Origin of the sequence: Winogradskyella haliclonae, assembly GCF_014635865.1 — a bacterium.
In the GTDB taxonomy this organism is placed as follows: Bacteria; Bacteroidota; Bacteroidia; order Flavobacteriales; family Flavobacteriaceae; genus Winogradskyella; species Winogradskyella haliclonae.
Genome location: NZ_BMDQ01000001.1, coordinates 1,095,028 through 1,152,698, shown reverse-complemented (window position 1 = coordinate 1,152,698; position 57,671 = coordinate 1,095,028). Strand labels below are relative to the sequence as shown.

Below are 57,671 nucleotides of genomic sequence, written 5' to 3'. Positions count from 1 at the left end.
ACTATATGTGTTTATTGTCTTATCTTTTATTGCTTTTTTATAAAAAGCTTTAAAATTATTTATCTTCTTTTGAAGCTTGTTTAAGCTTCCAATCTTTATGCTAAAATCGTATTTACGTAACCTTAGACTTATATTTTGACTTGCATCTTGATGAATTTCGATAACATGCTGTTTCAAAAATTCGTCTTCATCTACAACTCTAGCGATTTTGTAAATTTTATCTAGCTTGGTTTTATAAACCGTACCTGTTACAAGAGGTACTCTCGCTGAGTAATTTTCCGACAAAGGCATATAAGACCCTTCATCGTCTACATAATATGAAGCGTTTGTATGCACTCTTGCTATAGGCCTTTTTTGTTCGATTTCTGCCGAAAGCTCACCATTTACGGACATAAAGACCTCAGCATTTTTAACCATTGGATTAGAATTTAGGGCAGATTCTAATACATTCAAATCTATAATATCTTTTTTGTCGTTATTAAGACCACTAGGATTTTGTATTAACAATTTACTAACATTGTCTTGGGTTAAAAATAGATTGTCAGAACCTACAAATTCTACTTTAGGCTTAGCAATAACTCTAGACTTATTTCTGGCATTTGTAAACGCATACAGAAACCCTACTATTACTAGTAAAACCAACACTTTTATGTAGCCATAATTAACTCGCAATACTCAATGCTTTTTTAATTGTTTTCACTTCTTCTCCAATATCTCCAGCTCCTATAGTTAAAATAACTTTAGCAGAACTCGCTTTTATAGTTTTTATTAATTCTGTTTTGCCAGATAATACTTTATTAGGATTTGAAATTTTCTCCATTAACCATGAAGAATTTACTCCTTCAATTGGTAATTCTCTTGCAGGATAAATGTCCAATAATACGATTTCATCAAATTGAGATAAGGCCTCAGCAAACTCATCAGCAAAATCTTTAGTTCTTGAAAATAGATGTGGTTGAAATACAGCCAAAATCTTTTCGTCTGGGTACATTTCTCTTACAGCTTGATGCACTGCATTAATTTCTTCTGGATGATGTGCATAATCATCAATAAATACTAAATCATCAGTCTTAATCTGATAGGTAAATCTACGCTTAACACCTTTATAAGATGCTAAAGCTTTGGCGAGCTGTGGCCGAGGGAGGCCATATTCTACAGACATCGCCAATGCTACTAATGCATTAGACAAATTGTGTCTACCAGGTAGGTTAAATCTGAAATCTTCTAAAATAGCTTCTGGTGTTTTTACATCAAAAATGTATGTCCCGTTTTCTATTCTTATATTTTTCGCAGTATAGTCTGAATCATCTTCAATACCATATGTTATTCCTTTAATTGGCAAACCATTTTTAATAAATAATTTCCCATTTGGCTTCATTTTTTTTGTAAAATCCTCAAAAGACTTTGTCAATTCTGATGCATCTCCATATATATCTAAATGATCGGCATCCATTGATGTAATACAGGCGTAGTCAGGAGAAAGCGTTAAAAACGAACGGTCAAACTCATCAGCTTCGACTGCAGTAACTTCAGTCCCGTTTATAATTAGGTTAGAATTATAATTTTCGCTAATCCCTCCTAAAAAAGCGGTCATATCTACGCGACATTCATTGAGTAAATGACCTAGAATACTTGTAGTTGTCGTTTTTCCATGAGTACCTGCAACAGCAAAACAAAATGTATTTTCTGTGATATCTCCAAGAACTTCTGAACGCTTCTTGACTTCAAAGTTATTCTCTAAAAAGTAATTGTATTCAGAATGTGATTTTGGAATTGCTGGCGTATAAATCACAAGAGTTGAAGATGGGTTTTTGAATACTGTTGGAATGGCATTTACATCATCTTTGAAGTGAATTGCTATACCCAAATCTTCTAAAGCTTTTGTAATATCCGTTGGTGTTTTATCATAACCAGCAACCTTATTTCCATTAGCCACAAAATAGCGCGCCAAAGCGCTCATGCCTATACCGCCAATTCCTATGAAATAAATATTTTCTTTACTGTTCATTTACCTTTAAAAGCTTTTCTACTTCGTCTACTATATCTTTTGTTGCATTAACCAATGCCATTTTTTTAATATTTGTCTCTAGGGATTTTCTAGTGTCTTCTGATTTTAGAAGCTGCTCAAAAACCTTATTAAAGTCAGAATCGAGTTGCGATTCTTTTACCAAAATTGCCGCAGCTTTATCCACAATGGCTTGCGCATTTTTTGTTTGGTGGTCTTCAGCAACATTTGGTGATGGAATAAAAATTACTGGCTTGCCAACCACGCAAAGTTCAGACACTGAACTTGCACCAGCTCTTGATATAATGATATCTGCTGCTGCATAAGCCAAATCCATAGTATTCAAAAACGCATGCACTTGCACATTATCGTTAGCATTATATGTACTATATTGTTCTTGATATAATTTCCCACATTGCCAAATAAGTTGGATTTCATGATTTTTGAAAAAATCAAGTTTGCTTTCAATAAGTTGATTCACACGCCTTGCACCTAAACTTCCTCCTAAAACCAGAAGTGTTAGTTTGTTTTCTTCCAAACCAAATTCAATTAAAGCTTCAGCCTTTTTGCTTTTAATTTCTATTAAATCTTTTCGGATTGGGTTCCCTGTTAAAACAATTTTTTCTTTAGGGAAAAAGCGCTCCAAACCTTCATACGCCACACAAATACGATTTGCCTTTTTACTTAACAATTTATTGGTGATTCCTGGATATGAATTCTGCTCTTGAATCAATGTTGGGATGCCTTTTGAATTTGCAACTTGCAACAAAGGTCCGCTTGCAAATCCTCCAGTTCCTATGGCTACATCAGGTTTGAACTTACTAATAATTCGTCTTGATTTAAATAAACTAGACATTAGTTTAAAAGGAAACATTAGATTTTTTAACGTCAGTTTACGCTGAATACCAGAAATCCAAAGCCCCTCAATGTTATAACCTGCTTGTGGTACTTTCTCCATTTCCATCCGGTCTTTTGCACCTACAAAAAGGAACTCGGAGCCATTATAACGCGACTTTAATTCATTTGCAATGGCTATTGCAGGATAAATGTGCCCACCTGTTCCGCCACCTGATAAAATGAATTTATATGTCTGTTTACTCTTGTTCAATTTTTTAAATTGTTTCTGATAAAATATCTAATGGATTGTCTTCTATTTCTTGACCTTCTTGCGCTTTTATTTCTTCACGTTTTGCACTAACACTTAATATGATTCCTATTGCCATGCATGTCATCCAGATGGATGTCCCGCCACTACTTATCAACGGTAGGGTTTGTCCAGTCACAGGGAATAATTCTACTGCAACTGCCATATTTATTAACGCTTGAAACACAATTGGTAAACCTACGCCAAGCACCAAAAGTTTGCCGAAAATTGTATCTGATTTTTGAGATACAATTACAATTCTGAATAGTAACCAGGAATACATTACCAAGAGAAATAAGCCACCGAACAATCCGTATTCTTCAATAATGATTGCAAAAATGAAATCTGAAGATGATTGCGGCAATACATTTTTTTGAATACTCTTTCCTGGTCCTAAAGGTTTAATACCAACTGCAATAGCAATTTTTGCATTTTCAATCTGATAATCTTCAACAGTATCTTCTCCGTTAGCAAAATTCTCTATTCTGCTCATCCAAGTATCTACACGATTAGGCATTATATCTGGAAAAGATTTTGCTACCAAAACAAAAAATACCAGTGCCATTATCCCAGACCCTATTATTAGTATTAAATAACGAATAGGATAACCACCAATAAAGGTTAACAAGACAACCATTAAAAATATAATTGCTGTGGTTGAAAAATTAGCTGGTAATATTAAAGCTAAAACTATAAAAACAGGTATCCACAATGGCAAGATAGTTTCTTTAAAAGACACCTTCTTATCCTTAATTTTTGATAAGTAACGTGCTACATACACCATTAAAACTACCGAAGCTAGTGTTGATGTCTGAAAGGACATATTTACAATCGGAATCTTAATCCATCGACTTGCATTAGCGCCATCAATTGTCGTGCCTTGTAATACAGTAACCGCAAGTAGCACTATAACTACAGGTATCATTACCATTGATAAACCTCTAAAATATCTGTATGGTATTTTATGTACGCCATACATTATTGCAAATCCTAAAAACAAATGCATAAAGTGCTTCAACAAATAAGCAAAAGTGTTACCCGAGCCACCAGTATATGCCAAATTACTAGCCGCTGAATACACAGGCAAAAATGAGAAAATAGCCAACAAAGTTGCTATTGCCCAAATGAGCCTATCACCTTTTATATTTTGAAACAATGCATGCATCTATCAATTATAACTTACGAACTGAATCTTTAAACTGACGTCCTCTATCTTCATAATTCTCGAACAAATCGAAACTTGCACAAGCTGGAGATAACAACACATTATCGCCAGCACTTGCAATCTTGTATGCAATTTTTACGGCTTCGCTCATAAACTGAGTTTCGATAATTACATCCACCATACTCCCAAAAGTTTCCATCAATTTTGCATTATCAACTCCAAGACAGATAATGGCTTTTACTTTTTCGTTTACAAATGGAAAAAGTTCTCTGTAATCGTTACCTTTATCTTCGCCTCCAACAATCCAAACCGTAGGTGCCTGCATACTTTCTAAAGCAAAATAAGTGGCATTTACATTGGTAGCTTTGGAGTCATTGATGTACTGTACTTTGTTAATTCTGAGTACATTTTCTAGGCGGTGTTCAACACCTTGAAAGTTTTCTAAACTTTCCCTAATGGTCTGCTTTCTAATTTTAAGCAGGTGTGCGGCTGTTGATGCAGCCATTGCATTTTTAACGTTATGTTTTCCGTCTAATGCTAGTTTTTTTATTGGCATAATTATTTGATTGTTATCAATTGTTATTATTATTTCTTCGTCTTTTATGTATGCACCATTTTCAATTATTTTTGTTAATGAAAATGGTAGTTTTTGAGATTTTATGGTATTTGCTTTCATCCTGTTTTCTATAACTGGGTCATCAGCATCGTAAATAAAAAAATCATCTTCTGTCTGATTTTCTACTATTCTAAATTTTGAAGCGATGTAGTTTTCAAACTTATAATCGTAGCGGTCCAAATGGTCTGGTGTAATATTGGTTAGTATTGCAATTTTTGGCCTAAAATCTTTAATATCATCTAACTGAAAACTGCTAATTTCTAACACATAGTTTTTGTAATCTTCTTCCAGAATTTGTTTTGCAAAACTATCTCCAATATTACCTGCTAAACCAATATCTAAATCTTGCTTTAATAAGTGATATGCGAGACTTGCAGTAGTTGTTTTACCATTACTTCCTGTAATTGCTACCAAAGTTGCATCTGTGTATTTTGAAGCAAATTCAATTTCAGAAACAATTGGTATCCCAGCTTTGCGAATTTGTTTTACTAAAGGCACTTTATCTGGAATTCCTGGGCTTTTCATTACGATATCTGCATTCAGAATTTTTGATGCAGTATGCTGTTTATCTTCCCATGTAATCTCATTATGTCTAAGAACGTCCTTATATTCTTTTTTTATTTCGCCTTTATCCGAAACAAAAACATCGTATCCTTTTGCTTTTCCTAACAGTGCTGTCCCTACACCACTTTCACCTCCACCAAGAATCGCAAGCCTTTTCATCTATCTAATTTTCAATGTCACGATAGTTAAAATGGCTAATAGAATTCCAATAATCCAAAATCTTGTAACTATTTTACTTTCGTGATATCCTGATTTTTGATAATGATGGTGTAGAGGTGACATCTTAAAAATGCGTCGACCTTCACCAAATTTCTTTCTTGTGTATTTGAAATAACTTACCTGCATGATTACCGATAAATTTTCTGCTAAGAATATGCCACACAGTATTGGAATTAGCCATTCTTTACGAGTCGCAATAGCGATTACCGCAATAATTCCACCAATAGTCAAGCTCCCTGTATCACCCATAAACACTTGAGCTGGATAAGTATTGTACCATAAGAAACCTATTAAAGCACCAACAAATGCTGCGATATAAATTGTAATCTCAGAAACTCTTGGGATGTACATAATGTTGAGATATTCTGAGAAAATGATGTTACCTGAAACCCAAGCAAAAATTCCTAAAGTGAGAACTATTATTGCTGAAGTCCCTGCTGCGAGACCATCAATACCATCGGTAAGGTTTGCGCCATTTGAAACAGCAGTTATAATAATAATTGCTGCCAAGATAAAAATAAGCCAGGCATATTTTCCTAAACTTGGACTAATCCAAGTAATTAAATCTGCATAATCGAACTCGTTATTTTTTACAAATGGAATTGTTGTTTTTGTAGACTTTTCTTCAGCTGCAAATAATTTTGAAGCTTCTATATCTGGGTTTTCGGCAAGTAAAACTTTCTGCTGCTCAATAGGCAGTTTCTCTTTCATTGTGACATCCTGATGAAAATATAGTGTGGCACCTACGATAATACCTAAGCCTACTTGACCTAGCACTTTAAACCTACCTTTTAATCCTTCTTTATTGTTTTTGAATTTTTTGATGTAGTCATCTAGGAATCCTATTGCACCCATCCAAAGTGTAGTTACAATCAGAAGAATAATGTAGACGTTTGCAATTTTAGCCAACAATAATACTGGAATTAACGTTGCCAAGATGATGATTAAACCTCCCATCGTTGGCGTACCTGCTTTTTCAGCCTGACCTTCTAAACCTAAATCCCTAATCGTCTCACCAACTTGCTTTTTTTGTAAAAATCTAATAATTCGCTTTCCATATACAATTGAGATAAGTAAAGACAAAATCATAGCAATTGCTGCCCTAAATGTTAAATACCCAAAGAGTGTTGCTCCAGGAAACTGAAACTGCTTTTCTAAATAATCGAATAGATAGTATAACATAGTTTTACTTTTGCAATTGGTTTAATAGTTCTCCCACTATTTTATAATCATCAAAATCGGTGCGCTCACCATTTACTTCTTGATAGGTTTCGTGCCCTTTACCTGCGATAAGAATAATATCGTTAGGTTGTGCCATTTGACAAGCCGTCTTTATCGCTTGTTTCCTATCTAAAATTGAAATCACTTTTTTGAAATTTTGAGCTTCGACACCAGCTTCGATATCATCAATTATCGATTGTGGATTTTCCGTTCTTGGATTATCACTTGTAAAAATGACTTTTGTACTTAAGGCCGATGCTATATGTCCCATTTTTGGTCTCTTTGCCGCATCTCTATCACCTCCACAACCAACAACTGTAATTAATTCTTCATTTTTTGTACGTATAGTATTTATAGTCTCTAATACATTTTTTAATGCATCGGGGGTATGCGCATAATCAACAATAGCTGTTATTTTTTCTTCTGAAACAAAATATTCGAAACGGCCACTCACGCTTTCAAGCTCACTTATGTATCTTAAACTCTCTTCTTTGTCTAGGCCTAATAGTTCTGAAGTAGCATAAATGGCTAATAAATTATAAGCATTGAAGTTGCCAATAAGCTTTGTCCAAACTTCATTTTCATTTAACTTTAAAAGCAATCCTCCAAACTGATTCTCTAAAATTTGTGCTTTGTAATCTGCGTAGGTTTTTAATGCATAAGTGTATTTCTTAGCATTCGTATTTTGCATCATTATTACACCATTTTTATCATCAGTATTTACGAGGCAAAATGCTGTTTTTGGCAAGTCATCGAAAAACGCTTTTTTGACATCTCTATATTCTGCAAATGAATTATGATAATCTAAATGATCATGAGATAGATTCGTAAAAATCCCTCCAGTAAAAAACAAACCTTCTGTTCTGCTTTGATGTATCCCATGCGAGCTTACTTCCATAAAACAAAACTCAACACCTTCATTATTCATCAATTGCAAATATTTATTTATAGTTAATGAATCTGGCGTTGTATGAGTTGCCTTATACTCGGTATCATTTACCATAACTTTTACAGTTGATAGTAAGCCTACTTTGTAGCCTGCTTTTTTAAACAACTGGTACAATAAGGAACTAACCGTGGTTTTTCCGTTAGTTCCTGTAGTACCGACTAACTTTAAATTTTCTGAAGGATTCTCATAGTAATTAGCAGCCATAAAGGCTAATGCTTGACTAGAATTTTCTACTTCTATGTATGTAATATTATCAACTAAATCGTCTGGTAATTTTTGACAAACAATAGCACGAGCGCCATTACTAACGGCTTTGGATATATAATCATGACCGTTAGCTACTGCGCCAACAATAGCTACAAAAACGTCATTGGTTTTCACATTTCGAGAATCGAATTCAATGTTATTCACCTCAACACTTGTGCTTCCAACGACTGCATTAATAGTAACCTTATACAATATGTCTTTTAAAACTTTCAAGATGCTTCTAGGACAATGGTTTGATTAGACTTAAGTTTTATGTTTTTAGCAATAGATTGTGATTTAATAATTCCGCTTCCATTTAATTTTACGTTTACATCTACCTCCATATTCTCAAGAAAAGCAATGGCATCCATAGCTGGCATACCTATTAAGTCTGGCATAATTGTTTTATAGGTATTGGAAACTGAATTGAATTTTTCAAAATCCTGAACAACTTCAGGGTTTTTATAGTCTACAGATTGCATCTCATCTATTAAAGGCGTATCTGTATATATCTTTTGTGCAATACGTTTAAAAACAGGTCCTGAAACATCTGCCCCATAATAACCAACCTTTGTACTTGGTTTATGAATTACAACAATGCAAGAATATTTTGGGTTTTCTGCAGGAAAATACCCAGCAAATGATGACACATACTTTCGGTCTTTACGCCATTCTTCGTAGTTGGCATAATCCGTACGTGCGGTACCGGTTTTACCAGCCATAGAGAAGGTCTCAGAATACAATCGTTCTCCAGTTCCTCTGATAACTATATTCTTTAAAATGTCCTTGATTTTTGCAAGTGTATTATCCGAACAAATTTTATTAACGAGTACTTCCTTATCAAAAACCTCTTCTTCCCTATCGAACTCTTTTACTGCTCTTAAAAATCTTGGCTTTATTAACTGCCCATCATTAGCAATTGCATTGTAAAAAGCCAGTGTCTGAAGCGGTGTTAATTGCATATTGTACCCATAAGCCATCGATGGCAAAGCATTACGACTCCATATTTTATCTCCAGGTTTTGGAATCACTGGTTTACCTTCACCAATGATGGAAACACCTAAGGTTTTATCTAACCGCCAAGCGCGAAGTCTTTTTAAGAACTTCTCAGGATTATTTTTATAGTTATCATCAATAATGGTGGCTAAACCAATGTTAGAAGAAACTTCTAAAGCTTTAGCCGCAGAGATTTTTCCATGACCAGCTCCAGAATCATTTATTGGTCTACCGTAAAACATTTTACGTCCATTCTTTGTATCTACAACCGTTGATGTGTCAATAACCTTATCTTCTAAAGCAGCCATCATCGCCATAACCTTAAATGTAGAACCTGGCTCGTGACTTTCGCCTACTGCATAATTAAGGCGCTCGTAATATGTTCCGCTTTTATTTCTTCCTAGGTTTGAAATGGCTTTAATCTCTCCTGTCTTTACATCCATAACAACAACACAACCATGCTCTGCCTCATACTTTTCAAGCTGTCCCAATAATGAATGGTGAGCGATATCTTGAATGTTTACATCAATTGTTGTATAAATATCCAAACCGTTTTTAGGTTCAATTTCATTAGCATCTCTTATAGGTTTCCATTCGCCTTTACCTATACGTTGTTTTAAACGCCTCCCATTTTCGCCTCTCAAGTAATCTTTACCAAATGCCCCATCAATACCAACACGAGTTGCATAACCATTTTCATCTATACGCTCATAGCCTATTGAACGCTCGGCAATACCGCCCATTGGATGTTCACGTTTTGTGATTTGATCATATACAAAACCACCACGAATAGAACCTAACTCGAAAAGTGGAAAATTTCGAACACGAATAAATTCTGAGTAGGATAAATTTTTGAGCAGCAATAGATATTGATCTTTTGTATTTCTTGCTTTCTTAATTTTCTGCTCAATACTTCCCGAAGACTTACCAGTAAAAACTGCTAACGAATCACATAAAGGCTTAATATATTTTTTGAAGTTTTTATCCGAAGATGTTACTGCATCAATAGCAATATTATACTTAGGGATGGATGTCGCTAAAAGACTTCCATCAGCCGAATACACATTACCACGATTAGCTGGAATATCGAATGGCTTTATAGATCGCTTTTGTGCCATAGCACGATACTTATCACCATCAATAAACTGAATAGTACAGAGCTTAAAAACTACGGCAAGTGCAAAGACAAACATACAGCCTGCGACGAAGTACAATCTATTTAATATGTTGGTTTCTGTTGTTGCCAAAGCTTACTCTTGTGCTTTAATTTTTATTTTTCTTGGCGGAGTTGTTGAAATCTCCAATCCTTTTTCCTTTACTTTTTTTACAATGGTTGATTCCATTTTTAATCTCATGAGTTTTGAACGACCATCTACAAATGCTGAACGCAATTCCTTCACCTCATTACTCATTCTTGATATTTCATAAACCTTTTTATCTGCACTATGCGCACTTGCAATCATGATTATGGCTAGCCCCGAAATAAAAAGAATGACCCGCCAATTTTTGAACGAATCATCACTGATTAGAAATGTACCTCTTAATAAGCTGTAGATACTTTTTTTCACAATTTCTCTGCTATTCTGAGTTTAGCACTTCGTGCTCTGTTATTTATTTTAATTTCTTCTTTGCTTGGCACTATCAGTCCACCAACTTTCTTGAGTGGCACTTCAAAATTTCCAAACATATCCCGCTCTGGCTCACCTTCAAACATTCCGTTTCTTATATAGCGTTTTACCAATCTATCTTCTAAAGAATGATAGGAGATAAAACTTAAGCGACCACCAACTTTTAAAACTTGTGGTGTTTGCTGCAACAATTCTTTTAACACTTCAATCTCTTGATTAACCTCTATTCTTATCGCTTGATAAATCTGAGCTAACACTTTATTTTCTTTTCTGTGATTTAAAAATCGTTTTAAGACTGTCTTTAATTGTTGACTTGTTTTTATCTCTGTATTTTCTCTTTCTTCAACAATCACTCTTGCCATTGCTGGCGCTTGTCTCAATTCCCCATATTGTAAAAACACTTGCTTTAACTCTTCTTCATCATAAGTATTGACAACCTCAAAAGCAGACAGCTCACTATCCTGATTCATCCTCATATCTAAGTCCGCTTCAAACCTTGTTGAAAAACCACGTTCTGCAACATCAAATTGATGTGACGATACGCCAAAATCAGCAAGAATACCATCTACTTCCTTTACACCGTAAAATTTCAAAAACCGCTTGATGTATCTAAAGTTTTCATTTATAAGCGTAAACCTATCGTCATCAATAGCATTATTTAAAGCATCAGTATCTTGATCAAATGCATATAGTTTCCCTTCTGGACCAAGCCGCTTAAGTATTTCTTGACTATGACCTCCACCTCCAAAAGTGACATCCACGTATACACCATCTGGCTTTATATCTAAACCATCAACTGTTTCTTTTAATAAAACTGCATTATGATATTCCATCTACCGCATCATCTTGTCCCATAACCTCTTCAGCTAAATCTGCAAAGTCTAATGCTGCATCATCGATAGCTTTCTCATACTTATCCTTATCCCATATCTCAACAATATTTACAGCCGATGCTAGTACAGTTTGCTTGACAATTCCAGAAAACGACAATAAATCTTTTGGGATAAGCAAACGACCAGTTGCATCTACCTCTACTACTTTTACTCCTGCAGTAAAACGACGAATAAAAGCATCATTTTTTTTATTGAAACGGTTTAGCTTATTTACTTTCTGCATTAATTTTTCCCATTCTGGCATTGGATATAGCTCTAGACAAGGCTGAAAAACTGCACGCTTAATCACAAAACCAGATTGCATTACAGGAGCCAACTGTTTTTTTAAAACAGCTGGCAACATAAGCCTTCCTTTGGCATCTGCTTTTACTTCGTATGTTCCTATTAATGCGTTCAATCTATTGGGTCAAAAAAGGTTGCAAAACAATTTTAAAATCAAATATATTGAAAAATTACCCACATTTTACCACTTTTTACCACTTTTGTTAATAAGTTTTCTATTTATCGACTAAAATCAGTGTTTATCAGGACGATTGAAACATTAAAAATTTGATGAAAATGCTACATGATATTAAAGTTAAAATCCCAAGTATTTAACTATATTTGTTTTTAACTATACTAACTAATGCATGGCACACCTTTTAAAGGAAGAAAAGGATTTTAGATACATTGAAGTTGGTGAAGGCAACCCTATTATTGTGCTTCACGGACTTATGGGTGGACTTAGTAATTTTGATGGTGTAACTGACTTTTTTAGCAATAAGGGTTATAAAGTTCTTATTCCAGAATTGCCTATTTATACCATGTCTCTACTTAAGACTAATGTGAAAAGTTTTGCCAATTACCTTAAAAATTTTATAGAATTTAAAGGTTTTGATGAGGTTATTTTATTAGGAAATTCTCTAGGTGGACATATTGGTTTATACCACACAAAACTTTATCCTGAAAAAGTAAAAGGTCTTGTCATAACTGGGAGCTCAGGCCTTTACGAAAGTGCTATGGGCAGTGGGTATACAAAGCGTAGTGATTATGAGGTTATTAAGAAAAAAGCTCAAGATGTTTTTTATGACCCAGAAGTAGCTACAAAAGAAATTGTTGATGAGGTATATGAAACTGTTAATGATAGAAATAAACTTATTAAAACATTAGCAATTGCAAAAAGTGCGATTAGGCATAACATGGCAAAAGACTTACCAAAAATGCATACGCCTACTTGTATTATTTGGGGTAAAAATGACAATGTAACACCTCCAGAAGTTGCTGATGAATTCCATGAATTACTTCCAGATTCAGACTTGTTTTGGATAGATAAATGTGGTCATGCAGCTATGATGGAACACCCAAATGAATTTAATAAGATTTTAAATGGCTGGTTAGAATCCAGAGGATTTTAAACCAAAGAGTATTTAAATTTCTCATCGCACGGGACTAAAAAGATGAAAATAAAATCCGCTGAATTTATAATAAGCAACTCCGATGTCGGCAAATGTCCTACACAGTCTTTGCCTGAATATGCTTTTATTGGTCGTAGCAATGTTGGAAAGTCTTCTTTGATCAACATGTTAACGAGCCGTAAAAGCTTAGCAAAAACATCTGGAAGACCTGGAAAGACACAACTGATAAATCATTTTTTAATAAATAAAAATTGGTTTTTAGTAGACTTACCTGGCTATGGTTATGCTCGCGTGTCTAAATCTTCAAAGAAAAAGTTTCAGAAGTTTATCACCAATTATTTTGAACAACGCAAACAACTTGTTTCTGCATTTGTTCTCATTGACATACGTCACAAACCTCAACCTGTAGATTTAGAGTTTATGCAATATCTGGGTGAGAAAGAAATACCGTTTTCTATCATTTTTACAAAAGCTGACAAGTTAAAACCAAAAGCCATAGAAAAACATGTTGAAGATTATTGCAACAATTTATTGCAATATTGGGAAGAATTACCACTTCATTTTATTACATCATCTAGTAAAACTATTGGTAAAGATGAGGTTTTAGAATTTATTAGCGACACAAACGATGAGATAGAAAAATTACGTACTTAGGTTTAATTTTTTACATCCAAAGCATCACGTAAGGCATTACCAATTAACATAAATGCCATAACCAAAATCATGATGCATAAACCCGGAATTAAAGCAAGATAAGGCTTACCAAGTATGATATAATTATAATGGTCTTTAATCATTGCACCCCAACTCGCCATTGGCGGTTGTGCACCTATACCTAAAAAGCTCAAACCACTTTCTATTAAAATGGCTGCCGCAAAATTAGCCGCCGAAATTACTATAAGTGGCGCCATAATATTTGGCAGAATGTGTTTAGTCACTATCCTAAAATCTCTAAAACCCAAAGCTCTTGCTGCAGTAACATATTGCAACTCCTTTGCGCCTATTATTTGTCCTCTAACAACTCTTGCTACCTCGACCCACATCGTTAAACCAACAGCAATAAATACTTGCCAAAATCCTTTACCTAAGGCTAGAGTTATTGCAATCACTAAAAGTAAAGTAGGTATAGACCAGGTAATGTTAATTATCCACATGATAAAAGCATCTATTTTCCCACCATAATAACCCGCCAAACTTCCCATAAAGAGTCCAACAATTAAAGAAATAAAAACAGCCACAAAGCCTATAAAAAAAGAAATACGAGCACCTATTAGAATTCTACTCAAATAATCTCTTCCATATTTATCTGTGCCAAAAATGAAGTGTCTTTCTTTGATAAAATCTTCATATTCATTATTAGGAAAACTATTAATGTCAATTGATTTTTCTTGACCAATCAATCCATCTGAAGCATACTCTGTATAAGTTAGAGTTTCGTCTTTAACTATAAAATCTGAAATCGGGATTTCAGTGGTTGTATTATTTTGACCAAAAAAGAGTTTAGATATAAAAGAATCTCCTTCTTTAATTTCATTAGGGATCTCTATAATTTTTACCTTGAATCCTGGTGATTTGGAGTGAATAGACAAATGCATCTGGTTAGCATTCTTAGAGTTATCAGGAACCAAGACATATGCAAAAATTGAAACCAAACCAATAACTACTACTACCCAGAAACTGAAAACGCCCCAAAAATTCTTTTTGAATTTTTGGAGCGCTAACTGTGATAATGAATTATTGTTTTTTGACATGTATTGTCAAGTTTTAATTTTTCATCTTAGCTACATTATTTTTAATTGCATAAGACAGCTTTAGATCGTTTAACACATTAAGAGCTTCTTCTACATATACATCCTTACTTAAACTCACATGCCAGCGTTTTCTCTTTTCTTTGAGAATAGAATCTTTTTCCATTAAGCTTACTTCATATGGTAATGAATTAAACGTTAAGTTAGTCGTGTAATCTGATATTTTCTCGAAACGTTTTGCCTCTTCTTCGTTAAGCTCTAGACGCTTTTTGTAACTATTATAATTAAGCGAGTACGTTTCATTATCTCTAATTTCGTTTATCCACTTTGCATTTTCATCAATTAATCTTAATTGTTCGTTGTTAGCAATTCGTTCCTTACTTTTTGCTATAGCTGCATCATAATCATAATAGTTTTCCCAAACATTATAATCTGCCGCACCAATTTCGTCCCAAGCTAATGGATTATCTTGTGTACGCTCACCAATACCAATATACTTATAACGGTCTGGCACAACAATATCACTCTTAACACCTTCTAGTTGTGTAGAACCTCCATTAATTCTGTAATACTTATCAGTTGTAAATTTAATTGCACCTAAATCTCCATTAGTATTATTACGTACAACTCTATTTAAATCCACAACATTTTGCACTGTCCCTTTACCAAAAGTCTGCTCACTACCTATTATAACTGCTCTTTTATAGTCTTGCATGGCTGCAGCTAAAATTTCTGATGCAGAAGCCGACAATTCATTAACCATAATAACTAATGGGCCATCCCAAACAATAGACTTATCCTTATCTCTATATATACGTTTTGGCTCAGTAGTACTCTGAACTTGAACAATTGGACCTTCTTCGATAAATAAACCAGCCATATCTACAACAGCGCCTAAAGAGCCACCACGGTTATCTCTCAAATCCATAATAATACCTTCGATACCTTCTTTCTTTAAGCGCTCTATTTCACGCTTAACATCGATAGAACAGCTAACTCTATCATCACGATCAAAATTATCATAAAAACTAGGAAGGTTTATAACACCATACTTTTTACCATCTTTAATGACTGTAGACGACTTGGCATAAGTCTCTTCTAATACTACTTCATCACGGACAATAGAAATATCTTCTAGAGCACCATCTACTTTTTTGACAGTAAGCGTAACTGTGGTTCCTTTTGGTCCTTTGATAAATTTAACAGCATCTTCTAAACGCATACCAACAATATTTACACCCTCTTCTTCATCTTCTTGCGTGACTTTTAATATTTGGTCACCCGTTTCTAGCTTGTTTTGTCTCCAAGCGGGTCCACCACTAATCAGTTCACTAATAGAAATTACATCTAAACTACGTTGTAAACGCGCACCAATACCATGGTATTTTCCAGACATTTCCACATCAAAACGGTCTTTATCTTCTGGTTCAAAATAAAATGTATGAGGATCAAACTCTCTAACAATTGCATTTATATACACACCAAACCAATCTTTTCGTTGACGCTCATCCATATAAGTATACAACTCTGTTAAAGAATTTAAAGTTGTTTCACGAGCTTCTATTTCTAATTCTTTTTTAGATTTTTTTTCTATTGACTCATCTTCTTGAGACATTAAAAGGTTATTCTCAATGGCTTCGTCATAATTAGCAATAGTAGAAAACTTTAATTGCTTTCTCCAGCGCTCTTTCATTTCGCGCTTGTTCTTTACATAATCTAAAGATTCATAATTAGAATTAAAGCTTTCCTCCTTGTCATAATCAAAAGGTTTATCCAAAATTTTTGCATAAACGTCTTTAGACTCAGCAATTCGTTGTAGTAAACGCTTGTGAGTTAAATCGAAAAACGCCAAATCGTAAGCTTTTAATTGGTCATCTAACTGATTTTTGTAAGATTCAAACTCTTTGATGTCAGACTTGTAAAAATACCTTTTAAAAGGGTCTAATTGTCTAATATAATCATCATAAACTCTTCCTGAAAAGTCATCATTAATATCTTGAGGTGCATAATGCCCTTGATCTAACAAATATGTAATTATTCGAACAAGTAACTTGTCTTTATCCGAACCTTCTCCGTCGACTTTACTTGTAAAACTGCATGAAGCAAACGCTATAAGTAATGCTAGTAATAAGAATTTGTATTTCCCTTTCATATGTTTTTAAATTTTTGAAAACGCTTTTTCATCAATAATTGTCTAAAATAGACGAAAAAACCATGCCAAAAAACCAAAGCGCTACTAATTTTTTGTTAAACCACCATATAGTAGCTTTTACTAGCTATTTTAGTATTTTAGCACTACAAAATTTAAACACCTAAAATGTCTAAAAGACCGCTGATTTTAGTTACAAATGATGATGGCATCACTGCTCCAGGAATAAGAACACTTATTTCAGTAATGAAAGAGATTGGAGACGTTGTAGTCGTAGCTCCTGACAGTCCACAAAGTGCTATGGGACATGCTATAACTATCAATTCTACATTACATGTTGAAAAAGTGGTTATTGACAATGGTTCTCAAATAGAATACAGTTGCTCTGGCACACCAGCTGATTGTGTAAAACTGGCGGTTAGAGAGGTTTTAGATAGAAAACCTGACCTCTGTGTATCAGGCATAAACCACGGATCAAACTCTTCAATTAATGTTATATATTCCGGAACCATGAGTGCAGCTCTTGAAGCTGGCATAGAAAGTATTCCCGCTATAGGTTTTTCTTTATTAGACTATAATTGGGGTGCTAATTTTGAGCATTGCAAATCATTTGTAAAAACAATAACCTCAAATGTTTTAGAGCATGGCTTGCCTGATGGTGTCGTACTAAATGTCAACCTCCCTAATGTTGAAAAAAAAGATATCAAAGGCATTAAAGTTTGTAGGCAAGCACGTGCAAATTGGGAAGAAGAATTTGATAAGCGCACCAATCCAATGGGACGTGAGTATTATTGGTTAACAGGAAAGTTTGTAAACATGGATAATGGAGAAGACACTGACGAGTGGGCTCTTGAGCACAATTATGTTTCTATTGTTCCTGTTCAGTTTGATTTGACTGCTCATCATGCTATACAACAATTAAACTCTTGGGATTTTGGCGCATAAAAAAGATATCATTATTGGTTTTTTTGTTGGCATTATTGCAGTATTAATTGGTATTTTCTTTTTTGATATTTGTATTGGCATTTACAAAGGCAGCTCTTTTAATCGCATTATTAATCGTTCTTTTAGCACCACGCTTCTCGACAAACGTGCCAGCATAGGTGTGTTAATAAACTTACCCATATTCTATTTATTTTTAAATAAGAAGAAAGAGGATATTGCAAAAGGCGTTTTACTAGCTACAATTTTAGTTGGTATTTTATTTTTAATCAATAAATTATAACCATGAAGTACTACATCATTGCTGGAGAAGCTTCTGGAGACTTACATGGCTCTAATTTAATGAAAGCGCTTTTTGAAGAGGACAAAAAAGCTGACATTCGCTTTTGGGGCGGTGACCTTATGCAAGGTGTTGGAGGTACTTTAGTTACACATTACAAAGAACGTTCTTTTATGGGCTTTGCAGAAGTGATACTAAACCTTAAAACCATACTAGGGTTTATTAAATTCTGTAAGAAAGATATTGAAGCTTTTAATCCCGACGTTATTGTATTTATAGACAACTCAGGCTTTAACTTACGTATTGCAAAATGGGCTAAAGAAGTTGGTTATAAAACGCATTACTATATATCTCCACAAGTGTGGGCATCTCGTGCAGGTAGAGTTAAAAAGATAAAGCGTGATGTTGATGCGATGTATACCATTTTACCTTTTGAAAAACCTTTTTATGACAACTATGGGTATGCTGTTAATTTTGTTGGCCACCCATTAATAGATGCTATTACTAATAGAAACTTAGTTGATGAAAATGCCTTTAGAAAAGAGTACGGATTAAGCAATAAGCCAATTATTGCACTCTTACCAGGAAGTAGAAAGCAAGAAATAAAAAAGATGCTTGATGTAATGCTCAGTGTTGTTGATGACTTTACCGATTACCAATTTGTTATTGCTGGTGCGCCAAGTCAAGATTTTAGTTTTTATAAGTCAATCATTAAAAATAGAAATATTGCATTTGTAGACAACAAAACTTACGATTTACTAAGTGTCTCTTTTGCTGCTTTAGTCACTTCTGGAACCGCAACTTTAGAAACCGCTCTATTTAAAGTACCTCAAGTTGTTTGTTATAAAGCAAATACTATTTCTTACCAGATTGCAAAACGTATTATTACTTTAAAATATATTTCATTAGTAAACTTAATTATGGACCGTGAAGTGGTTACAGAATTAATACAAGCTGATTTAAACACCAAACACCTTAAGAAAGAACTTGAGACTATTTTAAATCCTGAAAAACGCAACCAATTGTTTTTGGATTATTATGAATTAGAACAAAAATTAGGAGGAAAAGGCGCAAGTAAAAAAACAGCAAAATTGATTTTTGAAGCGACTAAGAAATAACTATGAAGAAACTTTACCTACTACTAATCCTACTAATAACCTTAAGCAGTTGTAAATCCACAAAAAACAAATCTCAACGCAGGACTAATAAAATTGCTAAAACCGAAACTAAGACATCCATATCTAAAGATGCAGCTTCCATTATAGCTTATGCAAAACGGTTTAAAGGCGTTAAATACAAATATGGTGGTACTACTAAAAAAGGCATGGATTGCTCTGGGCTTATTTATACGTCTTTTGGGGCTCATGATATCGCCATGCCAAGAACAACAAAAGATTTAGCTGTTAAAGGTGACTGGGTAGATTTAAAACAAGTACAAGAAGGCGATTTGGTGTTTTTTGCCACTAAAAAAAATAGCCGAAAAGTAAATCATGTAGGGATTGTTACAGACGTCAATAAAGGAGATGTTTCTTTTATTCATGCTTCAACTAGTCGAGGTGTGATGATATCAAAAATCTCAGAACGTTATTGGTATTTTGCTTACGTTCAAGCCAGACGTTATTTGTAGTTTCTAGAGCGTCAGTTACCAAATAAGAAAAATCTTAATATTTTGTAGTAACTTTCTGTCATGAAGTTACTTAATTTTGCAGTCATAAAGCTTACGATTTGCCTAATATGCGGTATTATTATAGGATTTTACTTCAGCATTCCTATTAAGACTATTCTCATATCTTTATCTCTATTTACACTCAGTTTAATTGTAAGTTATTTCTATTGCGAAACTTATAAAAAATCATCTTTACTATTCACTGGCTTTGCTTTTGCAGTATTTATTTTAGTAGGAATATTAAGTACTTCCATTTATGACGAAACCAATAGGTCCTTGCATTATGTAAATTCAACTATTGAATACACCAACTATCAAGACTTTAGTTTCAGAATAAAAAAGCGCCTAAAATCAGACAATTATAATCATAAGTATATTGCTGAAATTGAAAGTTTAAATGCAAAAAAAGCAATTGGGCAAATCTTAATTAATCTTGATAAAGACTCATTACAAAATGAGCTAACAGTTGATAATCTCTATTTTACAAATACCAAGCTTTCCGAAGTTGTAAAACCCAAAAATCCTTTTCAGTTTGATTATCATAATTATTTAAAACAACGAAATGTTAATCACCAGATTTACATTAAGCAAGATGAATTAATCCTATTAAAAAGCGATTCAAAATCTATTGCCGGCTATGCGCATGCTTTTAGAAAGAGCGTAAATTTTAAATTAAAAAAGAATGGTTTTAAGCCAGAAGCCCTTGCTATTATTAATGCATTGCTTCTTGGACAAAGACAAGATATAAGTCCAGAGATTTATAATAATTATGTTAATGCTGGGACTATACATATTCTGGCCGTTTCGGGTTTACATGTTGGCATTATATTTTTAATCTTAACACAGATTTTAAAACCACTACATAGAATTAAGCATGGAAAACATGTTATAAAACCAATACTTATTGTCTTGTTATTATGGTGTTTTGCGTTTATCGCGGGCTTATCACCCTCAGTGACAAGAGCAGTAACTATGTTTAGTATTATAGCTATTTCCCAACATCTAAGAAGGCCAACTAATATTTATAACACATTAACAATTTCGGCATTTTTAATGTTACTATTTAAGCCTATTTATTTGTTCGATGTAGGATTCCAAATGAGTTATTTAGCAGTTTTAGCAATTGTATCCATTCAACCCATATTATATAATTTATGGAAAGCCCCTAATCTGGTTTTAAACAAGTTTTGGGAGATTTTTACGGTTACGGTTGCCGCTCAAATAGGTGTTGCACCTATAGGATTGTTCTATTTTCATCAATTTCCAGGTCTATTCTTTGTTTCAAATTTGGTGATTATTCCTGTTTTAGGATTAATTCTGGGTTTAGGTATTTTAGTTATTGCATTAGCATTATTGAACATATTACCTTCAGTTTTAGTTACAGTATTTAGCTTTATCATAAATACGTTAAATGCTTTTATTGCTTGGGTTGCACAGTTTGAAGATTTTCTGCTAAGAGATATTTCTTTTAGCATTTACCATGTGTTTTCAAGTTACTTAATTATTATAACTGGACTTTACCTATGGAAGCGAAGAACTCTAAAGTCATTGCATTATTCTTTAATGAGTCTACTACTTTTTTCTTGTGTATTGTTACACACCAAATACAAAAATACTTGTGAAGAGTTTATTATTTTCAATAAGAACAGAACTACCGTTTTGGCTAAAAAAACTAATCAGAGTTTAATGCTCTACCATGATTTAGATAGTTTAACAACAAAAGAAGACAAAACAATAAAAAACTACCAAGTCGGTAGTTTTATAAATACTACGTTTAATGACAGTTTGAAGACTGTTTATACATATAAGAACAACATAATTTTAATTATAGATAGTTTAGGTATTTATAATGTGAATGGTTTTAAACCTAATCTTATTCTACTAAGAAATTCCCCGAAGATTAATTTAGACAGATTAATTGATTCTCTTAAGCCAGAACAAATTATTGCAGATGCTAGTAATTATAAATCCTATGTAAACCGATGGAAGCAAACTTGTATGCATAAAAAAATCCCTTTCCATAGCACATACGAAAAGGGAGTTTTTATATTAAAGTAAGGATATTATTTACCTTCTTGACCAAACGTTGGTTTAAAAGCTTTGTAATACTCATTAAATGCCTCTTGAGATGTCATTGTTTTGTACTTATCATCTTTAAAGAGTTTTAAATATAACTCTAATTGTTGAGGTTTTTGATAACCCGTAATTGGAGCTATTAATTGTAACTCTTCATCAAAAAAAGCAATTGTAGGATATGCTCTCACTTGTAAAAAACGAGCAAACTCATGAGAACTATTTCTTCTATTTGCTTTAGCAGGATCGTAGCTTGGATTTTTAAAAACATTGTCTTTATATGTAACGTTTTTATTACCTTCTGCATTGAACTTTACAGCATAATAGTTATCATTAACATACTTAACAACATCTTTATTTTTAAAGGTATTACGATCTAACATCTTACATGGACCACACCAATTGGTATAGACGTCCATCATTATCTTTTTAGGATTTTTCTTCTGTAGAGCTACAGCCTCTTCAAAAGTTACCCAATTTATTTCCTGTGCTGATGCATTGATTGCTAATAGCAATATAAACGCTCCTAAAATTATCTTTTTCATCATATCTGATTTGTAGCAATTACAATACCAAACTTACAAAATAAAAAAAGCTCCGAATGGAGCTTTTCGTTATTTTAACAATTTGTTTTTATCGGATGCCATGCATCATTCTAATTAATGTTTTATTTAAAATCAACATTATTACACCTGCACCTACCGGTATAGCAGTAAATATTAAGAAGAATGTACTCATTCCATACTCTTCTACAATTGGATCTATATAACTACCTGTCCAACCAGCAGTAAGATTAGCAATAAAGTTTGCTACAAACCAAATACCAAACATCATTCCCACTAACTTTAACGGTGCTAGTTTACTAACATAAGATAATCCAACTGGTGATACACATAATTCTCCTAATGTGTGGAATAAGTATGCCAGTATTAAGAATATCATACTAACTGAAGCTGTTTTTGCGCCTAATGGAATTCCCATAGAACCATAAGCTAAAATCCCAAATCCAAGACCTAATAACATCAAACCTATAGCAAATTTTACTGGGCCAGAAGGATTGTATTTACTTTCCCATACTTTTGAGAATAAAGGAGCAAATGCTATGATAAAGAAAGAATTAAGGATACCAAACCATGATGCTTTCACTTCAGCAACTTCTTCACTAAACTCTTTATTTAACATCCAGATTACTATTCCCCAAATGATAACAAAACTCGTTCCTAATAAGATATTTGATAATGCGTACTTACTGAATGTCTTCTTGAATAACATTAATAAAACCCATGTAATTATTAGCATAGGAACAACAGTCAATAATGTATTAAATATTTTAAAGGTGGTTGCGCCATCTCCAGTTAAAATGCGATCGGTATAATCCGCAGCAAATATCGTCATTGAACCGCCAGCTTGTTCAAATGCCCACCAGAAAAATATGGTAAAGAATGAAAATACACCAATAACCTTTAACCTATCTGCAGTAACCTTGGACTTAGATGCATGGTCAGCAACAGCTTCTATAGCATCTTTTGTATCTTCTAATGTATCCTCTATAGCATCATCTAAATCCTCAGCATTTTTAGGTGATAATCCAATATTTCCGAATATTTTTTGAGCAAAATAGAATTGCAACATTCCAAAGAACATAAAAATCCCTGCTAATCCAAAACCATAATGCCAACCAACAGTTTCTCCTATATAACCACATAAAAGAATACCTAAAAACGCTCCTGCATTAATACCCATATAGAAAATAGTATATCCAGCATCTTTTTCTTTCCCTTGAGACTTATATAACTGTCCAACGATAGAAGAAATATTTGGCTTAAAAAGCCCATTTCCAATAATCAACAATCCTAATCCTAAATAAAAGAACATATCAGCCGTAACTTCAAGTGCCATTGATGCATGACCTAGAGTCATTAAAAATGCTCCAAGCACAACAGCTTTTCTATATCCCATTATTTTATCAGCTATAAAACCTCCAATTATTGGGGTTATATAAACTAATCCTGTATACCATCCATAAAGAATTAATGCTTCAGAACGTTCCCAGCCCCAGCCACCTTCACCAAGAATAGCTGCTGTTAAAAAAAGTACGAGCAGAGCACGCATACCGTAGTAAGAAAAACGCTCCCACATTTCTGTAAAAAAGAGTACAAATAATCCTGACGGATGACCTAGTACAGTCTTTTGATTAGTTTCTGAACCTCCAAATTTGAATTCCATATGTAATTGTATTAGTTAGTATTTAGTTATTTTATCCTTTTATTTTAGACTTTATTTGCTCTTTTTCTTCTGATTTTTCACGTTTATCACCAAGAGTTTTATGAATAAAATCCGTCATTTTATTATACAAATGTAATCTTGTGTTACCACCATAGATACCATGATTTTTGTCTGGATAAATCATCCAATCAAATTGTTTATTGGCTTGCACTAAGGCCTCAACCATACGCATCGTATTTTGCAAATGCACATTATCATCACCAGACCCATGAATTAATAAAAAGTCGCCTTTTAATTTATCTACATGATTAATTGGTGAATTTTCATCATAACCACTAGGATTTTCCTGAGGTGTTGTCATGTAACGTTCCGTATATATTGTATCGTAAAATCTCCAACTAGTTACTGGCGCAACTGCTATTGCCATTTTAAAGACATCATTACCTTTAAAAAGTGCATTGCTACTCATAAAACCACCATAGCTCCATCCCCAAATTCCTATTCGAGACGCATCAACATATGGCAAAGCTCCTAATTTTTTTGCAGCTTCTATTTGATCTTCAACCTCGTATTTACCTAATTCGTTTTGAGTCACTTTTTTAAATGCAGCACCTTTTAAACCTGTTCCTCTTCCGTCTACACACGCCACAATATAGCCTTGTTGTGCCAAGTGTTGATACCAATAATCATTACTGCCATTCCAACGATTAGCAACTTGCTGAGAACCAGGGCCAGAATACTGATACATAAACAGTGGATAGGTTTTATTCTCATCGAAATCCGCAGGCTTTATCATCCACATGTTTAGCTCATTTCCGTTTACAGAAATGGTACTAAACTCTTTTTTAGAAGTCTTATAATCTGTAAGTTTTTTAGCCAATTTATCATTATCCTTAATGCTCTTAACTAACTTGCCACTTTTAGCATCGTTTAATGTATACTCCTGAGGTGAAGTTGCGCTAGAATGTGTATTAATAAAATACGTAAAGTCTGCACTAAAAGAAGCTCTATTTGTACCATCTCTTTTAGTTAAACGTTTTTTGCTTTTTCCATTGAGCTTAACAGAATACACATCCCTATTAATAGAACCATTCTCTACAGACTGATAAAAAATTGTATTTGTTTTTTCGTTAAACCCATAATAATTGGTGACTTCCCAATTACCATTAGTGACTTGATTAATTAATTGACCATCTTTTGAATAATGATAAATATGATTATAACCATCCTTTTCGCTAGTCCAAATAAAACTATTATCCTTTAAAAATGTGAGGTTAAACGTTACATCTATGTATGCATCATCTGTTTCAGCTAATACCAACTTAGAGGAATTTTGAGCAACATCAATCATCCATAAATCTAATTCGTTTTGATGACGGTTCATAAACTGAACACTTAAAACATTAGCTTCCTTTGTCCATTCTAGCCTTGGGATGTAAAAATCATTGTAGGCCTTATCAACTGTTAATTGAGATAATTTATCTGTATCTAAGTCATATAAATGTAAAGACACGTTAGAGTTGGTTTCACCTGCTTTTGGATATTTAAATACTTGTTGTGTTTGGTATAAACCGGTTCCAAAAACATCCATTGAAAATTCAGGAACGTTAGATTCATCAAATCTTATGAATGCTATTTTATTGCCATCAGCATTCCAATCAAAAGCGCGGACAAAACTAAATTCTTCTTCATAAACCCAGTCTGTAATACCATTAATAATACTATTCTTTACGCCATCAAAAGTGAATTGTTTTATCGCTCCAGAACTTAAATCTTTTATATATAAATTATTCTGAAAGCCATAAGCAACCTTTGAGCCATCAGGAGAAAATGTTGGCTCTTGTACCAAGTCATCTGATAACTTTATTAGTTTTTTAGAATTCCTATCATAAATATAATACTCCCCTAAAGTTGAACGTCTAAATACAGCCTCAGATTTTGTGGTTAGTAATATTTTGGATTCATCTTTACTAAAGCTATAATCAAAAAAAGCTCCGATTTCTGGTAAATCTGACGAGCTTAATAATGTGTTTACTTTTTTTAATGTTTTATAGTCATAAATATCGATAGATGTTGTTCTTGCTGTTCTATCATAATTTAGAACTGAATACTGCTTTCCATTGTTCATAGAATGAAGCGCTTGCATGCCTTCAGTTCTAAAAGTACCGTTCCAAATTTCTTCTAAGCTAATTTGTTTATTCTGTGCAGTTACTAGAGTTGTAACCAAAAAACCAATAATGGTAAGAAAACGCGTGAATCTCATTAATCTTCGTTATTTAATAAAGCAATGCCAAGTTTACTAAAAATTATGCAAAAAACCCGAATTATTAACAGGAAATCGGCAATATTACTGAACATGCAACACATATTGTACCAATCCTATTATCTTTGTGTTTTAAATGAAAATGAATCATGCAAAACACCATTTCTGGATTTTCTAAATTAACCAAAATTGAAAAAGTTAATTGGATACTTAAAATATATTTCAATAATGATGAAACTTCAAGAAATCTAATAACTCAATATTGGAATACAGATGAAAAACTACAAAAGTTGCACGATGAGTTTATAGAAAATACCATAACAAATTTTTATCTCCCGCTTGGCGTGGCACCAAACTTCTTAATCAATGACAAATTGTATACGATACCAATGGCCATTGAAGAAAGCTCTGTAGTTGCGGCAGCTAGTAAAGCTGCTAAATTTTGGTTTAAACGTGGTGGTTTTAGAGCCGAAGTAATCTCGACTACAAAAATTGGTCAAGTTCATTTCACATATCCTGGTGACAAAACAGATTTGAAAAACTATTTTGAATCTGTAAAATCTAAGCTTATTTCTGACAGCTCTGCTATCACTAAAAATATGGAACGTCGTGGTGGTGGCATTTTAGACATAGAGTTACGCGATAAAACTGAAGCGCTAGAAAACTACTATCAACTTCATGCCACGTTTGAGACGCTTGACGCTATGGGCGCAAATTTTATAAACTCCTGTTTAGAACAATTTGCCCAAACGTTTAAAGACGAAGCTATAGCAAATAACATTAAAGGCATTGACATTATAATGAGTATTTTATCTAACTATGTACCAGAGTGTCTAGTTAAAGCTGAAGTACGTTGTCATATCAAGGATTTAAAAGACAAAGACATTCCAAATCCTAAAGCCTTTGCCGAAAAATTCAAACAAGCTGTTGCTGTTGCAGAGGTTGAGCCACATCGTGCTGTAACACATAATAAAGGTATTATGAACGGTATAGATGCTGTGGTTTTAGCTACTGGAAATGATTTTAGAGCGGTTGAAGCTGGTGTACATGCCTACGCTTCAAAAAACGGAATATACTCTAGCCTAACGCATTGTACTATTGAGAATGACGAGTTTTGCTTTTGGTTAGAAATACCATTGGCTCTAGGAACAGTTGGCGGATTAACGAGCCTACACCCATTAGTAAAGTTTGCATTACAAATGTTAAGCAAACCTTCTGCCAAAGATTTAATGAAAATTGTAGCGGTTGCAGGCTTGGCACAGAATTTTGCAGCTCTAAAATCCTTAACCACAACTGGTATTCAGCAGGGACATATGAAAATGCATTTGATGAATATCTTAAATCAATTTGAAGCTAATGCGACCGAAAAAGCTGAATTGATTGAACATTTTAAAACGAATACAGTAACTCATAGCGCCGTTGTTGAAGCTATTGAAAAGCTAAGGTCATAATATCTATGGTAAACTATAGAAGTAACGGAAAGCTATTATTAACAGGAGAGTACCTTGTTCTCGATAGTGCAAAATCCTTAGCATTACCCACCAAATTTGGGCAAGAACTTTCTATTATTGAAAATGAAGGCAATTGTATTGATTGGAAAAGCTTTGATGAAGATAGTAACCTCTGGTTTGAGGATACATTTTTAATAGATGATATCCTTTCTTCTTCATTTACTTCAGAAAATGATATTTCCCAAAGACTGATTGATATTTTTAAAAGTATTAATACGCTAAGTCCTGGTTTTTTTATACCAAACAAAGGTTATACTATTACGACGACTCAAGATTTTAATAGAGTTTGGGGATTAGGCACATCATCTACTTTAATAAATAATATTGCCAGTTGGGCAAATATTGACGCTTACAAATTATTAGAGCTTACTTTTGGAGGTAGTGGTTATGATATTGCTTGCGCGCAAAATAATACGCCTATTATATACCAGCTGATTGATAAACACCCTCAAGTATCTCAGGTTGACTTTAATCCTAAATTCAAGGACCATCTTTACTTTGTCTATTTAAATCAAAAACAAAACAGTCGTGATGGAATTGCCACTTACAGGAAGTTTAAAGGAGATTTAAAAGCTTCAATTTATGATATTAATTCAATTACCGAGGCTATTATTTTATGTAAAAACCTTAATGATTTTGAAAAACTTATCACAAAACACGACTATATTATTTCTGAAATCATAAATCAGCCACCTATAAAATCTAGGCTTTTTGCAGATTTTGATGGTGCTATCAAAAGTCTAGGCGCTTGGGGTGGTGACTTTGTTTTAGTGGCTTCTAAAAACAATCCAATAGATTATTTTAAAATCAAAGGTTACACTACTATTCTTTCGTATTCTGATATGATAAAATAAAAAAAGGCTTTGCAAAATTGCAAAGCCTTTTTTTATTTCTATAGCTAACTATTTTTAGTAAACTGTTTTTGCTCTATTATCCTCGACATCAGCTGCCTTTTCTAATGCTGAATACACTTGAGTTTGTACTGTATTTTTACGCGCATTACTTAAACGCGCTAAAATTGCTGCGTAGTTATCAAGTTTTGTTGCTTCATTAATTTTCGTAACCTCTACCACATAAACTCCTTTTTCTCCATCAACTGGTTTAGAAACCACACCTTGTTGCAGACCAAATGCTGTACCAATTACTTTAGGCTCTACACCAGCCCCGGAGAGTGTTGTGTTTTTCATTGTCAATCCAGTTGCAGTCTTAACCGATTGTCCTTGGTTATTAGCAATGTCAGCTAGGGTTGTTGCAGATATCTTATTACGAATCATTTCTGCCTTCTTCTCTTTTCTTACAGCTGCTAAAACAGGTGTTGTTGCATTTTCCACACTCATTAAACCTTCATCATTAACATCTACTAATTGAACAACTACATAACCAACTCCAGAAACTGTAAAACTCTTATAATCACCAACCTTTGTATCTTGATTATATGCCCAACGTACTATTTGCCTTTGACTACCTAATCCTGGTATGTTTTCATCCAATTCTTTAAAAGTTACTGGTCTTGCAGTTAAACCACGCTCTTCTGCTAATTCTCTAAAATCTCCAGACTCAGCAGCGATTTCAAATTTTTGCTTTCCATTAAAGACATCGTCAATTGTTTTTTCTGAAGCCTCAATCTCACGAGCCACTGTAGCTAATTTTGTAGTATTACTAAATCCTGATTGATCTAATACTTCGATAATATGATAACCAAAGCTAGTTTCTACAACATCCATATCGCCTTTCTTATTATCAAAAGAAAACGCTTTAAACTCTGGTGCAAATCCTTGATTGTATGTAAATTCTATAACACCTTCTTTTTCGTTACTGACTTTATCAGAAGATAATTCTAACAAATCTTTGAACTTAGAACGGTTACCCTTAAGTACATTAAAAATACTATCAGCAGTTGCTTTTGCTTCTTCTGGTGTTTTTGTGACATCAGCAGCAGCTCTAGTTGCGCCTACATAAGGAATTAATATATGGCGTACTTTAACAGAATCTGCTTTACTAGCTCTATCTAAAACTTTGGAATACTTATAGAAATTGCCGTCTTTATATGGTCCGTAATAGGCACCAATTGCAGTATTTGCCAAACTATCTTTTGCTGCGCCTAATTGAGAAGATCTTAGATAGTCATCAGAAAATTTAATGTCTGAGTTACTATTAACAAAAGCTTCAATATTAGTAGTATTATCGAAACCTAAAATAGTATCAGTAGCTTTAGTTGCTGTATTAAATTCAAACTTATCAGCTTTAAGACCTAATAACTCAGCTTTTAATGCATCCTCATCTTCTTTTGATGCATCTTCTCTAAACTCTACAAATAATATCTCTCTAGTTTCATCAACCTCATAAAGATCTCTATTTTTCTCCATGTAAGCCTTAATCTCTGACTTACTTACTTCTACCAAACTATCTGCAATACTTGTATAAGGCACTTGCACATATCTTACATCAACAGTTTGCGCATCTGCTAAATACTCATCTTCTGCTTCAGCTACAGTAGCATTAACACCAGCTTTTACTAAGTTATAGTATTGCTGAGCTAAAGCACCATTCGCAAGAGATTGCTCATTGTTTGTCCATTGCGCATAATTAATTGTAAACGTACTTAAAGGTGCACCTTGTGGTTGGATGTCTTTAAGATTTGCAATAAAAGCATTCAGCTTATTGACATCAAAAATACTATCCTGATTTTGAAACTCTGGATAAGCACCAAAACTAGTTTCTAATAGCTCACGCATTTTATCCTTTTCAACAGAAAGCCCAAGTTTTTCGTATTCAGAACTCATCACAATACGTCTAAGCTCTTCGTTGTAAACTTGATTTTTTATTTGAGTTTCTGTAGCATTTGGACCAGAACGTTGTTGTCTGTTCTGAACCGCAAACATAAATGGTTCTCTTTTAATGTCTTCGCCATTGATTGTTGCAATAATATCTTGAGATGTTCCAAATGAATCTGAATTTTTAAAAACATCTCCAATTACAAAGGCAAATAATGCCATTGCAATTACTAAAATTAATACTAGCGAACGTTGCCTGATTTTATTTAAAACTGCCATTTTATGGTATATAATTTGTTGAAATTAAGTGTGCGAAAATAACATTTTATACCAAATAATAAAAGGATGAAGCCTCTTTTTTGACTGACAAGAATAGGATTAGTCTTCGGGTATTAATTTGAGATGAACACTATCTATTTTTGTTAATGATACCTCTGTTATTTTGAACTTGAAATTTTCTATTATAATCGTTTCTCCAAGCTCTGGAATATCTTCAGTATAATTGACTATTAAACCACCTAAAGTTTCATAAGCTTCACTTTCTGGTAAGTTGATTTTGTATGTCTCGTTTATGTAATCAACTTCTAATCGTGCAGAAAAGTTAAAACTATCTTCTGTAAGCTGTTCTTCTGTAAGTTCTATACTATCATGTTCATCTTCAATTTCGCCAAATAGTTCTTCAATAATATCCTCTACAGTCATCATACCTGAAGTACCACCATACTCATCAATAACTATTGCAATACTTTTTCTTTTTTTTGTGAGCAGATTAAGTACGTCTTTAATACGAATCGTTTCTGGTACAAAAACTACAGGCATTACAATCGATTTTATAGTCTTAGGTTTTTTAAACAACTCAAAAGAGTGCACATAGCCAATAATATCATCTATAGATTCTTTATAGACTATTATTTTAGTATAGCCTGTATCTACAAAAAGTTGTCGTAAATTTTCTATTGATTCTGAAATGTCTATTGCCATGATTTCTGTCCGTGGCACCATGACTTCTCTAGCTTTTACTTCTGAGAATTCTAAAGCATTCTGAAAAATTTGTATCTCACTATCGACCTCATCATGCTCTTCAACAGACTCCATTTGCTCAGTAATAAAATTCCCTAACTCAACTTTGGTCAGCGCCAACTCTACTGCGTCACCTTCGGTCTTAAAAAAGGTCTTGAGTACAAAGTCAGAAATCCATATAACAAACTCAGAAATTGGTGTAAAAATCAAATAAAATAAGTATGCTGGCAGCGCAAAAAACTTAAGCAATGTGTTTGAATATATTTGAAAAAATACTTTTGGCAAAAATTCTGCCGTCAATAAAATAATAGCTGTAGAAATTATAGTCTGAGACAGTAATTGAAGTTCAAAAAACAAATAATTAACAATCGCATTATCAGTAGAGAACGTCTGAAACCAATGCACCAAAACCTCTCCCATCTTAAAACCATAGATCACCAATGCAATGTTATTACCAATAAGCATAGTGGTAATAAACTTTGAAGGTTTTGCAGTAAGTTTTGCAAGAAGTTTACCTAAAAAATCACCTTGTTTTTTCTCTAATTCTATATGAATTTTATTAGAAGACACATACGCAATCTCCATCCCAGAAAAAAACGCGGATAGTAAGAGTGATACAATAATAATTACAGCATCAATAGACATAAATTATTTTTTATGACGATCTTGAAATTTTTTCCTAAAACGTTTACGAAAGAAAAACATAAATACTGCGAGTGCAGTGAATAGTAAGGATATATAACTACGACTTCTATCTGTAGTCCAATTAGATATGGCGTCCCAAGCAAATAGAACTGCGAATATTATATATGCGTATTGAAAAATTTTAAGTGCTTTAATCATGATAATCTACATATTGTAGCACAAAGGTAGTTAATTATTGACTTCGATATCGCCTGCGAATTCAAGCATTTCGTAATCATCAAAATTTCTATCAGAATCAAAACCTCTACCAGAGACATCTGTACCTTCAGAACGTAGTCTAAACTCTTTATTTGTAAACACCCATTCGTTTGTTTGGTCAAAATACATTTGTGGTGTAAACAAAGAATCTTTTTTATGAGTGGCCAAAATAACATTACCGCGAAGGTCAACTAAATCTGTTTCGCTATAAATAATAGCATAATCCGCAAAGATTTTACTTTTATTCCCATCATCATCATAAATAATAAGCTCTATACCTTCTGGGAATTCTGAAAATGCAAAATTACGATTTGAGTAATCTAGCATTTTAGGACTTAAAAGATTGGCTTTTAACTTAAAGGAATCTGTATACTTTAGGTTTATGGTATCTGCTAAACCAATAGGCTCATTTTGCAAAACACCAACTTGCTGTACATCTTTAAAGTTGTTTTTACATGAAAAAAACATAGTCACAGCAATTGCTGTGACTATGTTAAAAATTATATGTAAATAGTTTGTTTTCACTCAATTATTAAGGTACTCTAACAGATGCACCAATCCAACATCCAATTTTAATTGTTTGTCCAGAATTACCTTTAGTAAAAATCATACTCTTGTCTGGAGCTTTTGCTGCGTAACTGGCTGCAGTTTGTGATGCCGCTTTCTTTAAACGACCATCTACATTACCTGCTTTACGCGCTTCTGAAGCTGCTAACCAATATACTGCTCTTTTACTAAAGACATCATTTCCACAACTATTAGCACTACTCGCATACATACCTGCAATTCTCAGGTATGGATTTCCATTAGAAGGATTCAATTTTAAAGCTTCTCTATATAATTGTCTAGCTTTACCATAAGACCCTTTCTTTCTGTTCTTTTCTGCAAGACGGTATACCAACTTCCACTTTTTTAAAGGATCCGTTTGCAAGTCCATTGACTGCTTATAATATTGCTCTGCTTCAGAAGTTTTACCTTCTTTTTCTTTTAATACACCTAAGTAATATGCTGTGTCAGCATTTGGCTCAATAGAATTTTTCTGTTGCACGATTTTGATAAACATTGGGTCATCTGTACAATCTTTAGAATACATCTTATTCATAGCACGCTGTAGCCATTTTGAATCAGTCTTATTCTCTTCAAAATTCTTTTGATATAATGGGATCAACACATCGCAAGTTGCTCTCTCACTAATTATACCATCTAAACTTCCTGAAATTTGGTCAAAAGCCTTAAGCAAACCTTCATAACGTTTCTTATACTGACCCTCTTTTTTTGTTAGAGCCCCACCTGATTCTTCTTTTTGAATGAGTTTATTTAAGCCTTCAGAAGCTTTACTTACTTCTTCTTCAATCTTATCATTTATATCATCATACTTATCAAAAAGAGATTGAGTTTCTTGGGTAGACTTACTCCCAGCATCATATGCGTTGACCTTTAAATCAAAATATCTATAAAGTGCTCCTGGGTCGTCAAAACTATTCAAATGATTGTTGTAAGCATCGTCAAATATTTTATAAATATCATTATCTGATAAGCCTAATTCTTTTCTGTACTTAAATGATAATTTACCTTTTTTAGCATACATTTTACCAGCCGGAAATTTAGATGCATAGTACTTGTTATAATCATCATATAAGCTTAATAAGTCCTTTACAAAACCTAATTTTTCTGCTCCAGTATTGTTTTTGATTTTGTGCTCCAAAATCTTTTCTCCTCTAACATAAATAGCTCTATTAAACTTAGGGCATTTAGTCTTCACTTTCATCCAAGACTCATAGGCTTCATCATATTTTTTATTCTTAGCATAAGAATCAAAAATAGATAAGTTGTTCATACACTCTTCATCTTGCTGAGCATAACTATTGCTAAAGCCAACAAGTAAAGCTATGAGTAGTAATGTAATCTTCGTCTTCATCTTTTAAATTTTTGTTAGTTATATTTTCGTTTTTTAAACCATCTATCGCTCAAAGATAGACTTACGTTGACATTAAAGAAATTTTCCTGAATTAAATTGCTGTTCTTTGTTCCTCTTTGGCCAAACTCAAAACCTAAATTAATTTCAGAAAATGTATTCGTTGAAGGGCCAACTGGTAAACCTAAACCAAAAGATATGCCAAACTCATCTATTGATTGATTATTAACAATTAAACCCGTATTTTCGAAACGAGCACCAGCTCTATAAACCACTCTCTTAAAGTAACTTGATAGAGATCTATGATTAGGAATATAAAACCCACCTACAGCAAAAGAAGATGCGTTTTCATAGGATGAGTTGGTTGTACTAAAAATAGGATTGTCAAAAACACTGGTATTCTGAGAAACATATTCTGCACCTGCAAACCACTTAGATGTTTCACCAATACCTAATCCAAAAGAAATTCTGTTTGGTAAATTAAGATCTGTTTCTTCTAGTCCAGTACCAGATAAATCTGCGTCAATAGTGTTTTGGACAAACTCATCCCCAAATACTGAAACTATTACCGTAGAAATTGATCGGTCATTTTTTGAAGTTAAGCTACTTTCTGGTGAATATGTAGCCGTAGCCGATAATTCTAACTTATCTGTTAATTTACCCTTATAAGCAGCTCCAAAATTAAAATTAAGACCACTTAAGTCTGACCTATTGTTTTCCTTAGTTGCAAATTGCACAATATTCCCATTTGTATCATACAAAAACTGAATAGCACTATTTTGAGTATTACCAAAATTATAATTAGCATCAATACCGATAGAAAAATTATCATTAATTAAGTAGCCTAAACTAAAAAAAGCTTTATTAAGTCCTCCCTCTCCTTCGTAACGATAATCAATTCTATTTTCAGCACTATTGATATCTTGTAATTTGTATCCAACAGATGTAAATGGCAACAAACCTAATCCTGCTCCAAATCTTCCTAAAGGAATTGATAACGCCAAATAATCAAATGCCGAAGCACTTGCATTCTCTGATGCTGTATCACTATTTAGACTAATACTACTATATGACCCTGCAACAGAAAACTTTACAGGCCTACTCTCACCATCATAAGGAGAGGCTTTAAGGTTTTTACCTGCATAAGATGCTGGATTTCTAAGATTAATGTGTAAACTGTCTATATAAGAACCTATACTACCCATTCCTCTACTCTCAACTGTACCCCTAAACTTTAAGCTCCCAATTCCATAAAAAGAATATGGTGATGCTGTCCCCTGTTGGGCATAGACTTGACAGCCAATAATTGCAATAAGAATTACAACAAATTTTTTAATCATTATTTCGAATTAAATTCTAGAATATAATTTAGACCTTCAAGCAGAAAATCCGAGTTCGCAAATATGCTACTTTTTAATTGTTTAGACAACATTTTAGCATCGCCTCCTGTTAAAATAACTGTTAAATCTGAATATTTTTCTTTATAAGTGTTAATTACACCATCAATCTCGTTAATAGTTCCTAAAACCACTCCTGAATGTATGGATGTTTCTGTACTATCTCCAACTATAGTTTTTGGCACTTTGGTTTCTAATAACGGAAGATTTGCTGTTAAATTATTCAGCGATTTATAACGCAATCTTAAACCTGGTGAAATGGCACCACCTAAGTATTCATTTTCGTTGGTAATAAAATCGTATGTAATGCATGTTCCTACATCAATTATAAGTACATTTTTTTCAGAATACTTTAGCATAGATGCACTAACCAAAGCTATACGATCTACGCCAAGAGTTTCTGGCGTTTTGTATTTGTTTGTGAAAGGTACTTTGGCTTTTGAATTTAACTCCAATACACTAAAATCTGCTTTAATTAAATCAATTTGCTGATCAGAAAGTCGACCAACAGAAGAAACAATCGCAGATTTTAATTTAGGAAACTGTTTTTTAATTGCTTTATATTCTTTTTTGAATTGAGAAAGCTTAAAACTTTCTTTACAAATAAGATTATCCTTTTCGAATATGGCAAATTTTACCAAGGTATTTCCGACATCAACAATAAGATTCATAGGCTTTTGAGAAAAGACAAATTTATAAAATCAAATTTTACAATTTTCTTTTTGGTAATACTAAAAATGAATTTATATTTGCATCCGCTTTAGCAATGAAGCAACTGGTGCCTTAGCTCAGTTGGTAGAGCAAAGGACTGAAAATCCTTGTGTCCCTGGTTCGATTCCTGGAGGCACCACCATCAAAAACCCGATTCGTTTGAGTCGGGTTTTTTGGTTTTAAGATTTTATGTAAGCTTTAGGGTTTTACTTCGTCCTAAAATATTATCTTGTTTTTCAATTAAAACAATACCATTTTATATGTCTAAAACATACTATGACCCTTCAGATCTAAGAAAATTTGGAAAAATTACCGAATGGGGCGAAGAATTGGGGAATAAATTTTTTGAATATTACGGAAAAGTCTTCGAAGAAGGTGCCTTATCCGCTCGTGAAAAATCACTTATAGCTTTGGCAGTTGCACACACAGAACAATGCCCATATTGCATTGATGCATACACTAAAGATGGTTTACAGCGCGGTGTAACCAAAGAAGAAATGATGGAAGCCATTCATGTTGGTGCAGCCATAAAGAGTGGTGCAACGCTAGTGCATGGTGTACAAATGATGAATAAAGTAAATAAACTAGACGGATAGTCTTTATATATGACAAAATTAAAAACGCAATCGCTAAAAAAAAGACAGAGTGATTTAGCAAATACAAATAAGCAGCTTGAAATTTTATCAAACGGTATTTTTCAAAATGGCGAATTACCAACTTTTAAAAACAAAATTGCCGAGACTAATCAGTTTCCACTAAAAGCGAAAGCTTTAGAAATACTTCAGATTAACGTAGGTTACATGTGCAATCAAGTTTGCGAGCACTGCCACGTAGATGCTGGTCCTGACCGTAAAGAGATCATGACCAAGGATACCATGAAACAAATTTTAGATGTGGTAAAAACTACCGGTGCCCATACGCTTGACTTGACTGGTGGCGCTCCCGAAATGAATCCAAACTTTAGATGGTTTGTAGAAGAAGCTTCAAAAATTGGAATTAAAGATTTTATCGTGCGTTCTAATCTCACTATTATTAGAGCCAATAAAAAATATTACGATTTGCCAGAATTTTTTAAAAAACATAACATTCATGTGGTGAGTTCAATGCCGCATTGGACACGTGGAAAGACCGATAAACAACGTGGTGAAGGTGTTTTTGACATGTCCATAAAGGCTTTACAAGAACTTAATGCTGTTGGCTACGGAATGCCTGATAGTGAGTTAAAACTTGACTTGGTTTACAATCCTTCAGGTGCATTTTTACCTGGAGACCAAGCCAGTATGGAAAAGGACTTTAAAAAAGCCTTGATGGAAGATTTTGGCATTCAATTTCATAACTTATTTGCAATAACTAATTTACCTATTTCTCGTTTTCTAGATTATTTAATTGCTTCAGAAAATTATGAAGATTACATGTATAGTTTAGTCGAAGCCTACAATCCAATGGCAGTAGAAAATGTAATGTGTACCAATACACTTTCTGTAAGTTGGGATGGATATTTATTTGATTGCGATTTTAACCAGATGTTAGATCTACCAGTAAATAGTAAATCTAAACATATTTCGGAATACAAAACTGAATTGCTTGAAGGCAGAAATATCGTCATTTCACAACACTGCTATGGCTGCACTGCTGGGGCCGGAAGTAGTTGTCAAGGTACGGTAGCTTAGATTTTTGCAATCATGAAACGTATTATTATATCTATATCGCTTTTGGTTTCAGTATCTGGATTCTCTCAAGAATCACTTTCAGAATTATTAAAACAGTACAATGACAAGGGTGTTCCTTACATTACAATTCAAGAATTGGTAATGCCAAAAACTAAAGCTATTCTTTTAGATGCTAGAGAACAAAAAGAATACCAAGTCAGTCACCTTAAAGATGCTATTTGTGTAGGTTATGACTTTTTTGATTTAAAAACAGTAACAGATAAAATCAAGGATAAAGATCAACTTATTGTTGTGTATTGTTCCCTTGGCATACGATCGGAGACTATTGGCGAAAAACTCAAAGAAGCTGGTTACACTAATGTACAAAACCTTTATGGTGGTATTTTTGAATGGAAGAATAATAATTTTGAAGTCTATAATTCCAACAACAAACCAACCGATAGTGTGCATGCATTTTCTGAAGAGTGGAGCAAATGGTTAAAAAATGGCATAAAAATTTACCCCAAACCAAAAAAAAATGACCGATAAGGCATTAATTATTTTTACTAGAAATCCCGAATTAGGCAAATGCAAAACACGATTAGCCAATTCCGTAGGTAACGAAGAGGCTTTAAAAATCTATACGCACTTACTTCAACACACAGCAAGTATTACTAAAAAAGTAGATGCTGAACGTTTTGTATTTTATTCTGAAAACATTCAGAAAGATGATATCTGGGAAGATGCTTTTTTTCATAAACAACTACAACAAGGAAATGATCTTGGTGAGCGTATGCAAAATGCTTTTGAAGTACTATTCTCTAAAAAATTTAAAAAGATAATAATCGTCGGTAGTGACTTATTAGATTTAAATGAGGACACCATTAAAAAAGCTTACCAGAGACTCGAAGAAAACGACGCTGTCATTGGCCCCGCAGAAGATGGAGGCTATTATCTTTTAGGCATAAAAACCCTTAACAAAAGTGTATTTATAGACAAAGATTGGGGTACAGAAACAGTGTTAAAACAAACAAAAAAAGATTTTTTTGGACAATCACTGTATGTTTTAGAAACTTTAAACGACATAGATTATTTAGAGGATTTAAAACCTTACAAAGAATTTGACTATTTGTTTTAAACTAACACCAATTTTTCATGAAAAAACAACTACTTTTTTTAGCCGTAATTTCTATGGCTTCATTTCAATTTATTAATGCACAATGTTCAAGAGGCGGCAGCTTTGTTCAAAGTGACCCTGCATATGCTATAAGTGGCGATGCTAATATTACATTTACCACTTCTGGTGATAAAGACGTAATCTTTGAATCTAATTTCGCCACAGTTCAGGGAGCAGATTTAAGAGTTTATGTTTCAAAAATGGACGATATTAAAACTCCAGGAGCAGACGCAATACAAATATCATCTCAATTAATTAATGATGATGGAGGCACTGGAGGACCAGGAACTTCTCCTATAACTGGCATGATGACTTTCGCATTACCTTCTAATGTAGAATTGGCAGATTTCGACTATATAGTTATAGAATGTATTGTAATTAATGAACGTTGGGGATATGTAGCCCTTGGAGCTAATACTGGAGCAGATTGCGCTTCTCTTAATTTAGATAACAACACACTTTCAAAAGTTGCAATTTATCCAAATCCTTCAAACGGAAATATAACTTTACAAGCGCAAACTAATGAAGACGCTCAAGTTTCAGTATATAATATCTTAGGGAATAGGGTGTATCAAAAAACACTAGCGTTAAATTCTGAAATGGACTTGTCTGGTCTTAAGACAGGCATTTACTTAGTTAAGATTGAAGCAGAAGGCAAACAAACAACAAAACGATTAATTATAGAATAATTATAATTTAAAAATTGTTTACAATCGTAGTTATAGATACATTTGATACTATAACTACGATTTTTTTATCATGACAAAATACATAACAGAAAGCACTGAATACCTTCAGAAAAAAGGATTTGACAATCCTGAAGTAGGAATAATTTTAGGTACTGGTTTAGGACAACTTATTAGTGAAATTGAGGTTATTGCTGAAGCTAGCTACAACCATATCCCTAATTTCCCTACAGCAACAGTAGAGTTTCATAAAGGGAAATTGATTTATGGAATATTGGCAGGCAAAAAAGTGGTGGTGATGCAAGGTCGTTTTCATGTTTATGAAGGCTATTCGCTTCAAGATGTGACTTTCCCTGTGCGTATTATGGAAAAACTAGGTATAAAAACCCTTTTGGTATCTAATGCTGCTGGAGCCATAAATCTGGGCTTTAAGAAAGGGGAAATCATGCTAATTGATGACCACATTAATCTACAAGGCAGTTCTCCTTTAGCCTTTAAAGGCGTTGAAGAATTAGGTGAACGCTTTACAGACATGAGTGTGCCATATAATCATGACATCAATTCAAAGATTGAAGCCATTGCAATTGCTAATAATATTAAATTACACAAAGGTGTTTACGCTTCTGTTGTTGGACCACAATTAGAAACTCGTGCTGAGTATCGTATGCTTAATATTATCGGAGCTGATGCAGTAGGCATGAGTACTGTGCCTGAGGTTATTGTTGCAAATCATTTAAATTTAAAGGTAGCTGCGGTGTCAGTTTTAACCGATGAATGCGACCCAAATAATTTAAAACCTGTTGATATTGCAGAAATAATAGCTATGGCAGGAAAAGCAGAACCAAATATGATTACCCTTTTTAAAGAATTAATAAAAACGTTATAAGAGAGATTATGAGTTATTTAGAAGCTACAAACGATTTATATAAAGAAGCTGCCTTAACACCAGATGTTGGTTTGTGTTGTACAACAAACCCTATATGGGAGTTGCCTGGATTAAAAATTCCTAGAATCATGCAAGAGATGAATTACGGTTGCGGAAGTACCGTTAATGCACGTGATTTGACCAATAATCCAAAAATGCTATATGTAGGCGTAGGTGGTGGTATGGAGCTCTTACAATTCTCCTATTTCAATCGTCAAAAAGGTGGTGTTATTGGTGTTGATGTTGTAGATGAAATGCTAGAAGCATCACGTAAAAATTTCATTGAAGCCGAAGCGCAAAACGATTGGTTTAAAAGTGAATTTGTAGAGCTTAAAAAAGGAGACGCATTAAATCTTCCTGTAGAAGATAATAGCATAGATGTTGCCGCTCAAAATTGCCTATTCAATATTTTTAAAGCAGAAGACTTAAAGAAAGCCATTGATGAGATGTATCGCGTACTCAAACCTCATGGCCGTCTTGTAATGAGCGACCCAACTTGTGAGCAACCAATGAACGATACATTGCGTAATGATGATAGGCTACGTGCATTGTGTCTTAGCGGAAGCTTGCCTATTGCAGAATATGTAAAAGCATTAACCGATGCTGGTTTTGGAACTATCGAAATTCGTGCACGTAAACCTTACCGCATTCTTGACCCAAAGAATTATCCAACTGAAGAACTCATCTATATAGAATCTATAGAAGTTGCGGCTATTAAAGACCCAATGCCAGAAGATGGCCCATGTATTTTTACAGGAAAAGCAGCCATCTATTATGGGGAAGAACCCTATTTTGATGACAACAAAGGACATATCTTACTTAAAAATCAACCTATAGCTATTTGTGATAAAACTGCAGGCGCTCTAGCCGATTTAGGTAGAGATGATATTTTTATCAGCGAATCTACTTATCACTACGATGGTGGTGGTTGCTGCTAAATAATAAAAGTAAAATCATTTATTATTATTTTTTAACCTAGCATAACTATGCTAGGTTAAAATGTCTTTGGACTGTAAGGAAATTGTAGACCAAATGACTACTTGTCTCTAAACTCTAATTAATGCTACCTAGAAATACTATCTTTCTTTACATATTATTATTTATTTCCTTATCAATTTTCGCCCAAGAAACCACAGGTAGATTAGATGGTAAAATTTCAGACATATCAAATCAACCCTTATCCTTTGCCAATATTTTAGTAACAGATTTAGACACAAACTTTAAATACGGAAGCACATCTCAAGAGTCAGGTTACTACTTAGTAAGTAATCTTCCACCAGGGACTAATTATAAGGTTGAGATTAGTCTTCTAGGTTTTAAAACTGAAATAATTCAACCTGTAGTTATACGACTTGGAGTTACTACAACTAAGGACAGAACGCTTATTGAAGACCAACAAACTCTTGATGAAATTGTTATTACAAATTCACCAAATGGATTTAAAAAAAATAACGACAAACACATTTCTAAAAGTATAATCAAACAAACTCCAACTATAAGTCGCAGTATACAAGATTTAACCAGAACATTACCAGAAGCTAACCTCAATTCATTTGCAGGTGCTAGTAACCGTTTTAATAACTTAAATATTGATGGAATTGCCAATAACGATGTTGTAGGGTTTCAAGAACCAGCAAGTGGAGCATCAGGCTCTTCTGCAAATGGTACGCCAGGGAGTTTATCAAGAACTCAACCTATTGCATTTGGCGCCATCAAAGAGCTTTCTGTAAAGACCACACCTTTTGATGTAAGTATAGGAAATTTTACGGGTGCCAACATTAATGTAGTTACCAAAAATGGAGGAAACAAAACTAAAGTTGAAGTTTATGGTTTTGGTAATAACGAATTTTTAATAGGAAAGTACGCCAACGGAAAGAGACAAGTCACGGACAACTTTTACGACATTCAAGTTGGTGGCGGTATTGGCGGTGCTATTGCAAAAGACAAACTGTTCTACTATATAAATATAGAACAGGCTTTAAGTAATCTTCCGCTTTTAAATGCTCCTGGGGGCTCTGGTTCAAATATTAGTTTCGAAACTGTTTCTCTTATCTCAGAAACATTAAAAAACAGATACAATTACGACCCTGGTACTTTTACTTCAGCTAATATTGAGACCGCAAGCACAAAAATATTTGCGCGTTTAGATTATAATATTTCAAAAAAACATAAGCTAACGTTGAGGCATAATTACGTTAAAAGTTTTTCTGATAATCTGGAATGGAATGAGTCAATTTTCAATTTTGGAAATCAAGGCTACAGACACCGAAGTACAGCCAATAGTTTAGCGGCCGAATTGAAATCTAGTTTTAGCGAAAGCACATCTAACGTTTTAAATATTGGATATAACTCCGTAAAAGATGATAGAGATTTTGACGGACGCGTTTTTCCACATCTTTTAATTCAGGATGAGTCTAACCGAATTTTCGCAGGAACATACCGCGAAGCTTCAGTTTATAAAACAGATCTCAATACATTTCAAATTACAAATACACTGACGTACATTAAAGATAAGCATACCTTTAAAGTTGGTGGTTTAGCGCAGTATAACGATATTGATTACGGGTTTTTATCTGCTTGGAATGGACGTTGGCAATACCGATCAGTAGACGATTTTGTAAACGACAGGCCTTCGAGGATCCGGGGTGTTTACAGAACAAGCAATAACAACTTCGACTTTGTAAGCAATACACCTTCTGCAACTTTAGATATTCTTACTCTTGGCTTATATGCGCAGGATAGAATACGATTTAGTGACCGTTTTAGCCTTCTGGCCGGTGTGCGCCTTGATAGTCAGGCATTACTTGACGATTTACCTTTAAGTGACGAAGTAAGAAACACACCTGAGTTTAGTAGGTTTGAAAACAAAATAAATTCGGCGCCGCAGATTAATCCTCGTGTCGGTTTTAATTACTTTTTTAATGAAGATAAGAACATTCAGCTTAGAGGAGGCTCTGGCTTATTTACAGGTCGAATTCCGTATTTATGGTTTGCTTATGCCGAATATATTTCAGGAACAGATTACTTTAATGTAGATATCCGTCCGACTGAAGCTACTCCAATTATTGAAAATCTAGAAGACCTTGCTACGCAACAACCTGGTTTAACAGAAATAAATCTAATTGATAACGATTTTGATTTACCACGCGAATGGAAAACAAATATTGCCCTTGATATAAAACTCCCTAAATCATTCAACTTATCCCTAGAAGGCACTTATTCTAAAGTTGTAAAGGGCATCTTTTTTCAATCTATAAACCGAAGAAATAATAAAGGTAATTTTACTGGCGCAGACAATCGTGAATATTTCTTAGAAACAGGAACAGATATAAAAATTAATCCAAATTTTACTAACGTATTTTTATTAACCAACACCAACAAAGGCTACCGTTATAACTTAACCTTGGGCTTATCAAAAAGTACCAAAAACTATAATGCTTATCTTGGCTATACCTATGGTAAAAGTAAAGACATCTCTAGTACAGTAAGAAATTCTCAAGCTGCAAACTTTGAATGGAATCAGGCTATAAACTCCAACAACCCAGATTTGTCATTTTCAAATTTCGATTTGAGACACAAAATAGTATCATCTCAGAGTTACAACTTTAATCTAAATACAAAAAGTAATTTATCAGTTTCCTTTTTATATAACGGCACAGCAGGGAGTCCATTTTCTTTTGTAGTTCAAGGTGATGTTAATAGAGATGGTTCTTCTCGAAATGATTTGGTATTTGTTCCTAGAAACGAAAACGACATAGAATTGGTAGATTTCACAGATTCTAACGGTAATGTAGTCACAGCAGAAACCCAATGGATAAACCTCAACAATTATATTAACAACAACGATTACCTAAACTCTAGACGCGGTAATTATACAGAACGAAATGGAGCAAGAACGCCTTGGAATCATAGACTTGATGCCAAGCTCGAGTATAGCTTTAACATAGGCAAGCAGCAAAAACTACGTTTAAGTATGGACGTCTTTAATGTTTTAAACTTAGTAAATCGTAACTGGGGTCAACTCTATTTTGTACCTAATGTGGTTAATTCTAGTTTTAGTTTACTCAATTTTAGAGGTATTGAGAATGAGCAACCAACCTATACATTTAATATAAATGACACAACACCTTGGGTAATAGACACTGAAAATTCTAGATGGCGTGCTCAGTTTGGATTGGCTTATCAGTTTTAACCAATACTCTTAAAGTATAAGACCTAAGGTATCAAACAATGACTCATTGTCCATGCTGGTCCAATCATTAAAATTGTACATCTTTAAGAAATGATGGCTTATTACCTTCGGTTGTGCCCAGCAAATTTCACAATCCAAGCTATAACAAAAATAGCCACCATGACAAAACTCAACTACGCAATCTGAGAATATTCAATGATATGAATACCATAAAGCGCTAAAGAAGGAAAAATGAGCATTCCAATAAAAAACGTAAAGGATAATCTCAGATAATAAAGTAATACCAAATAATAACTACAGTACCAAAATGTAAAAATGGCTCCATCCAAGTCGGAGTTTGGTCAACTAAAAGCCCACATGCAGAGTTACATGCCAATAAATCTATAAGACTAAAAAATATTGCTGGCACGCACATATAATGTCCAGGCTTGTTAAAAGTCGTTTGATGACTCTCTCCATACTCACTAAGTAAACTATCTATTTTTCGCATTTGGTAATCGTTATTTAGTATTGCTACAGTATAGCAATTCTACGTAATTGTGTTATTTTTACTAAGCAATTTCGACTCTGATGCTGTATGGAAAAGTACATTGATATCTTTAAAAACTCCTACTCCAACTATTGGAACTATCTTAAATACGAATTGATAGACCTTAATCATTGGGATAACTATTTCTATGGCTTAATTATTATTTCTATTGCTGTTTGGTTATTAGAAATTGCTTTTCCTTGGCGGAAGCGTCAAGCTATTTTTCGTAAAGATTTTTGGTTAGACACATTCTATATGTTTTTTAATTTCTTTATTCTGAATTTAATCATCCTTATAGCGCTATCCAATACGGTTTCAGAGTTTTTTAATGATACGCTTAAACGTATTGGAATAAGTATCGGTAGCCTTCAATTATTTGATGTTGATGATTTACCAAAATGGCTAGGCTTGCTCGTGTTCTTTCTAGTGTCTGACTTTGTGCAATGGAATACACATCGTTTACTGCATCGTGTGCCTTTGCTATGGAATTTCCACAAAGTACATCACTCTGTAAAAGAAATGGGCTTTGCTGCACATTTACGCTACCATTGGATGGAACCTGTAGTTTATAAATCTCTTTTATACATTCCATTGGCAATTATTGGTGGTTTTGATGCGCAAGATGTTGCTATCGTTTATTTCTTTGCAATCGCTATCGGGCATTTGAATCATGCTAATTTGGGTTGGGACTATGGTATACTAAAATATGTATTCAACAATCCCAAAATGCACATCTGGCATCATGCCAAAGAATTACCCAAACATGTAAGGTATGGCGTTAATTTTGGACTTACTTTAAGTCTGTGGGATTATCTCTTTAAAACCAATTATGTACCTCATAATGGACGAGACATAGAATTAGGTTTTAGTGGAGACGAAACATTTCCTAAAGATTTTTTAAGTCAAGAATTATATCCTTTAAAAAAGAAATGAAACAAATAGCACTCCTTATACTTCTAGTTTTAGTAACCTCTTGTGGTGGCACTAAAAAAGCCATTGAAAATTCTGAATCAACCAAACAAGTTGAAAAAACAAAAATTACTAATACCTCAGAGCCTGAAATTAAAGTTGAAAAAGAAATAGACACTGAAGTCAAAACAAAAGAAGAAACACCTACTAAGACTGAAGTCATGATTAAAGACTCAGAAATAAAAGTAGAAACAAAAACTGAAGCTTTTAATCATGATGTGCTCAATACGTTATTACAAACGCATGTTTCTAAAAATGGTAATGTTAATTATAAAAACATTAAAGCACAGCGCACTGAACTATATAACTATATAAAATTATTAACGGACAACACACCTACAGACACTTGGTCTAGAGAAGATAAATTGGCCTATTGGATTAACGCTTATAATGCTTTAACCGTAGATTTAATTCTTAAAAACTATCCATTAAAAAGTATAAAAGACATAGATAAACCTTGGGACCAACGCCTTTGGAAATTTGGAGACAAATGGTTAAACCTTAATGATATTGAGCATCAAATTCTTCGTAAAATGGATGAACCTCGTATTCATTTTGCTATTGTATGTGCCTCTTTTTCTTGCCCTAAACTATTGAATGAGGCTTACACCGCTTCAAATCTAGAAGAACAGTTAACAAGGGTTACAAAAGAATTTTTAGCAGACGAAGACCGAAATAACATTTCAGAAAACAACCTTAAGCTCTCAAAGATCTTTAAGTGGTTTGCTAAGGATTTTAAAACAAATGGTAGCCTAATTGATTTCTTAAACGAATACACTGAGGTTGAGATTTCATCTAAAGCAAAAAAATCTTTCAAAGATTATAATTGGGACTTGAATGATTAAAACTTACATTGACTTTTCTTCGTAAGTAGATATATGATTAGTATTATAATCCCTGTTTTAAATGAAGCCGAAACCATAGAGTCACTTCTCTATCATTTGGTTGATTGCGCAGACCTAAAAAACATTAACGAGATTATTGTTGTTGATGGAGGAAGTGTAGATGGTACACCAGAAATAATTCAGAATTTAAAACTAAGCGTAAAATTACTAAGGTCTGAAAAAGGTCGCGCCAAACAAATGAATACCGGTGCTAATCTTGCCACAGGAGATATTCTATACTTCTTACACGCAGACTCTTTTCCACCTTTAAATTACGATCAACACATTATTAACGAAATTAAAAAAGAGAATAATGCAGGTTGCTTTCGTTTGCAATTTGATAATAATCATTGGTGGTTACGTTTAGCAAGTTGGCTCACACAGTTTCGCTGGCGAGCCTGTCGTGGTGGTGACCAAAGTCAGTTTATCACTAAACCCCTATTTAAAGACATAGGTGGATTTGATGAAGCATACACAATCTATGAAGATAACATCCTTATCAATGAGCTATACAAGCGTAAGGAATTTGTAGTGATTAATAAAAAAATAAAGACATCAGCCAGACTTTACGAGAGACATGGTGTCTGGAAACTACAATATCATTTTTGGACCATATATGTTAAGAAATGGTTTGGCGCTTCTGGAGATGAATTGTATAGATATTACAAAAAATACATCTCTTAAAAGTACTGCCCTATACCAAACACAAATCCATTGGTAGAATCGGGTGTTATGCCATAACCATAATCGATTCTGAACGTAGCATTAAATATTTTTTTGTGTATAAATCGCAATCCAATGCCTGGATAAATTCTGATGTTTTGAGAATCACCAAAATCGCCAAAATCTCCTCCTGGATTTCTCCAACTACCGCCATCTACAAATACATTGCCTTGCATGGCAAACCATTCCTTGTCAATAAAAGTATGCCTATATTCAGTATTTAAAACAATTACACCTGTGCCGCGGTCAATTGTATTACCAACACCTCTTACATTCAAATTATTGTCCACAGAAAATGGTGCAAAAGGCGAATCATTATTTGTAGCCAACCCTAAACGTAATCTACTCGCCCAATTACCCTTTTTTCCAACTCTTAGAAAATATGAAAAATCATTCCAGCCAATAACAAATTCAGGTAATGCTTCATCAGTTGATGTCACATACTGGAAATTAAAAATGCTTTGAAAACCCTCTAAATACTGATAATAATAATTAATATTATTAAACTCATATATCAATTTATAAAGTAGTTTCTTTACTCTTAACTCTTGAGGTACGCTTGGATTTGTTGCTCCAAATAGATACTCGTAATCTTCTGTGAAATAATTAATCCCAAATTCAAATCGGTTATTAAAATTTGGCTGATATAGGACTAAACCTTCAATAGATTCATTATTGTATCTATAATCCGCAGTTGTATTATCAAAAAAAACAGGCTCTTGAGTTGTTAAATTTTGATAGTTAATTGCCATCCCTAACTTCCTTGAAAAGAGAAATGGTGCTCTTAAATTTATACCATAAGAACTAAAAATATCATCTTGATAAAAGCCTCCAAATGTAATATTTTGACCTAATAAATTATATTCATAGAGTCCAACTCTGAAGGCAAATTCATCATCATTAGTCGTATAAACATTTGCAGATGGAATTATAGTAAAATTCTCTACAATATTATAAAACACATTAAATTCATTAGGAGTATTAGCAGGAAATACTTGATAGTATGCATGTGCTATTGAAGGCAGGCGCTTTAACAACTTTACATCTTCTTCTAATTGTATTGAGTCTAATAGAACGCCTGGTTTTACCAGAGCAATTTTTTTTACAAAAGATGATTTTAGTTTTTTATTACCTTGAACTTTTACATCTACAACTCTGCTTTCTTGTGCTTGAGATAAGCTCAAAAAAAATAGACATAAAATTGAGGTCAGAAATCGCATTATTCAGGGTTATAGTGTAAAAATAACACTTCTTCTAAAAATATTGACCTATTCCAAACACAATACCATTGTTTGCCTTATCGCCTAGGCTGATGCCGTAATCAATTCGGAATACTGCATTAAAAATACGCTTATGGATAAATCTTAGACCAAGACCCGTAAATAGACTGGCACTTTCTCCTTCAATTAAATCTCCTAAATTCCCTCCTGGATCTTGCCAAGTACCGGCATCTATAAAAGCATTACCCTGCAAAGCAAACCAGCCTTTTTCGTAAAACGTATGCCTATATTCGGTATTCAAAACAATCGAAGCCGTTCCTCTATCAACCACATTACCTACTCCACGAATGTTTAATTGATTATCTAATGCAAAAGGGGCAAAAGGTGTCGTATCATTTGTAGCATATGCTAATCGTAGACGGTTTGCCCAATTACCTTTTTCTCCAATACGCTTAAAATATTCAAAATCATTTCGACCAATAAAAAAGTTACGAAGCAGATCATTATTCCCATTCGAATCTAAGGTAAAACTATAGGTAAAGATGCTCCTAAAACCATCGACATATTGAAACTCATTGGTGATGTTATTGTATTCATATTCTCCTACAACTGAAACCCGGTCAACACCTAGTTCTTCAGGAATATTTTGAGGGCGGTTTCCGTCTAAAAAATTATAATCTATATTGGCAAAGTTTAAACCTAACTCAAATCGGTTTTTAAAATTATGTTCATAAAATACACGAAATTCAAAAGCTCGACTATCGAATTTATAATTCACCTCATCATTATTATCTAGAAAAATAGGTTCCTGTAATACATTACGCTGATAATTAACACCAACACCCCATTTACGGGTAATTAAGTTAGGAGCTTCCCAAAAGAAACCGTAAGAATCAAATACATTTCTGCTATAAAATCCACCAATGATTTGGTTCTGTCCTAAAAAATTAAAATCAAATAATGATACGCGATATGCTAAATCTTCATTAACATCTTGCGAAACATTTAACCCTGGAATAATTGCGAAGTTTTCGACAACAGTGTATGTTAATCGATAGTTTTCATCATCTATTTTTTCGAGTTTAGAAGAGGAACTTGCAACTGAAGGCAATAAGCGAAAACGTCTTTCATCTGAAGCTATACGGACAGTATCCAACTGGCTCCCTTCTTTTACAAAGGCTAAACGTTTTAAAAAATTAGTTCGTGTACGTTTATTACCTTCAATCTTAACTTCTTTTATGGTTTGAGCATCTATAAATGAAATAGAAACTAAAGTTATAAGTATTAGGGTAATTGTTTTTTTCATTCTATTGTAAAATTGGCATTGAGGCTTATGGCATTAACCCAATTATCTTCGCTTACATCCATAAGCGAAAAACTATATGTTTCTTCACTTTGTAAATTTGGAGGAATGCCTTCTGTAATATTTAATACTACGTTAGACGTATTGTAATACTGAAAATTACTTTCAAAGGTGTATGTTGCTGAAAAAACATTTTGCTGTATATCAGATATAATCTGAAAATAAATAGCATTGTCTCCAAACTCATTAGCTGCCCACAAAAATTGAGGCATTAAAGCCTCAGATTGATTTACCGTAATATCTTGATTAAATATAGAAGGCTTTGAAATTTGCTTCGTCCGAATTGGATTAGAAACTTTTATTTCATTTTCCAAATTAAACGTAACAATCACCCATTTTTCAGCATCTAAAATTCTTGAATATTGACGAAGAAAACCATTAAAAAAGGGCTCTGATTCAATTTCAACTTTGGTGTAATTAGAAAAATTGTTGGGGTCGACGTCAGTCAATCTTGTTTCATATAAAGTGAAATTTTCAGCATTCTGCTCTGGATAAAAGTAGATATTTGCTTGAGCAGAATTATTAGCATCACTAGCTCCACAGGCAATGACAGCTCCAACTTCAAAACTTGAATTTTCTAAAACTTCAGACAAAACACTTGAGTTATTTTCAGGTTGATTTTCAGATTGGCATCCTACTAAAATTAAAACCAGACTAAGTGTTTTTAAAAGTTTCATTCTCGTTTACTATAATATGTTTTTATCACCTGTTCTACAGGTTTGTTTTGTGGTGTAAATTGGTTATTATCCTTTCCGCCTACTTTGTCGTATTCTATAAACCATTTCCAAATAAAGCCCCCTGCAAACCATTCTTCGTGCCAAAAGGTCTCGTATAAGGCTTTACTTGTATTGACTTGAGCATCTAAATTCACTTCAGTCATACTACGGTCGTACTTCCAAGGTTCTTTACCTGAATAATCGACACTTCGGTAACCATACTCCGTAAACAAAACTGGTTTTTGGTACTTATCAGAATAGCTCTTTATTACAGGTTTATGTTTTTGCCAACCTTCCATACTTTTTTCAAAAGTCGGTGTTTGTTCATCGCTTACCGGAAAATAGGCGTCAATCCCAATAAAATCTAAATCACTCCAAAATGGTGTTCGTTTGTACTCGTCCCAATTTGCGGCATAAGTGAGCTTTCCTTTGTATACTTTTTTAATGTCATCGATTAAATTGCTCCAATACTTTGGGCGTTTAGTTATAAAATTTTCGAGTTCAGTCCCAATACAAAATATTTCAGCATTAATTTCATTGGCTAAGTCTGCATATTCTAAAATAAAACTGGAATAAGACGCTTCTAACTTTTTCCAATCTGCTTCCGTTTTCATGTTTAGAAAACCTGTAAATTCACCGCGGTGAATCCATATTTGAGGCTTTACCATTATTTTAATATTCTGCTTTCTTAACTCTTCAGAATATTGCTTTGCGCCTGCTCTTGTTTCTCCAAACCATTGTCTTTCTGTATTATGAATTATTTCGGGATTATCTAATGTTCGGATAAACCCAAAAGGCATTACTGCAGCGTAATTAGCATTAATTTTAGTGACTAAAGGCTTAGTATGCGTTTCATCAACAGGAATACCATAAGCGACAAAACTAGCACCATTTACCTTTTCATTCTGACCAGAACATGATGAAAGTAAAATAGCGTAAACAAAATAAATTAGGAGCTTAGTTCTATTCATGGTATAGATTTAAGCTCCTAAAGTAAGTATATCTCTAAAAAAAGGCTCTTAAACCTATATTAAATATTTTAAATTTAGAGTACATAACGTAATCCTATATTGTAAGCCTCACCTAAACCAGTAAATGCTCCATTACCTCTTGCGAAATACGAAAATAAGCCTTCAATATTTAGTTTGTCTGTTAATTGGTATTTTACGCCAGTTCCGATACTAGTAATATCTTGCTCAAAACCATTGTCTGTCAATGCTATCAACTGAAAATGTTGCACAAAACCTAATACTGTAAACTTTGAAGAAGGGAAATAACTTAAAAATACACCTGGCGTTAAACGTAAACTATCATTTGCAAAACTGTCTTCATTTTTACCAAAGTTGTATTCAGTGTTCAAATCAAAAAATAGTTGCCATTCTTTGTTTTGTCCTAAAGGCAAATCGTAGAAAAATCTGTTTTGCCATGTAAAACCATCTTGGTCTAAAAACACTCCTGCATCATCTACCTCATCTCCAATTGTTGAAATAAATAGAGAACTTTGTACTGAGAAGTTGCTCAATTTTGCAAAAGGTACAAACTTAACACTGGGAGCAATGTTCGTTAAACCACTTCGTGCCGTGCCTGTTTCACCATCAAAACTAAAAACATCGAATGCGCCTCTTCCGCCTACAGCATTAGAACGAAATTCTAAAATCGCACCAACACTAACTCTTTTATTTTCTGAAACCCCAAAAAACACATCGAGTGTTGACGTAAAAAAGTTTTCTCTTGCAATATCTTGCACCTCTTCATTCGCATCTAACTGACGCGTTTGTGTATACAGGTTATTAAACCATTTAATATCGACTTGACCTTTACCTATTAATTTTGAAGGTGTTAAATTCTGAATAACACTTCCTTGATCTTCTTGTTCATCTTCTTGCGAAAATCCTGTAAATCCAATCACTAATGCTATTACTGTTGTTATTATTCTTTTCATTTTTTTTGGTTTATTAGTTATGATTTTGAGTTTATTATTGTTTGTTTAAGTTCCAGTTATATTCAAAATAACTGAGTTTAGATTTTGCTGGTATTTTTTCGGTTCTGTACTTATTAATAAAGTCTATTTCTGTTAAGCCATTTATTGTAAAATCTTCTTTATACCATTCCATTATTTTTGAAGCAGCAACTTTGTTTTTCTTCACTTTAAGAAAGCTTCCGTTAATCGCTTTTTTTGTTTGCGTTTCTAATTGTGTTTCCAATGTGCTTGGTAAATACGCTTTACTTATCAAAGGAGGACAACCCAAAGCGCCACATACTAACACGAAATGAAAGCGTGGATCTTTAAATTTTGGTCTTAATAGTTTATGCTCAATATCATTTAGAGTAATCTGCTTTCCACCCAAACTATAAGTTGTCTTATCAAAAAATCCAGAATTATCTAAAGGCGATTTAGTTGGGTAATTATCTACTATACCTTTTATAACAGATAAGTTATATGCATTAATCCAAAATGCTTGATAATTTTTAGCGTCACTTTCTGAAACAGATATGCCTTCTGCTATAGTTAAAACTGCATTTAAGCTTTCAGGATTATCATTAATTTTTGAGTAAGCAACCTTTCCATTTTTAACATTAGCTTTAAAGAAAGCATCGGATTGATTAAAGAAATCATTCAAGTTCTGGGCTTGTAGATTTGTCCCAATTAGTATAATTATTATTAATACGTGTTTTTTCATGAGTTATGATTGTATAAATGTTGTAACGGCACTTATGTCGCGCTTAAAAGAATCTACTTACATATTTTTTGAAAGAAATTTAACGTCTCTTTCAATTTTAATTCCTTACACTTTTTTCCTATTTAAACTCTTTCTAAATTATAGTTACTACTTAAGGTGTTATCTTTAAATCCGACTCACCAACCACTAACAAAAAATTATGGAACACATTGTAATTATCGGAAACGGTATCTCAGGAGTAACTACCGCTAGACATATCCGTAAACTATCTGATAAAAGAATAACCATTGTTTCTGCAGAAACAGACTACTTCTTCTCACGTACAGCTTTAATGTACATTTATATGGGGCACATGAAGTTTGAGCATACCCAACCTTATGAAAATTGGTTTTGGGAAAAGAACAGGATTGAGCTTAAAAAAGGATATGTAAAGACGGTTGAGACAACATCAAAAACACTTCATTTTGCTAATGGTGATACTTTGCAATATGATAAATTGGTAATTGCTACCGGAAGTAAACCTAACAAGTTTGGTTGGCCAGGACAAGATTTAAATGGTGTTATGGGTATGTACCATAAACAAGACTTAGATAATCTTGAAGAACACGCACCTAACAACAAAGTATGTAAGCGTGCAGTTATTGTAGGTGGCGGCTTAATAGGTATTGAATTGGCAGAAATGCTAAATTCCAGAAGCATCCCAGTGACTTTTTTAGTGCGTGAAGACAGTTTTTGGAATGGTGTTTTACCAAGTGGAGAAAGTGAAATGATAAACAGACACATTAAAAATCATAATATAGATTTAAGACTATCTACCAACTTAAGAGAAATAAAAGCAGACGAAAACGGAAAAGTAAAATCTGTAATTATAGAAGAAACGGGTGAAGAAATAGAATGCAATGTGGTTGGTCTTACAGCTGGTGTCTCTCCAAACATAGATTTTATAAAAGATTCTGAGATAGAAACGGGGCGCGGCGTAAAGGTTAATCGTTTCTTAGAAACTAATATAAAAGATGTGTATGCCATTGGTGATTGTGCAGAACAGCACGAAGCTATAGGTAACCGCAGACCAATTGAAGCTGTTTGGTATACTGGTCGCATGATGGGTGAAACCTTAGCACAAACCTTATGTGGTAATCGGATAGAATATAAACCAGGGCATTGGTTTAACTCTGCAAAATTTATGGATATAGAATATCAAACCTACGGTTGGGTATTTAGCGAGCGTAGTAAGCAAGACACTGAAGCCCATTTTCACTGGAGACATAAAGATGATACCAAATGTATTACTGTAGCCTACAACAAAGACACTAATAAATTTTTGGGTATAAACACCTTTGGAATAAGAATGCGTCACGATGTTTTTGACCGCTGGCTTACTGAAGAAAGAGATGTAGATTATGTCATGAATAATCTTCCAGAAGCAAATTTTGATCCAGAATTTTATAGCCATTATGAAGCTGAAATCTTATCAGCTTATAACCAAAAATTACAAACTGCCTAACCATGAGTAACAAATTAAATCATAGTATGTCTTTGGCAAAACCAGACGCTTTAGACATTACAACAAAACAAAAAATAGCATTAATAATTGGTATTGCTGGATTATTTATATTAACACTAGCATTACTTAACACTGATTTTCCTAATAAAGGATTATTTCTGTCATTGTCTTTGGGCTTAATTTCTATTGGTACAATTGTGTATTCAAGAGAAGCTTACCTTACAAAGCAAGAAGGCATCAAAAATGATGGGCAATGGTTTAAGTCTATATCTTCAAGAGGACTATGGGGCTGGATTCTTGGTATTATACTTACCGGATTTTATATTGTCCTTTACTTCTTTGAAGAATTATTAGGGCTTGGACAAGGAGTAGATGGCGCAAACACTGGGCTTATTTCTTTATTTGATCCTTTAAGTCAGTTGTTATCTGGGCGTCCTGCAAGTCAGTGGTTTGTTTATGGAACATTATATACTATTGCCATTTTAGCTTTTGGATACAAGTTTATATTAAAGTACAGGCATAACAAATACCAACAATTGCGTACTGTATCTGTTATGTTTTTTCAACTAGGCTTTGCGTTTTTAATTCCTGAATTTATGTACAGCATGAATTCAAGCTTACCCTATTACGATCTTAAAAATATGTGGCCTTTAAACTATTACAATTTTGAGCAATACAGAGTTGATAGTTTTATAAACAATGGTAATATCGGTATGGCCTTATTGATATTTGGCGTATTATCAATTTTTGTAATCTCTCCTTTTTTAACATACAAATATGGAAAACGTTGGTATTGTTCTTGGGTTTGTGGTTGTGGAGGATTAGCTGAAACTGCTGGAGATTCATTTAGACATCTGTCTTCTAAAAAGATGTCTGCATGGAAACTAGAACGATGGCTAATCCATACCGTTTTAGTGTTCTCTGTTGTTATGACAACAGCTGTTATCTATACCTATTTAGGTTATGACCCAGATAAATATTGGCTTACTAGAGAAGTCTTTTTAATTAGTATCGGTGTATTCTTGACTATTGTTTTTGCAGTGATAATGATTTTTAAACGTCAAGAGTTAGGTAAAGATGCAAAATACGGAGCAATAGGCTACTTTGTCGTTATTGCATTACTTGTAGCAATGCACTTTACAGGAACTACAGATCAGGTTTTCTTTGTTAAAGCTGGCGCATTAAAATCGGCTTATGGCTTTTATATAGGTTCTATCTTTTCAGGAGTTATTGGTACAGGTTTCTATCCAATTTTAGGAAGTAGAGCTTGGTGTCGTTTTGGCTGTCCAATGGCAGGAATTTTAGGATTTCAACAACGTATGTTTTCAAAATTCAGGATTACCACTAACGGTGGTCAATGTATCTCATGTGGTAACTGTTCTAACAGTTGCGAAATGGGAATTGACGTACGTCATTATGCGCAAAAAGGTGAAAACATTGTACGTTCTAGCTGTGTAGGTTGCGGTATCTGTTCTGCAGTTTGCCCAAGAGGTGTTCTTAAATTAGAAAATGACACTATGAAAGGTAGAATCAATCCTACAGAAGTATTATTAGGAAACGACGTAGATTTAATGGAACTCGTAAACCAAAAATAATGCGATTAATACTTATTCTTTGTCTTATTTGTAACTTTGCATTTGCGCAAAAGAGCTATCAAAAAAATTATTTTGATGATGGCAAGATAGAATCCGCTGGCTGGGTTGAAAATGGAAAAAAAGTAAAGTATTGGAGACATTACCATACAAATGGAAACGTAAAATCTGAAGGCCATTACAAAAATGGTCTTAAAACGAAATTTTGGAAGTTATACAGAGCTAATGGCCGCAAAGAAAGCG

The 57,671-nt window shown here is 33.6% G+C and carries 52 protein-coding genes and 1 tRNA gene (2 of these 53 only partly in view); 24 read left to right on the top strand and 29 right to left on the bottom strand.

The window, feature by feature from the left end:
* The 11 genes in view from IEV10_RS05115 to mraZ are tightly spaced (at most 57 nt apart) and all read right to left on the bottom strand, a layout consistent with a single transcriptional unit that may run on beyond the window.
* A protein-coding gene (locus tag IEV10_RS05115) for a cell division protein FtsQ/DivIB (RefSeq protein WP_188373608.1) crosses the window boundary here: on the bottom strand, positions 1 to 672 show its 5' portion. 48 nt of this gene lie to the left of the window's left edge; only the first 672 of its 720 coding nucleotides appear in the window; the start codon lies at positions 670 to 672; its stop codon lies beyond the left edge, outside the window.
* Complete coding sequence (gene murC, locus IEV10_RS05110; RefSeq protein ID WP_188373607.1) at positions 662 to 2,008, bottom strand: UDP-N-acetylmuramate--L-alanine ligase; 1,347 nt, start codon at positions 2,006 to 2,008, stop codon at positions 662 to 664. Before murC ends, IEV10_RS05115 begins: the two co-directional genes overlap by 11 nt.
* On the bottom strand, positions 1,998 to 3,113 hold the full coding sequence (murG, locus tag IEV10_RS05105; RefSeq protein ID WP_188373606.1) for an undecaprenyldiphospho-muramoylpentapeptide beta-N-acetylglucosaminyltransferase: 1,116 nt from the start codon (positions 3,111 to 3,113) through the stop codon (positions 1,998 to 2,000). Before murG ends, murC begins: the two co-directional genes overlap by 11 nt.
* 4 nt (positions 3,114 to 3,117) lie before the next feature.
* Positions 3,118 to 4,314, bottom strand: coding sequence for an FtsW/RodA/SpoVE family cell cycle protein (locus IEV10_RS05100; protein WP_188373605.1), 1,197 nt, complete (start codon positions 4,312 to 4,314; stop codon positions 3,118 to 3,120).
* A gap of 7 nt (positions 4,315 to 4,321) precedes the next feature.
* Positions 4,322 to 5,653, bottom strand: coding sequence for a UDP-N-acetylmuramoyl-L-alanine--D-glutamate ligase (gene murD / locus IEV10_RS05095; RefSeq protein ID WP_188373604.1), 1,332 nt, complete (start codon positions 5,651 to 5,653; stop codon positions 4,322 to 4,324).
* On the bottom strand, positions 5,654 to 6,895 hold the full coding sequence (gene mraY, locus IEV10_RS05090) for a phospho-N-acetylmuramoyl-pentapeptide-transferase (protein WP_188373603.1): 1,242 nt from the start codon (positions 6,893 to 6,895) through the stop codon (positions 5,654 to 5,656).
* Positions 6,896 to 6,899: 4 nt separating this feature from the next.
* Positions 6,900 to 8,363 (bottom strand): UDP-N-acetylmuramoyl-L-alanyl-D-glutamate--2,6-diaminopimelate ligase, encoded by a 1,464-nt coding sequence (locus IEV10_RS05085; RefSeq protein ID WP_188373602.1) that lies wholly within the window; start codon positions 8,361 to 8,363, stop codon positions 6,900 to 6,902.
* Positions 8,360 to 10,318, bottom strand: coding sequence for a PASTA domain-containing penicillin-binding protein (locus tag IEV10_RS05080; RefSeq protein WP_188374193.1), 1,959 nt, complete (start codon positions 10,316 to 10,318; stop codon positions 8,360 to 8,362). The genes IEV10_RS05085 and IEV10_RS05080 overlap by 4 nt, the downstream gene beginning before the upstream one ends.
* A 57-nt stretch (positions 10,319 to 10,375) precedes the next feature.
* Complete coding sequence (locus IEV10_RS05075; RefSeq protein ID WP_188373601.1) at positions 10,376 to 10,693, bottom strand: FtsL-like putative cell division protein; 318 nt, start codon at positions 10,691 to 10,693, stop codon at positions 10,376 to 10,378.
* Positions 10,690 to 11,586, bottom strand: a complete 897-nt coding sequence (gene rsmH / locus IEV10_RS05070; protein WP_188373600.1) for a 16S rRNA (cytosine(1402)-N(4))-methyltransferase RsmH — start codon at positions 11,584 to 11,586, stop codon at positions 10,690 to 10,692. The genes IEV10_RS05075 and rsmH overlap by 4 nt, the downstream gene beginning before the upstream one ends.
* Positions 11,573 to 12,043, bottom strand: a complete 471-nt coding sequence (gene mraZ / locus IEV10_RS05065) for a division/cell wall cluster transcriptional repressor MraZ (RefSeq protein WP_188373599.1) — start codon at positions 12,041 to 12,043, stop codon at positions 11,573 to 11,575. Before mraZ ends, rsmH begins: the two co-directional genes overlap by 14 nt.
* A gap of 232 nt (positions 12,044 to 12,275) precedes the next feature.
* Here mraZ and IEV10_RS05060 point away from each other — a divergent pair, with 232 nt between their 5' ends.
* Together IEV10_RS05060 and yihA are read left to right on the top strand one after the other, a co-directional pair.
* Entirely contained in the window at positions 12,276 to 13,040 is a 765-nt protein-coding gene (locus tag IEV10_RS05060) for an alpha/beta fold hydrolase (RefSeq protein WP_188373598.1), read from the top strand.
* A 42-nt stretch (positions 13,041 to 13,082) separates the two neighbouring features.
* Positions 13,083 to 13,694, top strand: a complete 612-nt coding sequence (yihA, locus tag IEV10_RS05055; RefSeq protein WP_188373597.1) for a ribosome biogenesis GTP-binding protein YihA/YsxC — start codon at positions 13,083 to 13,085, stop codon at positions 13,692 to 13,694.
* Positions 13,695 to 13,696: 2 nt separating this feature from the next.
* Here the strand turns inward: yihA and IEV10_RS05050 are convergent, their stop codons facing one another.
* Both IEV10_RS05050 and IEV10_RS05045 read right to left on the bottom strand, forming a co-directional pair.
* Positions 13,697 to 14,791, bottom strand: a complete 1,095-nt coding sequence (locus IEV10_RS05050; RefSeq protein ID WP_188373596.1) for an ABC transporter permease — start codon at positions 14,789 to 14,791, stop codon at positions 13,697 to 13,699.
* A gap of 13 nt (positions 14,792 to 14,804) precedes the next feature.
* Complete coding sequence (locus tag IEV10_RS05045; protein WP_188373595.1) at positions 14,805 to 16,940, bottom strand: carboxy terminal-processing peptidase; 2,136 nt, start codon at positions 16,938 to 16,940, stop codon at positions 14,805 to 14,807.
* A gap of 165 nt (positions 16,941 to 17,105) precedes the next feature.
* On the opposite strand from IEV10_RS05045, the gene surE reads away from it, so the two are divergent.
* From surE to IEV10_RS05020, 5 genes are read left to right on the top strand one after another with little or no spacing between them, the layout of a single operon-like run.
* A complete protein-coding gene (gene surE / locus IEV10_RS05040) occupies positions 17,106 to 17,882 on the top strand; it encodes a 5'/3'-nucleotidase SurE (protein ID WP_188373594.1) in 777 nt (258 codons plus the stop codon).
* The gene (locus tag IEV10_RS05035; RefSeq protein ID WP_188373593.1) at positions 17,872 to 18,162 is read left to right on the top strand and encodes a hypothetical protein; all 291 of its coding nucleotides are present in this window, start codon (positions 17,872 to 17,874) and stop codon (positions 18,160 to 18,162) included. The genes surE and IEV10_RS05035 overlap by 11 nt, the downstream gene beginning before the upstream one ends.
* Positions 18,163 to 18,164: 2 nt before the next feature.
* Positions 18,165 to 19,277: a lipid-A-disaccharide synthase gene (gene lpxB / locus IEV10_RS05030; RefSeq protein WP_188373592.1), complete on the top strand. Its 1,113-nt coding sequence runs from the start codon at positions 18,165 to 18,167 to the stop codon at positions 19,275 to 19,277.
* A 2-nt stretch (positions 19,278 to 19,279) separates the two neighbouring features.
* Complete coding sequence (locus IEV10_RS05025; protein WP_188373591.1) at positions 19,280 to 19,786, top strand: C40 family peptidase; 507 nt, start codon at positions 19,280 to 19,282, stop codon at positions 19,784 to 19,786.
* Between the two features lie 60 nt (positions 19,787 to 19,846).
* A complete protein-coding gene (locus IEV10_RS05020) occupies positions 19,847 to 21,883 on the top strand; it encodes a ComEC/Rec2 family competence protein (protein ID WP_188373590.1) in 2,037 nt (678 codons plus the stop codon).
* Positions 21,884 to 21,888: 5 nt separating this feature from the next.
* Here the strand turns inward: IEV10_RS05020 and IEV10_RS05015 are convergent, their stop codons facing one another.
* The 3 genes from IEV10_RS05015 to IEV10_RS05005 form a co-directional block, all read right to left on the bottom strand.
* Positions 21,889 to 22,446: a thioredoxin family protein gene (locus IEV10_RS05015; protein ID WP_188373589.1), complete on the bottom strand. Its 558-nt coding sequence runs from the start codon at positions 22,444 to 22,446 to the stop codon at positions 21,889 to 21,891.
* Between the two features lie 85 nt (positions 22,447 to 22,531).
* Positions 22,532 to 24,124 (bottom strand): peptide MFS transporter, encoded by a 1,593-nt coding sequence (locus IEV10_RS05010; protein ID WP_188373588.1) that lies wholly within the window; start codon positions 24,122 to 24,124, stop codon positions 22,532 to 22,534.
* Between the two features lie 31 nt (positions 24,125 to 24,155).
* Positions 24,156 to 26,387 carry a S9 family peptidase gene (locus tag IEV10_RS05005; RefSeq protein WP_188373587.1) on the bottom strand — a complete coding sequence of 744 codons (2,232 nt, stop codon included), beginning with the start codon at positions 26,385 to 26,387 and terminating at the stop codon, positions 24,156 to 24,158.
* A gap of 149 nt (positions 26,388 to 26,536) precedes the next feature.
* Between IEV10_RS05005 and IEV10_RS05000 the strand changes: the two genes are divergently transcribed.
* Positions 26,537 to 27,838 carry a hydroxymethylglutaryl-CoA reductase, degradative gene (locus IEV10_RS05000; protein ID WP_188373586.1) on the top strand — a complete coding sequence of 434 codons (1,302 nt, stop codon included), beginning with the start codon at positions 26,537 to 26,539 and terminating at the stop codon, positions 27,836 to 27,838.
* Between the two features lie 5 nt (positions 27,839 to 27,843).
* On the top strand, positions 27,844 to 28,752 hold the full coding sequence (locus IEV10_RS04995; protein WP_188373585.1) for a GYDIA family GHMP kinase: 909 nt from the start codon (positions 27,844 to 27,846) through the stop codon (positions 28,750 to 28,752).
* Positions 28,753 to 28,806: 54 nt separating this feature from the next.
* Here the strand turns inward: IEV10_RS04995 and IEV10_RS04990 are convergent, their stop codons facing one another.
* From IEV10_RS04990 to IEV10_RS04965, 6 genes are all read right to left on the bottom strand, one after another.
* On the bottom strand, positions 28,807 to 30,951 hold the full coding sequence (locus IEV10_RS04990) for a peptidylprolyl isomerase (protein WP_188373584.1): 2,145 nt from the start codon (positions 30,949 to 30,951) through the stop codon (positions 28,807 to 28,809).
* Between the two features lie 99 nt (positions 30,952 to 31,050).
* Complete coding sequence (locus IEV10_RS04985) at positions 31,051 to 32,337, bottom strand: hemolysin family protein (protein ID WP_188373583.1); 1,287 nt, start codon at positions 32,335 to 32,337, stop codon at positions 31,051 to 31,053.
* A 228-nt stretch (positions 32,338 to 32,565) separates the two neighbouring features.
* The gene (gene lptC / locus IEV10_RS04980) at positions 32,566 to 33,120 is read right to left on the bottom strand and encodes an LPS export ABC transporter periplasmic protein LptC (protein ID WP_188373582.1); all 555 of its coding nucleotides are present in this window, start codon (positions 33,118 to 33,120) and stop codon (positions 32,566 to 32,568) included.
* A 7-nt stretch (positions 33,121 to 33,127) separates the two neighbouring features.
* Entirely contained in the window at positions 33,128 to 34,513 is a 1,386-nt protein-coding gene (locus tag IEV10_RS04975) for a hypothetical protein (protein ID WP_188373581.1), read from the bottom strand.
* A gap of 14 nt (positions 34,514 to 34,527) precedes the next feature.
* A complete protein-coding gene (gene bamG / locus IEV10_RS04970; RefSeq protein WP_188373580.1) occupies positions 34,528 to 35,850 on the bottom strand; it encodes a BamG family beta-barrel-assembly machinery protein in 1,323 nt (440 codons plus the stop codon).
* A complete protein-coding gene (locus tag IEV10_RS04965; RefSeq protein ID WP_188373579.1) occupies positions 35,850 to 36,578 on the bottom strand; it encodes a type III pantothenate kinase in 729 nt (242 codons plus the stop codon). The genes bamG and IEV10_RS04965 overlap by 1 nt, the downstream gene beginning before the upstream one ends.
* A 106-nt stretch (positions 36,579 to 36,684) precedes the next feature.
* Between IEV10_RS04965 and IEV10_RS04960 the strand changes: the two genes are divergently transcribed.
* The 9 genes from IEV10_RS04960 to IEV10_RS04920 all read left to right on the top strand — a co-directional run bounded on the left by IEV10_RS04960 (position 36,685) and on the right by IEV10_RS04920 (position 45,247).
* A tRNA-Phe gene (locus IEV10_RS04960) sits at positions 36,685 to 36,760 on the top strand.
* 118 nt (positions 36,761 to 36,878) lie between these two features.
* Positions 36,879 to 37,214: an arsenosugar biosynthesis-associated peroxidase-like protein gene (locus IEV10_RS04955; RefSeq protein WP_188373578.1), complete on the top strand. Its 336-nt coding sequence runs from the start codon at positions 36,879 to 36,881 to the stop codon at positions 37,212 to 37,214.
* 9 nt (positions 37,215 to 37,223) lie between these two features.
* On the top strand, positions 37,224 to 38,288 hold the full coding sequence (gene arsS, locus IEV10_RS04950; RefSeq protein ID WP_188373577.1) for an arsenosugar biosynthesis radical SAM (seleno)protein ArsS: 1,065 nt from the start codon (positions 37,224 to 37,226) through the stop codon (positions 38,286 to 38,288).
* 12 nt (positions 38,289 to 38,300) lie between these two features.
* Entirely contained in the window at positions 38,301 to 38,816 is a 516-nt protein-coding gene (locus IEV10_RS04945; RefSeq protein WP_188373576.1) for a rhodanese-like domain-containing protein, read from the top strand.
* Positions 38,806 to 39,405, top strand: a complete 600-nt coding sequence (locus IEV10_RS04940) for a TIGR04282 family arsenosugar biosynthesis glycosyltransferase (RefSeq protein ID WP_188373575.1) — start codon at positions 38,806 to 38,808, stop codon at positions 39,403 to 39,405. The genes IEV10_RS04945 and IEV10_RS04940 overlap by 11 nt, the downstream gene beginning before the upstream one ends.
* Before the next feature lie 17 nt (positions 39,406 to 39,422).
* The gene (locus IEV10_RS04935; protein WP_188373574.1) at positions 39,423 to 40,133 is read left to right on the top strand and encodes a T9SS type A sorting domain-containing protein; all 711 of its coding nucleotides are present in this window, start codon (positions 39,423 to 39,425) and stop codon (positions 40,131 to 40,133) included.
* Positions 40,134 to 40,203: 70 nt separating this feature from the next.
* Complete coding sequence (locus IEV10_RS04930) at positions 40,204 to 41,016, top strand: purine-nucleoside phosphorylase (protein WP_188373573.1); 813 nt, start codon at positions 40,204 to 40,206, stop codon at positions 41,014 to 41,016.
* A gap of 8 nt (positions 41,017 to 41,024) precedes the next feature.
* Positions 41,025 to 41,993, top strand: a complete 969-nt coding sequence (arsM, locus tag IEV10_RS04925) for an arsenosugar biosynthesis arsenite methyltransferase ArsM (protein WP_188373572.1) — start codon at positions 41,025 to 41,027, stop codon at positions 41,991 to 41,993.
* A gap of 122 nt (positions 41,994 to 42,115) precedes the next feature.
* Positions 42,116 to 45,247 (top strand): TonB-dependent receptor, encoded by a 3,132-nt coding sequence (locus IEV10_RS04920; RefSeq protein ID WP_188373571.1) that lies wholly within the window; start codon positions 42,116 to 42,118, stop codon positions 45,245 to 45,247.
* 265 nt (positions 45,248 to 45,512) lie between these two features.
* Here the strand turns inward: IEV10_RS04920 and IEV10_RS14335 are convergent, their stop codons facing one another.
* The gene (locus tag IEV10_RS14335; RefSeq protein WP_229719593.1) at positions 45,513 to 45,737 is read right to left on the bottom strand and encodes a DUF962 domain-containing protein; all 225 of its coding nucleotides are present in this window, start codon (positions 45,735 to 45,737) and stop codon (positions 45,513 to 45,515) included.
* Positions 45,738 to 45,824: 87 nt separating this feature from the next.
* Between IEV10_RS14335 and IEV10_RS04910 the strand changes: the two genes are divergently transcribed.
* The 3 genes from IEV10_RS04910 to IEV10_RS04900 are packed head-to-tail and all read left to right on the top strand — an operon-like array spanning position 45,825 to position 48,313.
* Positions 45,825 to 46,709 carry a sterol desaturase family protein gene (locus IEV10_RS04910; protein WP_188373570.1) on the top strand — a complete coding sequence of 295 codons (885 nt, stop codon included), beginning with the start codon at positions 45,825 to 45,827 and terminating at the stop codon, positions 46,707 to 46,709.
* Complete coding sequence (locus IEV10_RS04905) at positions 46,706 to 47,590, top strand: DUF547 domain-containing protein (protein ID WP_188373569.1); 885 nt, start codon at positions 46,706 to 46,708, stop codon at positions 47,588 to 47,590. The genes IEV10_RS04910 and IEV10_RS04905 overlap by 4 nt, the downstream gene beginning before the upstream one ends.
* 33 nt (positions 47,591 to 47,623) lie before the next feature.
* Positions 47,624 to 48,313 (top strand): TIGR04283 family arsenosugar biosynthesis glycosyltransferase, encoded by a 690-nt coding sequence (locus tag IEV10_RS04900; RefSeq protein WP_188373568.1) that lies wholly within the window; start codon positions 47,624 to 47,626, stop codon positions 48,311 to 48,313.
* Here the strand turns inward: IEV10_RS04900 and IEV10_RS04895 are convergent.
* The 6 genes from IEV10_RS04895 to IEV10_RS04870 form a co-directional block, all read right to left on the bottom strand.
* Entirely contained in the window at positions 48,310 to 49,572 is a 1,263-nt protein-coding gene (locus tag IEV10_RS04895; protein ID WP_188373567.1) for a POTRA domain-containing protein, read from the bottom strand. The genes IEV10_RS04900 and IEV10_RS04895 overlap by 4 nt on opposite strands.
* A 34-nt stretch (positions 49,573 to 49,606) precedes the next feature.
* Entirely contained in the window at positions 49,607 to 50,878 is a 1,272-nt protein-coding gene (locus tag IEV10_RS04890; protein ID WP_188373566.1) for a POTRA domain-containing protein, read from the bottom strand.
* Positions 50,875 to 51,612 carry a hypothetical protein gene (locus tag IEV10_RS04885; RefSeq protein WP_188373565.1) on the bottom strand — a complete coding sequence of 246 codons (738 nt, stop codon included), beginning with the start codon at positions 51,610 to 51,612 and terminating at the stop codon, positions 50,875 to 50,877. Before IEV10_RS04885 ends, IEV10_RS04890 begins: the two co-directional genes overlap by 4 nt.
* A complete protein-coding gene (locus tag IEV10_RS04880) occupies positions 51,609 to 52,622 on the bottom strand; it encodes a glycoside hydrolase family 113 (RefSeq protein WP_188373564.1) in 1,014 nt (337 codons plus the stop codon). The genes IEV10_RS04885 and IEV10_RS04880 overlap by 4 nt, the downstream gene beginning before the upstream one ends.
* Before the next feature lie 74 nt (positions 52,623 to 52,696).
* A complete protein-coding gene (locus tag IEV10_RS04875) occupies positions 52,697 to 53,593 on the bottom strand; it encodes a hypothetical protein (protein ID WP_188373563.1) in 897 nt (298 codons plus the stop codon).
* 34 nt (positions 53,594 to 53,627) lie between these two features.
* Positions 53,628 to 54,332, bottom strand: a complete 705-nt coding sequence (locus IEV10_RS04870; protein WP_188373562.1) for a DUF547 domain-containing protein — start codon at positions 54,330 to 54,332, stop codon at positions 53,628 to 53,630.
* Between the two features lie 199 nt (positions 54,333 to 54,531).
* On the opposite strand from IEV10_RS04870, the gene IEV10_RS04865 reads away from it, so the two are divergent.
* The 3 genes in view from IEV10_RS04865 to IEV10_RS04855 are tightly spaced (at most 2 nt apart) and all read left to right on the top strand, a layout consistent with a single transcriptional unit that may run on beyond the window.
* Complete coding sequence (locus tag IEV10_RS04865) at positions 54,532 to 55,836, top strand: NAD(P)/FAD-dependent oxidoreductase (RefSeq protein WP_188373561.1); 1,305 nt, start codon at positions 54,532 to 54,534, stop codon at positions 55,834 to 55,836.
* A 2-nt stretch (positions 55,837 to 55,838) separates the two neighbouring features.
* On the top strand, positions 55,839 to 57,431 hold the full coding sequence (locus tag IEV10_RS04860) for a 4Fe-4S binding protein (protein ID WP_188373560.1): 1,593 nt from the start codon (positions 55,839 to 55,841) through the stop codon (positions 57,429 to 57,431).
* Positions 57,431 to 57,671, top strand: partial view of a toxin-antitoxin system YwqK family antitoxin gene (locus tag IEV10_RS04855; protein WP_188373559.1) — the 5' portion only. The gene runs 230 nt beyond the window's last position; only the first 241 of its 471 coding nucleotides appear in the window; it begins with the start codon at positions 57,431 to 57,433; its stop codon lies off the right edge, out of view. The genes IEV10_RS04860 and IEV10_RS04855 overlap by 1 nt, the downstream gene beginning before the upstream one ends.

Coding starts and splice junctions, on each gene's coding strand:
- murC (WP_188373607.1), bottom strand. CDS start 2,008: ATGAACAGTAAAGAAAATATTTATTTCATAGGAATTGGCGGTATAGGC.
- IEV10_RS05100 (WP_188373605.1), bottom strand. CDS start 4,314: ATGCATGCATTGTTTCAAAATATAAAAGGTGATAGGCTCATTTGGGCA.
- murD (WP_188373604.1), bottom strand. CDS start 5,653: ATGAAAAGGCTTGCGATTCTTGGTGGAGGTGAAAGTGGTGTAGGGACA.
- mraY (WP_188373603.1), bottom strand. CDS start 6,895: ATGTTATACTATCTATTCGATTATTTAGAAAAGCAGTTTCAGTTTCCT.
- IEV10_RS05080 (WP_188374193.1), bottom strand. CDS start 10,318: ATGTTTGTCTTTGCACTTGCCGTAGTTTTTAAGCTCTGTACTATTCAG.
- rsmH (WP_188373600.1), bottom strand. CDS start 11,586: ATGGAATATCATAATGCAGTTTTATTAAAAGAAACAGTTGATGGTTTA.
- IEV10_RS05060 (WP_188373598.1), top strand. CDS start 12,276: ATGGCACACCTTTTAAAGGAAGAAAAGGATTTTAGATACATTGAAGTT.
- yihA (WP_188373597.1), top strand. CDS start 13,083: ATGAAAATAAAATCCGCTGAATTTATAATAAGCAACTCCGATGTCGGC.
- IEV10_RS05050 (WP_188373596.1), bottom strand. CDS start 14,791: ATGTCAAAAAACAATAATTCATTATCACAGTTAGCGCTCCAAAAATTC.
- IEV10_RS05045 (WP_188373595.1), bottom strand. CDS start 16,940: ATGAAAGGGAAATACAAATTCTTATTACTAGCATTACTTATAGCGTTT.
- surE (WP_188373594.1), top strand. CDS start 17,106: ATGTCTAAAAGACCGCTGATTTTAGTTACAAATGATGATGGCATCACT.
- lpxB (WP_188373592.1), top strand. CDS start 18,165: ATGAAGTACTACATCATTGCTGGAGAAGCTTCTGGAGACTTACATGGC.
- IEV10_RS05025 (WP_188373591.1), top strand. CDS start 19,280: ATGAAGAAACTTTACCTACTACTAATCCTACTAATAACCTTAAGCAGT.
- IEV10_RS05020 (WP_188373590.1), top strand. CDS start 19,847: ATGAAGTTACTTAATTTTGCAGTCATAAAGCTTACGATTTGCCTAATA.
- IEV10_RS05015 (WP_188373589.1), bottom strand. CDS start 22,446: ATGATGAAAAAGATAATTTTAGGAGCGTTTATATTGCTATTAGCAATC.
- IEV10_RS05010 (WP_188373588.1), bottom strand. CDS start 24,124: ATGGAATTCAAATTTGGAGGTTCAGAAACTAATCAAAAGACTGTACTA.
- IEV10_RS05005 (WP_188373587.1), bottom strand. CDS start 26,387: ATGAGATTCACGCGTTTTCTTACCATTATTGGTTTTTTGGTTACAACT.
- IEV10_RS05000 (WP_188373586.1), top strand. CDS start 26,537: ATGCAAAACACCATTTCTGGATTTTCTAAATTAACCAAAATTGAAAAA.
- IEV10_RS04995 (WP_188373585.1), top strand. CDS start 27,844: ATGGTAAACTATAGAAGTAACGGAAAGCTATTATTAACAGGAGAGTAC.
- IEV10_RS04990 (WP_188373584.1), bottom strand. CDS start 30,951: ATGGCAGTTTTAAATAAAATCAGGCAACGTTCGCTAGTATTAATTTTA.
- IEV10_RS04985 (WP_188373583.1), bottom strand. CDS start 32,337: ATGTCTATTGATGCTGTAATTATTATTGTATCACTCTTACTATCCGCG.
- IEV10_RS04975 (WP_188373581.1), bottom strand. CDS start 34,513: ATGAAGACGAAGATTACATTACTACTCATAGCTTTACTTGTTGGCTTT.
- bamG (WP_188373580.1), bottom strand. CDS start 35,850: ATGATTAAAAAATTTGTTGTAATTCTTATTGCAATTATTGGCTGTCAA.
- IEV10_RS04965 (WP_188373579.1), bottom strand. CDS start 36,578: ATGAATCTTATTGTTGATGTCGGAAATACCTTGGTAAAATTTGCCATA.
- IEV10_RS04955 (WP_188373578.1), top strand. CDS start 36,879: ATGTCTAAAACATACTATGACCCTTCAGATCTAAGAAAATTTGGAAAA.
- arsS (WP_188373577.1), top strand. CDS start 37,224: ATGACAAAATTAAAAACGCAATCGCTAAAAAAAAGACAGAGTGATTTA.
- IEV10_RS04945 (WP_188373576.1), top strand. CDS start 38,301: ATGAAACGTATTATTATATCTATATCGCTTTTGGTTTCAGTATCTGGA.
- IEV10_RS04940 (WP_188373575.1), top strand. CDS start 38,806: ATGACCGATAAGGCATTAATTATTTTTACTAGAAATCCCGAATTAGGC.
- IEV10_RS04935 (WP_188373574.1), top strand. CDS start 39,423: ATGAAAAAACAACTACTTTTTTTAGCCGTAATTTCTATGGCTTCATTT.
- IEV10_RS04930 (WP_188373573.1), top strand. CDS start 40,204: ATGACAAAATACATAACAGAAAGCACTGAATACCTTCAGAAAAAAGGA.
- arsM (WP_188373572.1), top strand. CDS start 41,025: ATGAGTTATTTAGAAGCTACAAACGATTTATATAAAGAAGCTGCCTTA.
- IEV10_RS04920 (WP_188373571.1), top strand. CDS start 42,116: ATGCTACCTAGAAATACTATCTTTCTTTACATATTATTATTTATTTCC.
- IEV10_RS14335 (WP_229719593.1), bottom strand. CDS start 45,737: ATGCGAAAAATAGATAGTTTACTTAGTGAGTATGGAGAGAGTCATCAA.
- IEV10_RS04910 (WP_188373570.1), top strand. CDS start 45,825: ATGGAAAAGTACATTGATATCTTTAAAAACTCCTACTCCAACTATTGG.
- IEV10_RS04905 (WP_188373569.1), top strand. CDS start 46,706: ATGAAACAAATAGCACTCCTTATACTTCTAGTTTTAGTAACCTCTTGT.
- IEV10_RS04900 (WP_188373568.1), top strand. CDS start 47,624: ATGATTAGTATTATAATCCCTGTTTTAAATGAAGCCGAAACCATAGAG.
- IEV10_RS04895 (WP_188373567.1), bottom strand. CDS start 49,572: ATGCGATTTCTGACCTCAATTTTATGTCTATTTTTTTTGAGCTTATCT.
- IEV10_RS04890 (WP_188373566.1), bottom strand. CDS start 50,878: ATGAAAAAAACAATTACCCTAATACTTATAACTTTAGTTTCTATTTCA.
- IEV10_RS04885 (WP_188373565.1), bottom strand. CDS start 51,612: ATGAAACTTTTAAAAACACTTAGTCTGGTTTTAATTTTAGTAGGATGC.
- IEV10_RS04880 (WP_188373564.1), bottom strand. CDS start 52,622: ATGAATAGAACTAAGCTCCTAATTTATTTTGTTTACGCTATTTTACTT.
- IEV10_RS04875 (WP_188373563.1), bottom strand. CDS start 53,593: ATGAAAAGAATAATAACAACAGTAATAGCATTAGTGATTGGATTTACA.
- IEV10_RS04870 (WP_188373562.1), bottom strand. CDS start 54,332: ATGAAAAAACACGTATTAATAATAATTATACTAATTGGGACAAATCTA.
- IEV10_RS04865 (WP_188373561.1), top strand. CDS start 54,532: ATGGAACACATTGTAATTATCGGAAACGGTATCTCAGGAGTAACTACC.
- IEV10_RS04860 (WP_188373560.1), top strand. CDS start 55,839: ATGAGTAACAAATTAAATCATAGTATGTCTTTGGCAAAACCAGACGCT.